Origin of the sequence: Hymenobacter cyanobacteriorum (assembly GCF_022631375.1) — a bacterium.
Lineage (GTDB): Bacteria > Bacteroidota > Bacteroidia > Cytophagales > Hymenobacteraceae > Hymenobacter > Hymenobacter cyanobacteriorum.
This window is the reverse complement of the sequence record NZ_JALBGC010000008.1, coordinates 1-57,399: the sequence shown is the minus strand read 5'-3', so window position 1 is coordinate 57,399 and position 57,399 is coordinate 1. Positions and strand designations below refer to the sequence as shown.

The following is a 57,399-nucleotide window of genomic DNA, read 5'->3' as shown; positions in this document are numbered from 1 at the left end:
TTGGGCGAAGGGCGCAGAATGCGGCGCTCCCCTTCAAACTCATTCTCGCGGCCGCCCGAGAAGAAGAACGTCACGTGCGGGTACTTCTCGGTTTCGGCAATGCGAATCTGGGTTTTGCCATTCGCGGCCAGCACCTCGCCGAGCGTATTATCGAGGTTGTCCTTCTCGAAGATGGGCGTCACGCCCACGAAGGTGTCGTCGTAGTTGGTCAGCGTGAGGTAGTGCAGGTTCAGGCGCTGCATCTGGAAGGCGTGCATGTCCTGCTGCGTGAGCACCTCCGTGATTTCACGGCCGCGGTCGGTGCGGAAGTTGAAGCACAGCACCACGTCGCCCTCTTCGATAGTCGCCAGCGGCTGGCCGTCGGGGCCGGTTTTCACGATGGGCTTCAGGAATTCATCCGTCACGCCCTCCTTGTACTGCTCCTGAATGGTCTGAATCAGGTTCTGTGAGGGCGTGCCGATGCCGTGCACCAGCAGGTCGTAGGCCACTTTCACGCGTTCCCAGCGGCGGTCGCGGTCCATGGCGTAGTAGCGGCCCACCACCGAGGCAATTTTGGCCCCGCTGCGCACCATCGATTCTTCGAGCTCGTTGATAAAACGCACGCCGCTCTTGGGGTCGGTGTCGCGTCCATCGGTGAAGGCGTGTACGAACACGCGGCGCACGCCGGCCTCGTGGGCAATGGTGCACAGGGCTTTCACGTGGTCGATGTGCGAGTGCACGCCGCCGTCGCTGAGCAGGCCGATGAGGTGCAGGGGCTTGTCGTTGAGCAGGGCATATTCCAGGGCTTTGGCCAGGGCGGGCACCTGCGCCAGCTTGCGCTCGCGAATAGCCTTGCCGATGCGTACCAGCTCCTGGTCGACCACGCGGCCGGCCCCGATGTTCATGTGGCCCACCTCGGAGTTGCCCATCTGGCCCTCGGGCAGGCCCACGGCCTCGCCCGAGGCCTGAAGCGTGCTGTGCGGAAAACGCTGCAACAGTTCATGGAAGAACGGCGTACGGGCCGTATCAACGGCCGAAACCGTGGTATTCTGGGCAATGCCCCAGCCATCCAGAATCACCAATAAAACCTGCTTATTCATCCGGCAAAGATACGGCAGCCCCGTGCGAAGGGCTGAATATTTCTACCTTCGCCGCAACTTTCGTTGGCTGGGCCTGAACCCGTCCCAACAACGCCTAAATTCATCCTGGCACCATTTTAGCTAAACTTCCGCTGCGTATGACGCACTTATTACCCCGCTAATGAAACGCTATCTAATTCGAACGCTATTACTCGGGTGGCTATTCCTGCTCGGGGCCGGAGCCGCACAGGCTCAGGCCGATAACCTCGGAGCCGTGCGTGCGGCCCTGCGCAACGGCTCTTCCCGCGAGCTCTCGCAATACTTTGCCGCCACCGTCGAAGTCAGTTTCGACGACGACAAGAAGAGCTACAATTCAACTCAGGCCGAGCTGGTCCTCAAAGATTATTTCGCCAAAAATTCGCCCAGCAGCTTCGAGTTTATCCATCAGGGCGAAAGCCAAGAGCATATCCAGTACGCCATTGGGCGCTACGTGGGCCGCACCGGTACTTACCGGGTCTACGTCAAGCTCAAGCCTTCGCGTGGCGCACCGGTGATTGACACGCTTGACTTCACAAAAGAATAATCTGCCGAAATTCTAGAAATTGAAAAAGCCCTGGCCGCTGCCGGGGCTTTTTTTATGGGCCTGAACTAAGGCTGCATCACGCAACGAGCCGCTTGTTTCGGCAGCGCAACCGGGCCGTGCTACTTCGCCACCGGCAGGCTGACGGTGACGCTGGTGCCGGCCCCGGGGCGGCTTTGAATAACCAGCGTGCCACCGTGGCGGTGCACGAAGGCCCGGCACAGCACCAAGCCCAGCCCGAAGCCGGTGGCGCGCAGGTTGGGCCCGGGCGTGGGCTCGGGCAGGGCGGGGCCACTCATGAGGGCGCTGACGGTGGTGGCACTCATGCCCGAGCCGGTGTCGGTGCAGGTGAGCAGCACCATGCCCGCGTCGTCGGGGTCGGGCGCGGCGTCGAGGTGCACGTGGCCGCCGGCGGGCATGAATTTGAGGGCGTTGCCGACGAGGTTGCGCAGAATGGTGCGCGTCATGTTGCGGTCGGCCAGCAGGCGCAGGCCGTCGGGCGCGGTGGCGGTGATGTGCTGCCAGTTGGCGGCGGCCGTGGTTTGGTACAGGGCCTGGCACTCGGCAAACATGTCGGCTACCGGCAGCGGCACGGGGCGGCATTCGAGCTCGCCGGTCTGGCTCACGGCCCAGTTCAGCACGTTGTCGAGCAGGTGGTTGAGGCTGTCGGCGGCCTGGCGCACCATGGCGGGCAGCCGAGCCAGGCCGGCCTGGTCGTTCTGGGCAATGTAGGAGTCAATCAGGCTCGTGACGCCCGCGAAAGCCGTGACGGGCCCGCGCAAATCGTGCGCAACAATGGCGTAGAGCTTGTCCTTGAACACCGCCACGGCCCGCAGCTCGGCCGAAGCCGCTTCGAGGGCGCGGTTGTTGGCCGCCACGGCGGCCCGGCTGCGGCGCAGGTTGCGGTAGAGGTGCACCATCACGCCCAGAATCAGAGCCATGATGGCGATAACGCCCACCAGCATCCGGGTGCGCTGGGTTTGGGTGGCCTGCTCGGCGGTGAGCTGGCGCAGGCGGCGCGCGCGTTCCTGGGCCTCGTAGTTCACCTGCGACACCGCCAGCGTTTGCATGGTCTGGCGGCTGTTCAGCGAGTCGTTCAGGGCCACGTAACGGGTGTTCCAGTCGTAGGCGGCGCGGTAGTCGCCCTGGCCAGCCGCTAGCCCAGCTAGCTGGCCGTAGGCATCGAGGGCGCACTCCAGGTAGTGGCTTTGGCGAGCCAGGCGCAGGGCCTCGCGGGCGGCCAGCATGGCCTGGTCGGGCTCGCTGGTTTTGGTGTAGTACTGGGCCAGCTGAGCCTGCAGTTCGGACTGCGTACGAACTGCCCCCTGGCGCTGGCTGATGGCCAGCGACTGCAACAGCAGCCGCCGCACGCGGGGCAGCTGGCCACTTTGCATCAGGTAGGTGGCCAGGCTGGAAAGGTAGGTGGCTTCGGCGGTAGCGTCGCGGCTGCGGCGGGCCAGGGCCAGCGCCAGCGAGTCGTAGTGCAGGGCCAGCGGGTGCTGGTTGCGCAGGTAGGCCAGGCTGCCCAGGTTGCCGAGCAGCTTCATCCGGGTGCGCGGGCTCACGCTTTCGCCGGCCGGGCTGGCCAGCAGGCGCAGGGCGTGGCGGTAGTGCTGCCCGGCCGTGACCGTGTCGCCCCGCGAATGATAGATGCTGCCCTGGTTGCAGTAAGTGCGCACCAGTGCATCGTAATTGCGTTGCTCGCGGGCCAGGCCCTGCGCTTCGGCCAGCAGCCGCAGGGCTTCCGAGCTGTTCGACAGGTTGGCGTAGCACGACGACAGGCTGAGCAACGCCGGCAGCAGCAGCGGCCCGCGCACGGCGGGCGGCAGGGCGCGGGCCAGCGCCGTGGCCGACTCGCCGTAGCTGATGGCCCGGGCCGACTGCTCCTCGCGCAGGGCGTAGCTGATGACCGTGAGCAGTCGCACGCGGGTGGTATCGGGCAGCTGGCCGGCCAGCTGGCGGCGCAAGGGTTCGATGGCGGCAGGCAACGGCGGCGGTGCCGGCGCGGCCCACAGGCCCACCGGCACCAGCAGCAGCGCAACCGCTGCTACCCTTCGCACAAGACATCCAGGCCGCATCATTAATTATTCGCCAAGTAACACTTCTTCAAAGATAAGCAGCCAACGGCGATATTCACGCTTTAGTACCATTTCAAATGTAGCGTTTTTTCGACCACCATTACTATTTGCGGGTTGTAACTGCTTCAAAAGCCAGATAAACCGACAATTCGTTTACAGCCCAATCCGCTGCAATCCATTTTTCATCGCATCCTGACCGCCTCGGATGCAATTTGCACTCAACCTATATGCGGCCCCTGCCCCGTTGAAAAGCGCCGGGCCCCGGTGAACTGCTTTCCGCAAGCAGTTCACCGGGGCCCGAACAAAAAATCAATCAACCGAACTCCCGCTACTGGGGCGGCTGGCTGGCCGCCAGCGCCTGCTCGCGGGCGAGCTTGGCATTGAGGCGAGCGGCATCGCCGCGCCGCACCACGCGGGCAATGTGAATGCTGAGCTCGTAAAGCAGCAGGATGGGGATGGTGACGATAATCTGGGCCGAGATGTCGGGCGGGGTGATGACGGCCGCGATGATGAGGATGACCACAATGGCATGCTTGCGATACATCTGCATGATTTCGGCCGACACGATGCCGGCTTTGGCCAGGAAGAAGACAATCATGGGCAGTTCGAACACGAAGGCGCACGACAGGCTCATGGTGGTGAGCGTGCTCAGGTAGCTCTGCATGTCAATCTGGTTTTCGATGCTGGCATCGACCACGTAGCCGGCCAGAAAGTTGATGCTGAGCGGCGCGGCGATGTAGTAGCCAAACAGCAGGCCCATGATGAACAGGATGGACACAAAGAATACGGCGCCCTGCGAGTTCTGCCGCTCGTGCGGGTAGAGACCGGGCTTGACGAAGCGCCAGATTTCCCAGAACAAGTACGGAAACGCCAGCACAATGCCCACGATGAACGAGGTGCTGATGTGCATGGTAAGCTGCCCGCTCATTTCGCGGTTCTGAATAACGAAGCCCACATCGTTGATGCACAAGTCGGGGGCGTGCACCCACTGGCCGAACTTGCAGAACATGCGGTAGGTCCAGAAATCGGGGCGCGAGGGGCCCAGAATCAGGTCGTGAAACAGGAAATCCTTGGCAAAAAAGGCCCCGGTGGCAAACACGACTACCGAAATGGCTGCCCGGATGATGTGCCAGCGCAGCGCCTCCAGGTGGTCGATAAAGGACATTTCGTGCTGGTCGCCCGAGAGATTTGGTTGTTGAGAGGGTTGCACGGAGGAAATCAGAGAATTAGAGAGGAGGGATAAAACCGTCTGTCATCCTGAGCGCAGCGAAGGACCTTATCACGCCTATAGCTATTACGGCTAGTCGTTCTGCGGTGATAAGGTCCTTCGCTGCGCTCAGGATGACAGATGGCATCAACCCATACGTAAAAACTTACGCAAACAGCGGGTAATCCTGCAGCCAGTTGTTCACTTGCTGGCGCACCTGGCCGATGCGGGTGTCGTTGTCGTGGTTCATCAGCGTTTCGTCAATCAGCTCCACGATGCGGTGCATGTCGGTTTCGCCCAGGCCGCGGGTGGTGATGGCGGCCGAGCCGATGCGGATGCCGCTGGTGACGAAGGGCGACTTGTCGTCGAAGGGCACCATGTTTTTGTTGATGGTGATGTCGGCACGCACCAGGGCGTTTTCGGCCAGCTTGCCGGTGAGGTTTTTCGAGCGCAGGTCGATTAGCATCAGGTGGTTGTCGGTGCCGCCCGAAATGATGTTGTAGCCGAGGTCGGTGAAGCCTTTGGCGAGCGCCTGCGCGTTGCGGGCTACCTGCTTGGTGTAGGTTTTGAAGTCGTCGCTCAGCGCTTCGCCGAAGGCCACGGCTTTGGCGGCGATGACGTGCTCGAGCGGCCCGCCCTGGGTGCCGGGGAACACGGCCGAGTCGAGCAGGGCCGACATGGGACGGATTTCGCCTTTCGGGGTTTTCAGGCCGAAGGGATTTTCGAAGTCCTTGCCCAGCAGGATGAGGCCGCCGCGGGGGCCACGCAGGGTTTTGTGGGTGGTGGTCGTCACGATGTGGCAGTGCTCGAAGGGCGAGTTGAGCAGGCCGGTGGCGATGAGCGCCGAGGGGTGCGAAATGTCGGCCAGCAGCAGGGCGCCCACTTCGTCGGCGGCTTCGCGCAGGGTTTTGTAGTCCCAGTCGCGCGAATAGGCCGAGGCTCCGCAGATGATGAGCTTGGGCCGCTCGCGGCGGGCAATGTCCTTGATTTTGCTCCAGTCGATGAGGCCGGTTTCGCGCTCCACGCCATAAAAGCTGGGCTGGTAGAGCTTGCCCGAGAAGTTCACGGCCGAGCCGTGGGTGAGGTGGCCGCCATGGCTGAGGTCGAATCCGAGGATTTTATCGCCAGGGTTGAGGCAGGCGAGCATCACGGCGGCGTTGGCCTGCGCGCCGGAGTGGGGCTGCACGTTGGCCCAGGCCACGCCAAACAACTCCTTGATGCGGTCGATGGCCAGCTGCTCGACCTGGTCGACGATTTCGCAGCCGCCGTAGTAGCGCTTGCCGGGCAGGCCCTCGGCGTACTTGTTGGTAAGCACCGAGCCCTGGGCGGCCATCACCTGCTCCGAGACGTAGTTTTCGGAGGCGATGAGTTCGAGGCCGTGGGTCTGGCGGGTTTTCTCCTGGGCAATGAGGTCGAAAACGGCGGTATCGAGAAGGCGGGTGGGGGCGGCTGTTTGCATGGGCGTAAAGGTAAGGGCGAGGCGGGGATAGGGAATACGGCGTAAAGAATCGGCTGTCATCCTGAGCGCAGCGAAGGACCTTCTCATAGTTGAACGGTTTGCAGTAATTCAAACGGTGGTAGCGGTGATAAGGTCCTTCGCTGCGCTCAGGATGACAAATGCCTTACCCACTCCCCTGTTCCTTTGTCCCCCATCCCCATTTATCCCCCCGCCGGTGTAAATTGCCGCCATGCCCACGCCTCTCGCCGAAACCCTGACCCAGCTGCGCGTCGGCAACCAGAAGTTTCTGATTGACTTCTACCAGCGCAGCCGGCACCTGTTTGCCCGCTGGGCCCAGCGCCAGCACCGCCTGCCGGCCGCGCAGGCCCATGAGTTGCTGCAGGACACGTTGCTCGACTTCTACGACCAGGTGGCCGATGGCCGCATTACCAAAATGCCCGAAGATTTGCGGGCTTTCATTTATGGCATGGCCCAGCAGCGGCTGGCGGCCCAGGTGCCAGCCCACGTGCCGCTGCCCGCCGCCGAGGCCCAGCGCCGCCAGCGCCTGCTGGCCCAGTTCAACCAGCTGGGGGCCGACTGCCAGCAGGTGCTCACCTACTTCTATTTCCACGGCTACCAGTTTGAGAAGATGGGCGTGAAAATGGGCTTCCCCAACGCCACCGTGGCCCGCCGCCAGAAGGGCAGCTGCCTGCGCAAGCTCTACGAGCTGGTGCGCGGCGGGTATGATGCGACCTGGGGCGCGGGGACGGCAGACAATGAGGGTTAGCGAGTGAATCCCACGGAGCAGAACGTCATGCGGAGCTTGTCGAAGCAGCTCTACCGCGCCACTAATCCTGCTGATTGAATTACTATTGCGGTAGAGATGCTTCGACTGCGCTCAGCATGACAGCCATTTTTGGCTTTTCTCCCGCTTTTTCGCTCCCTACTCCCCGTTTCCCACTTCTCCCAAAATGGACCTCCGCCCCTACTTCGACGACCTTGAACGCTTTGCCGATGGCCAGATGAGCCCGGCCGAGCAGGAGGCGTTTGAGCTGCGGCTGGAGCAGGACGAGGACCTGGCCGAAGCCCACGCCGCCTACGAGCAGCTGACGGCCGACCTGCGCTGGGCGGCCGGCCACGACACGCTGCGCCTGCGCCTGCAGTCGCTGGATGAGCGCATGAACGAGCGCGGCACCGCCCTCGACCGCGCCCAGCACCTGGCCCGCCGCCGCCAGCGCCGCCTGGTGGTGCTGGCTGGTCTGGCCGGCCTGCTGCTACTGGCCGCCGGCGTGGCGGCCTGGTATTTCAGCCGCCCCAACCGGGCGCTGCCCGCCCGCAGCTGGGAAGCCTACTACCAGCCCGACCCCGGCCCGGCCGTAACTACCACGCTGCTCACCAAAAACCCGCTGCTGGCCGAGGCCCTCGACCAGTACCAGTCGGGCCACTACCCGGCGGCGCTGCACTCGCTTGGGCGCGTGTCGCCCACCACCGTCGGGGCCGATACCCTGCTCTACCTGCGCGGCCTGATGCTGCTGCGCCAGGGCCAGGGCAACGCCGCCCAGCTCTACCTGCGCCGCGTGGAGGCCGAGGGGGGCTCCGGCGAGCTGGCCCGCCGCGCCCGCTACCACCTCGGCATGGCCTACTGGCAGGCCCAGGAGCTGGCCCCGGCCCTGCAAGAGCTGCGGGCAGTGGCCGCCGACTCGCTGAACCCCTACCGCGCTCCGGCCCGCCGCGCCGTGGCCGCCGGCGTGCTCGAAGCCCGCTAAACCAAAGCAGCCCCGGCTACGCGCGCAGCCGGGGCTGCCTATTAAGAGCCGGATTCCCTGCGGTCGGGAGTGGTTTAAAACCGGTCTAAGGTGGTGCGGAACCGGTCCGGAGTGGCCAGCTAGGCCTTAGGGGCAGCGCCGGGCTTGGGTTTTTCGGCCCCCAGGCGGTGGGTGTAGCGCTTTTTCATGGTTTGCAGGGCGGCCTGCACGGCGGCGGTTTCGCCGTTGTCTTTGCGCAGGTCTTCGTACACGTCGTCGGCGGTCACCATCACGTCGGCCCCGGCGAGGCGATAGGTGTCCTGCACTTTTTGGGCCAGGGGGCCGAGCACGGCCTGCAGCCGCGCAGAGCGTCCATCAGGTCCACGTCTTTCTCGAACTCGGCTAGGTCGAAGCTGCGGCGGGTGAAGTCGAGGTTGGCGCGGGTGGCCTCCAGGGCGGCTTTGGCGAAGGGCACACCATCGAAGCCGATGTTGCGCAGGCTGCGGCTTTCCTCGGGTTGCAGGGTGATGAGGAAGGGCAGTAGGGCTTCGGCTTGGCGCAGCAGGTCAGTCACCTTTTTGGCATCGGCGGCGGAGAGGGTTTCGGAAATGCGGTTGCCTTGTTTCATGAGTGAATGAGTTGGGGGTTGGGGTGAGAAATGGGTTGGGAAATAACGGCGGCCGGCGGCGCACGCGGGGCCACGCCCGCCGGCCGGGCTACTTACTTTTCGATTTGCAGCGGCTGGCGGCTCAGCACCTGCGGGCCGCGCAGAATGTGCACGAAATAGAGGCCCGCCGGCAGCTTATCGGTGCGCAGGCGGATGGTGGCTTGCCCCGCGGGGCCGGTGTGCTCGGCCCGGGGCCGGCCCTGACTGTCGAACAGGCGCACGGTGAGGGGCTGCGGGTCGTCGTCGGCGTTTTCCACGTGCACGTCCACCGACTCGCTCGCCGGGTTGGGGTAGAGCGTGGCGGTGGCGGCCTGCTGCGTGCGGGGACGGCACTCGCCGGTGACGCTTGCGCTGGGCCGGGCCCCGGGCGCGGGGCAGTCGTTAATGAACTCGTAGCTGATGACGTGGGTGATGCGGCACCCGAAGTAGTATTCAAACTCGATGCCGTTGGCATCGGCTACCAGGCGGTTATCCACGTACCAGCGGTAGCCCGCGCCCGGCACGGCCGGGGCCGTGAACACGCAAAACGTGGGCTCGCCGGGCTGGGCTAGGTTGCGCACCGTGGGGTTGGGCTTGCCGATAGATACCACTTTGCTTATCGTGAACGAGCCGCAATCGCCGTTCAAAGTGGCCAGCACCGTGGCAAGCCCTATGGCGGAGCCGTCGCTGAGGGTGAAGGTATTGCCACTGCTCGTCTGCGTGACGGACACATCGGCCACGACGCTCCAACTTATCTGCACACCGGGCGGCAACCCGGCCACCGTGAACGTGGTGCCCCCGCCCGCGCACACCACGTCGGGCCCGCTGATGACGGGCGCGGCCGAACAAAACGCCTGGCAGCTGAGTACCTGCGGGGCTTGCCGCAACTCTTGCAGCATCCAGGTGCTGTTCAGGGCCGTGTACTCGATATGGCCTTCGTTTTGGCGGGCAGCGGTGCGGAAGTTAGCAAACGGCGTACCCACGCTGGTACCGGGCGAGTACGAAGCCCGTAGCGCGGCCGTGCCGCCTGGCGTGATGTTGAGGGCGCTGTAGGTGGGCAGAAAGCAGAACTGCCGCTGCTTGATAATGCCCGCGGGCAGGGCAGTAATAGCCCCGCCCGCTTGCTGCGCATACGCATCGAGGCTGATGATGCCGCCGGAACCGCTGTCCAGCGGGAGCTGCGAGCTGAGCGAGCTGGCCTGAAAATTCATCAGGGTAAGCTGCACGTCGAACAGTCCGAGCAGCCGCGTGCGCTTCTGCACCCGGGCGAATATGTAGTAGATGGGCTGGGCCTGCTGGTCGGGCAGGGCGTTGAGGCGGTATTCCGCCTTGAGGTCGTAGGCCCCCGTCAGGCCAATGGCCAGCGTGCCCAGCGTGCCCGCCCCGACCACCGCCGTGAGGCTGGCAATGCCCACCCCGACCAGAAACGGGTAGTCGAACACTTCGCCATCAAACCCGGCTTTTGCCAACTCGGCGCAGGGCTCGAAGGGCTGCCCGCGCCCGCACTCCGAACCGTTGGAGCTGGCCACCACCCGGCAGGGCCGCCCCGGCGTGCCCACCGGCACCCGCGCCGGGCCCAGCAGGGCCTGGTACTCCTGCTGAAAGGCATCGTAGAGGGAGGTGGGAGCGGCCACTACCGGCCCGGCAAACTGCAGAAGCTGGGTGGGGCCCCGCCGGGTTTGGTAGCGCAGCATTTGCTGGGCGGCCGGCGAGAGCAGCGCGTTGCGGGCCTGCACCAGCAGCGGAAACCGCTCGGCCAGCACCACGTCGCTGCCGATGGGGTTACGGATGACGGTGCCGGCCAGGTGGCGCACCGTCATCTGAATGCTGAGGGGGATGTTGGCGCCCTGGTGGGGCGAGTCGTGGGTGATGAGCAGGCCCACCTGGTGCGGGTAGGCGGGGTTGCTGGCATCGGTTTCGATTTCGCGCAGGGCGTACTGCGCCACCAGCCCGCCCATGCTCATGGCCAGCATGGCGTTGGGCTGGGTGCCGGTTTTGTGCTCGTTCACCCAGCGGATGACGCGCTCCAGCAGCCGGGCGTTGCGCTGAATGAAGTCAGTACCGCTGTTGAAGTCGACATACACAATGTCGTAGCCGTCAGCATCGGCACCGTCGCTGAGGATGCTTTGGTTATCTCTATTGCTAATTCTTGCAACAAATTCTTTGTAATCAGAACGAGCATCTGGTCCGCCAATATATCCCGATACGTCAAATCCTTTCACCACAATCAACGGCTTATCGAGCACGGCCGGGTCGGGGGTGGCTTTGTTGCGGCCGCCGTATTCTATGGATATGGTAGCCGACGCATATTCGCCGTTGTAGTCCCGGTCGGCCGTCAATTGAAACGGGGGCAGCACGTTGGGCCCGCTGCCGGCGTAGCGGGCGGCCGCCACCGGCGCCGGCGCCACCACCAGCAGGTGGCTTTCCCAGGTGCTGCCGTCGGTGTAGCTCACCCGCACCCGCACGTCTTTGGGGCCGCCGGAGGGGTAGCTCACGGGGCGGACCACGTCCCAGCTCAGGCCCACGAAGCCCTAGCCATCGGCAAAGTCGGCCTGCACGGTGGCCACGGTGCGGCCGGTGTTGGTGAAGAACAGGGCCGGCCGGACAATGAACGAGGCCTGGGCGCTGGGCAGGTCGGTGGTGCTGGCGGCCACGCCGAAGGCCGTGTTGAGCTGGTAGGGGTTGCGCCCGTCCACGTCGTAGAGGCGGTTGTTGGCCGACTGGATGAGGCCGCTGCTGAGGGCATCGGTGCGAATGCTGTGGTAGTTGAAGTGCAGAATGGGCAGCTCCACGGCCGAGTCGAGGGCATACTGGGCAAGGCGCTGGTTCACGGTAGCCAGCGGGAGCATGGCCGCCGAGCTGCCGTTGATGCGGGCCCCGTCGAGGTCGCCGTAGAGGGCGCGCCAGCGGTTGAGGTCGAGCTGGTTGGCCGGGGTGAAGCCGTTGGTGCCGGTGAAGGGGGCGTGGTCGATGAATTGCAGGCCCTACTCTTCGAGCAGGCCCGAGGGCACCCGGTTTTTGTCGACCGACTGGAATACCGTGTTGATGGCGTCGGCAAAGCCGGTGAGCGGGGCCTCCAACTCGGGTGCGGCGGTGGTCGTTTGCCCCAGGCTGCGCAGGCTCGCGGCCAGTAGCAGAAGCGCGAATAAAAGTTGTTTCATGGGCAAGAAAGGTGGAAAAGATGAAAAACGTTGATTTAAAAGGGGCAATCGAAGCGGCCGTCGGTGACGACTATTTTGCCACACCCAGCCTTCTCTAGGGTGAAAGAGAAGCGCCCCGAGGCGATGCGGGCAACGGGGTCTAGCTTGGTCAACTCAATAAATCCCGGCTGTACTGTGTTATAGTAAGCGTGCAGCCGTTGTTGAAGTCCTCGTATTCAGCAACGCGGAATAACGAGTCGCTGGCAACATAGCTTCCATTTTGGTATACTTTGTCAAGCACTAGGCTGATGCGCTGGAACGTGCTCAATCCATTGAAATTCCCTCTGCGGCTGACTACTATAGCTAGCCGGGAATTCATATAGCTGCAAGAGATTAGTGGTCCCCCAAGCTGACTGCCGGCCGGGGTCCAGGCTTGGCCGTTGACGAGGCAGCCGAAGGTGCGTTGGCCGGTCTGGGTTTCGGGGGGCAGCAGGGCGAGCGGGTCGGCGGGCGGTTGGGGCTGCGGGTCGTTTTTGCACTTAGAGCACTGCGTGAGTGTGAGCAGGGCGGCGTAAAGCAGGAGCTTGCGGAGCATAGCGAGGGGGTTGCGTGTGGTGGAGGTAGGTTGCAGGGAACCCGCACGGAAGGTACACCCGATGGCGGGGCTAACTTAGGCCGTGAGGCCCCGCCAAAAAAGGACGCTTTGCCTTTTTTCCAGACCTCGGTTTTGGGCAGGGAACGCCAGGCGGGCGGCTCTCCGGCGGCAGGGAAAACCCGCCCCAGACGCTTCCGATGCGTGTTGCCGCCCCCTGCCCGGCGCGGTGTTTTCTAAAAAAGCCGCCAATTCCTGACATCGGCCCACCGCCCGGGCCGCGTTTTATTTTTTCTCCCCGCCTCGGGCCTTGTGAAGCTGGCCATTCTGGGCCACGAGCAGGCCGGCCGTGAGGGCATCGGGCCGCAGGGTGGCGTAGGGCAGGCACTGCACCAGCAGCGGAATGGCGGTGGGCGCGGCCGCGACCTGCGCGGCCAAGGCCGTGTTCAGGTCGGGCAGCAGCGGCAGGGGGCTGGGCCGCCCCACGTTGCCGCTCACCAGCGAGGCGTAGCACATGCGCTAGGTGGTGAGCGTGGCCACGCTGGAGTCGGTGAGCGTGCCGTTGTAGGGCGTGAGCGCGGCGAACCGGGTGCCGTATTCGGCCAGGTAGGGCACGGGCACCTGGCTTTTGTCGAGCGGCGCGAAAATGCGGTCCACGGCCTGCCGGAGCGAGTCGGTGGTTTGGGCGGCGGCCGGCACCCCCAACAGGAGCAGGCCGCTAAGCCAGCGGTAAAAAATTCTCATGAGCGGAAAGGGAAAAAGGGAATGGAATGACTTATCAGATTTTGGCATCGAAGCGGCCTTGCGTCAGGCGCAACGTGTCGCAGCCGGCTTTGACGAACTTGCACTCGAACGTGCCGGCGATGACGCCCGCGTTCAGGTCCAGGCGCGTGATGGTGAGCGTGCCTCGCCGGTAGTTAATTGAGGCATCCGTGAAGATTTCTCCGCACCGGGTGGGGTCTTTTTTATTCAGATAACTTGTGGCTCCCCCCACGCCGCCCGGCAGGTTGAGCGAGTAAGTACCGGCGGCGCGTATGGGCACAAAATGCAGCCCGATGGAGGTGCTCCAATCTTTGCCATCGACCTTGTAAGTATCGACAACCAAGTCGCCGCCATTGAAAGTAGGGTCGTAGAGCACGGCGAAGTTGCTGCCCAGGCCCACGCGGCCCTGCGGGGTGTAGGGCTGGCCGTTGAGCAGGCAGCCGAAGGTGTTGGCCCCGGTTTGGGTGGCCGGGGGTAGCGCGGCGGCCGGGTCGGCGGGCTGCGGGTCGTTCTTGCACTTGCTGCAATGCGTGAGCGTGAGCAGGGCGGCGTAGAGCAGGAGTTTGCGGAGCATAGCTAGGGGTTTTGAGGGCATTGGAAACGGATGACAGGAAACCCGCAGCAGGAAGGTACACCCAATGGCGAGGCGAACCTAAGCAATGATTCTGCGACAAAAAAGGACACTTCGCCCTTATTCCAGACATCGATTTTCGGGGGTAACCGCCGCACGCACGGTCCAGCAAAAGGAGCTATAAGTCGTCCTATGCGCTCGTAACGCCCTGTTTGGCAGCCACCCGGCGCGGAATTTTCATTAAAAACCAGCCCATTTCTGACATCGTCCCCCCAAACGCCAGAAGCCCCGGCTACTTACGTAACCGGGGCTTCGGCAACAGGCAGAACGGCGCGGGCGCGCGGTTCAGCGCCTCAGTTTTTCACCACGCGCTGGTGCAGCACCTGGCCGCCCACGGTAGCGGTGAGCAGGTAGGGGCCGGCGGCGCAGGCGGGCTGCACGCGCAGCGGGGCCGCGCCGGGCGCGAGGGCCTGTTCCTGCTGCCACACGGTGCGGCCCGCAGCATCGAGCAGGCGCAGGGTGGCGGTGGTGGCGGCGGGCGCGGCGAGGGCCACCGTCAGCTCGGAAGTGAATTGGGTGGGGTAGGCAGCTAGGGCCAGGCCTTCGGCGTCGAAATCGACGCGCTGCGGGGCGAAGTAGTGGGTGGCACCGCTGCGGTCATCCTGGCGCAGGCGGTAGTAGCGGGGGCCGGTTTTATCGGGCGCGGTGTCGAGGAAACTGTAGCGGCGGGCGCTGCTGCTGTTGCCTTCGGCGGCGGCCACGTAGCCGATTTGCTGGTAGGTTTTGCCATCGCGCGATACTTCGAGGCCGAAGCCGCGGTTGTCCTGCTCCGAAGCAGTTTCCCAGCTCAGCCGGGCGTTGCGGCCCTGGCGTTCGGCCCGGAAGGCAACGAGGCCCACCGGCAGCGGGGCGGTGAGGTCGGCCAGCGTCCAGCGCGAGAAGCCGCCCACGTTATTCAGCACCGCGTAGCCGCTGCCGGCGCTGCTGAGGCCCTTGTTTTGCCAGTTCGCGCCGTTATCAACCGACTTGAAAAAGCGCAGGTTGGCCGGCGTGACGCCGTTGAGCTCGTGGGTGAAGTATTCGATGGTTAAAGCGGCATCGAGGCCGGTGTTGGTGGTGGCCGCAATATCAAAGTAGCGCAGGATGGCCCGCGCGCCGGCCGCGCCGCTGGGGGCCGTGCCGGTGGTGCGCGTCACGGTGGTGAGGCCGGGCAGCAGCGAGCCGGTGGCGGGCAGCAGGCGCAGGCCCACGCCGCCGAAGGTTTCGGCCACGCCTGCCACGGGCGTGCGGCGCACTTCCACGCGGCCCAGCACGTAGCTGGTTTCGGTTTCGGCCAGGTTGGCCAGCGGCTCGAGCCGGATGCGGTACGCGCCGGTGTTGAGGATGCCGCTCAGCATCTGAATGCCGTTGTACACCTGGGCGTCGTCAGAGAAGGTTTTCACGCCGCCGCCGTTCACTTCAAGGTTGAAGTAGAGGCCGCCGCTCACCACCTGGTTGCCGGCTCCGGTGAGCTTCACCTTGCCCGTCGAGCAGGTGAACTGCCCGCTGTTCAGCATGTCGCCCTTGATTTCGATGTCGCCCAGCGTCTGGGCAAAAATGCCAGTGGCGGCGTTGGTGAAGTTGCCGTTGATGAGGATGTCGCCGCCCGTGTGGTTGAGTACGCCGGCGTTGGTGAGGTCGCCGAGCACCACGGTCTGGCCACTTTCCACCACCATCAGCTGCCCGCTGCTCACATTAAAGGACGAGAGAATGGTAGTGGCCTGGCTTACAAGGCTGTTTACGCCGCTGGTGCCGGTGTTGCTCACGTTGGTCACGGTGTTGGCCGTGAGCTCGGAGCGGCCGCCGGCCACGCTCAGGGCTGTGAAGGCGGTGCTGCCCACGCCGGTCAGGCTCACTTCGCGCACCACGTTGTTCGTCACCTCGTTGGTGAGCACGATGCTGCTGCCGCAGCTCATCACAATGCCCCGGAAGTTCTGGGTGCCGCCGTTGGTCCAAGTGCCGCCGGTAGCGCCGGCCGCCTGCCCGCCGATGAAGTTGCCGCTCACCGTGGCATCGTTGGCAATGGCCCCGGGGCGGAAGTCGATGCCCGTTTGGGCGGCCGTGGGCAGGGCCGCGGCGTTGTAGTAAAAGCTGTTGTTGCTGATGGTCCACTGGTTGCCGTTGCCGGTGCTCACCAGCACGCCCGTGCGGTCGAAGTTGAACAGCTCGCAGTTGGTCAGGCTGAAGCCGTCGTTCACGCCGCTGGTGCTGACCGCGTACACGAGGTTGGCGGGCAGTTGGGCGGGGTCGGCGTTGCCCACAAAGCACTCGGTGAGGGCGTTGTAGTCGTTGCCGGCCACCGTGCCGCTGCCCACCACCACCACGCCGCTCGTGAGCAGGCTGTTGGAGCCAAGCACGGTCGCTTCGCGCAACACGTTGTGGTTGGCATCGCCGCCAAAGGCCACCGTCGGGGCCGCAGGGTTGGGCTGGCGCAGCGTGAGGGCCCGCGCCACCGTGCCGTTGTTGCCGCTGAGGGTGGCGTAGGCGCTGCCCGCCCCAAACGTGAAAGTGCCCGTGAGCACACTGCTCACCCCGGCCGCCGGCCGGATGGTGAGGGCATTAATCGCGCTGCCGGTTTTGGTCAGCAGCACGTCTTCAACGTAGCTGGCATCGAGTAGGCGCAGCTCGTAGTCCTGCTCCAGCGTGGCGGGCACGGCCGCCAGCGCCGCCGTGATGGTGGGGTAATTGGCGCCGGCCGTAGCCCCAACCGTGTAGATGACAGCCGCCTGCGCCTGGCTGGCCAGCCCCAGCAACAAGGCCAACGAGCCGAGCGGGCGCGCCAGCCGGCCCAAGTGCCGCTGCTTCGTGTACTCAATTGGTGAATGTGAGACAATGTGTTTCATAACAGGGAGAGAGTGAGTGAATGGTTAGCAGAAATGCCAGTCGCCAGCCAGTGGCAAACCAGCAATAATTACATTGCCCAAACACCTAAATCCAATAGAGTAATTGAGCACTCCATTGCGGCATTTCGACAAAATGTAACTTATCAAATCTAACGCCGGATTTCATCCAAGCGCAACCCTGAACACAACAATCAACCCGAATAATTATATGAACCACGAATTATATTACAGCTATACCATTGATTTCGAACTTTATTACCATTAATTTTTCACTTCAGGCAGTAGCTGGTTTTAGCAGCCGCCTCCAATCCTACCCTATCATAGCATTAGCCAAAAGACTATTAAAACCAATCCATTTTTATAATTATATTAATTCAATTTCACTGTCCGTTATCACTCACCAAACAAATAATTATTAAACGAACTTGGCTTCTCTTCGTAAAACACAAAAAAGCCACTGCCCCAAAGTGGCAGTGGCTGGTCCTGGCCGAGTTGGCAGATGCCCGTTTCAGCGGCGGCCGATGGGATAGGCGGGCTCGCAGTTGGGCACTTGCGTTACTTCCCAGGTATCGAGGTTGAGGGCGGTGAGCTGGGCGAAGGCAGCGTTGTGGCGATACACGCAGCCGCTGTCGAGGCCCAGCGCGCCGGGATGCTTGGCGGCCTGGGTGCGCACCTGCGCCGCCGGCCGGGGCACGTGCCCGTGCAGCAGCCGCTTGCCCCCGAGACGCACGGGGTCGAACACGAATTTCTTGATGCTGAGCATGGTCAGGTAATCCTGGCGCATCTCTTCGGGCGGCAGCGCAAAGTCGTAGCCGGCGTGAACCAGCACAAAATCGGGCAGTTCAATTTCATAAGGCAGCGCATCGAGCCAGGCCAGGTAGTGGGGTGCAATGTCGCTGGCGCGCCGCACGCCGAAGCTGCGCAGCGTGGGCTGACGGCCGGGCAGGCCCAGCCAGGCCCAGCGCTTGCGGTGCCGCGCATCGTCGAGCAGGGCCTGGTCGTGGTTGCCGCGCAGGGCCTGCACGTTGTAGCCGCTGGCTTGCAGGTGCATTAGGTAGTCGAGCACGCCTTTGCTGTCGGGGCCCTTGTTCACGTAGTCGCCCAGCAGGTAAAGCTCATCGGCGGTCGTCAGGCGCAGCTCGTCTTCTACCAGGCGGCGAAAGGTGTGCAGGCAGCCGTGCAGGTCGGTGGTGGCGTAGCGGCTCACGGGAAGCAAAGGATATAGGGAACGAAACAAAAAAACGTCATGCTGAGCGCAGCCGAAGCATCTCGCGTGCAATAGTAAATGATTACTACTGCACGCGAGATGCTTCGGCTGCGCTCAGCATGACGTTCAAGTTGACAACTCTATACTAGTGGCTAGTGGCCGCCGCCGTAGGCCGGCTTGTCGAGGTTGGCCTTGTCATGGCTGCGGTTGGGGTGGCGCTGGCCGGCATCGAGGGCATCCTGCTCGAGCTGGTCTTCGGGCGTGGTGCCGGTTTCGGCGGCGGGCAGGGCATCGGCCTTGGGCGTGCCTTCGGCGCGGCGCTCGTTAGGCTGCTCGCCGGTTTTCTGGTCGTTATGGTGCGTCGACATGATGATAATCGGGTTTAAGTGAAAAGAAACTTAAAACGGTAATCTGCCGCGGCCAGTGGCTTACTGGTCGATGGCCGTATCGGTGGCGTTGGGGTCGGTGAGGTCGGCGTTGGTATCGGTGCCGGTGATGGGCTGGATGGGGCGGGGCTCCATCTGGCCCATGCCCACGCGGGAGTTGGGGTTCAGCATCTCATCCACACCGGGGCGGCGGTCGTGCGCGTCGAGCTCGTCGACGGGGCGGCCGCTGGGCTCAATGGTGTCGGTGTATTCGTCGCGGGGCGGCAGGTCCTGGTTGGCGCGGTCGTCGCGGCCTTCGTCCTGCGAGCGCATGTTGTCGGCCGGCGGGCTCATGTTGTCGGCGGTTTCGTTCACGCCCACGGCAGTTTCGCCGCCGGCCGTGTCGGAGCCGAAGCCTTCCTTGCCGTCGCGGTTGCCGAAGCCGCCGCGGGCCGCTTCGTTCTTGGGCGGGTCGGCGTTGGGGATGTGGTGGCCGGCTTCCATTTCTTCGTTGGTCGTGTCGTCGTTGATGACTCGGATGGGGCGGTTGTTGGGGTCGATGGCCATGGGGCGGGAGGTGTTTGGAATGAGCAAGTGTAGGGAGGTGTGTACTTTGGTTTGCGGGTTTGGGTTTTGCCCGCGCCGCGCCATCAACTGCTTTCGCCCCTGCTAAATATAGGTAAATTTATGTGGTCAACTATTGACAACAGCCTCGCCCGCACCTACCGCTTCGTGGACTTCCGCACGGCCTTCGCTTTCCTCACCGAAGTGGCCGCCGAGGCCGAGCGGCTCGACCATCACCCGTGGTTCAGCAACGAGTATAACGTGGTGGAATTCCGCCTGCGCACCCACGACGCGGGCAACACCGTAACGGCCCGCGACCACCGGCTGGCGACGGCCATTGATGCCGTAGCCGCGCGGTATTTGCTGCAATAGCGGGCCTTTGCCACGCAACCTGCGCTTAATCAGGAATGGCGCCGAACAGTCCTACCAGTAACATGCACAACGCCACCAGGGAGGTTACTGCCAACTGCAGATAGCGACCCGATTGGTTGAGTTCTTGTACAAACAGAAAGCTGCTTGGGTCACGGATGTCGTACCGCAAGTAGGCATCCGAGTTGTCGAAGAACTCTACTTTATTTGATAAGATGCCGCCACGGGTGCTAAGAACCCATTCTGCCCCCACGCTTTCTCCTTCTATTACTTCACCTGTTGCTGTTTCGAAACGCACCCGCGGCTCAAAGTAATTGGACCTGCGGCCCGGTTTGACTTCTCGCTGGCTGACGATGATGCCCGAACATTCGACGCCCTCCCGCCCGAGCGCCGACGCCAGCCTAATTTCTTTGAATGCGCCGTATGCCCCCATTCCAGGAATTATGGCGCATACGATTGCGGGGAAAATCATACGTTGCAAGGATGCCGTTGGTACCTGCTTCTTCGAACGGCAAATTAATGGGTCTAGCCCAACAGCTGCAATTGCTTTGGCGAAGGTTAACCCTCGTTCCTGCCCCGTACCTTTGCTTTATGCCCAATCCCACGGTTCTGTACCTCGTGCCCACGCCCATCGGCAATCTGGAAGACATTACGCTGCGGGCCATCCGCGTGCTGGGCGAGGTGGGCACGGTGCTCTGCGAGGATACCCGCACCAGCGGCCGCCTGATGCAGCACCTGGGCCTGAAGAAGCCCCTCCTCTCCTACCACCTGCACAACGAGCACCAGCAGGTGCCGCGCCTGCTGGAACGCCTGGAAAAAGGTGAAACCATGGCCTTGGTCAGCGACGCCGGCACGCCGGGAATCTCCGACCCCGGGTTTCTGTTGGTGCGCGAGTGCCTGGCCAAGGGCCTCGGCGTGGAGTGTTTGCCCGGGGCCACGGCCTTCGTGCCGGCGCTGCTGAAGTCGGGCTTCGGGGCCGAGCGGTTCACGTTCGAGGGTTTTTTGCCGGTGAAGAAGGGGCGGCAGACGCGCCTGCTGCAGCTGGCCCAGGAAACCCGCACCATGATTTTCTACGAGTCGCCGCACCGCATCGTGAAGACGCTGGGGCAGCTGGCCGAAGTGCTGGGGCCGTCGCGGCCGGCCTCCGTCAGTCGCGAACTCACCAAGCTTTTTGAAGAAACCGTGACCGGTACGTTGGCCAGCCTGGAGGCTGACTTCGCGGCCCGGCCCGCTATTAAAGGAGAAATTGTCGTTGTCGTCGAAGGAAACCTTGCCCCGCCCCCCCGCGAGCCCCGCCCCGGCCGCGATGCCTCATACTACCGCCGTGCCGATGACGCCGACGATGAGTCTGAATCAGAAGACTAGCCGGCCCGGACTGCGGCCCGCCGCGCTGGCGGTGCTGGGCGGCCTGCTGCTGTGCGCCGGCTGGATGCCCTGGCCCACGGCCCTCACGGTGCCGCTGCTGTTCGTGGCCTGGGTGCCCTATTTATTGATGGAGCGCCGCCTCACGGCGCAGGGTGCGCGCAAGGGCCGCGTATTCGCGCACACCTACCTGCTGCTGCTGCTCTGGAACGCCCTCACTACCTGGTGGGTGAGCTACGCCAGCCTGCCCGCCGGCATTGCCGCCGTGGTGCTGAATGCGCTGCTCATGTGCCTGCCGCTCATGGCCTTCCGCCAGACCCACAAGCGCCTGGGCTACCGCTGGGGCTACGCGCTGCTACCGGTGTACTGGATTGCCTTCGAGCAATTGCACCTGCACTGGGACATCACCTGGCCCTGGCTCACGCTGGGCAATGGCTTCGCGGCCGCGCCGGGCTGGGTGCAGTGGTACGAGTACACGGGTTTCCTGGGCGGCTCGGTATGGGTATGGGCCGTGAACCTGCTGGTATTCCGGGCGTGGTATGGCCGGGGCGGCGTGGCCCCCTGGACGTTCGAAAGCCCGGCCCGCTGGCGCTGGGCCGCGCCAGTTCTGGCCGTGGCCGTGCCGTTGTTTGTGTCGAGCATCATCGGGCGCAACTACCAGGAAAAAGGCCCGACGGCCGAAGTAGTGGTGGTACAGCCCAACTTCGACCCCTACGTGGAGAAGTTCGAAGGCGGCCCCAAGTTTATCCCCTACGACGAGCAGCTGACGCGCTTTCTGGCGCTGTCGGAGCAAAAGCTCACGCCCGAAACGCGCCTCGTCATCTGGCCCGAAACGGCGCTGGAGGAGCCGTATTGGGAGAATACGCTGGAGAGCAACCCAAAAATTCGCCGCATCCGCGAGTGGCTGGGGCGGCATCCGGGCGTGGCCCTGCTCACGGGCATCACCACGCTGGGCTCGTACCCGAACAAGGAAGCGGCCAGCGAAACGGCCCGTTACCGCGACGACCTGGGCTACTACGATTTCTTCAACTCCGGCGCGTATTTCGCCGATGCCAGCGCCCGCGTGGTCATCTACCACAAGTCGCGGCTGGTACCGGGCGTGGAAAAGGTGCCGCCACTGCTGGTGTCGCTGGTGTCGCACATCGACCTGGGCGGCACCGTGGGCAGCGTGGGCAGCCAGACCGAGCGCACCGTGTACCCGGCCCCGGCCAACGCGCCGGCCCTGCGCGTGGCCCCCATCATTTGTTACGAATCTATTTACGGCGACTTTGTGGGCGAATACGCCCGCAACGGGGCCACACTGCTGGGCCTACCCACCAACGATGCGTGGTGGCACGACTCGCCCGGCTACCGCCAGCTGCTGAGCTACGGCCAGCTGCGCTGCATCGAAACGCGCCGCGACCTGGCCCGTTCGGCCAACACCGGCTTCACCGGCTTCATTAACCAGAAAGGCGAAATCACCCAGCGCGAGCCGGCCTGGATTCCGACGGCCAGCCGCGCCACCGTGCACCTGAACGACGAAGTGACATTTTATGCCCGCCACGGCGAGCTGATTGGTCGCGGCGCGCAGCTGCTGGCAGTGCTGGGCCTGCTGGTGGCCGCGGTGCTGGGCTTCACCCGGAAACGGGCCGTTGTGGGGTAGAGACGCGACACTTCGCGTCTCGTCGTTGAACGACCATAGCCGCGCCACCTGTAATTCCCGAATGCGCAGGCATAAGTTCAACAAACCCAACGACCAGACGCGAAGTGTCGCGTCTCTACACCGTTCGATAATATGACGCCCGACTTTACCCAACTCTCTCACGACCTCGCCGCCCTGTGCCGCCGCACGGCCCAGTTCATCAGCCAGGAAGCGGCTACTTTCGACCGCGGTAAAGTAGAGCACAAGGGCCTGCACGACCTCGTGAGCTACGTGGACCAGGAAACCGAGCGCCGCCTCGTGGCCGGCCTGCGCGAGCTGCTGCCCGAGGCGGGCTTCATTACCGAGGAAGGCACGGCTGGCCCCGATGCCCACACCGAAGAATTCGTGTGGATAATCGACCCCCTCGACGGCACCACCAATTTTGTGCACGGGCTGCCGGTGTACTGCATCAGCGTGGCGCTGGTGCAACACCGCGAGCTGGTGGTGGGCGTGGTGCACGAGGTGGGCCGCGACGAAAGCTTCCGGGCCGTGCGCGGCGGCGGCGCGTTCTGCAACGACCAGCCCATTCACGTCACCGACGTGGCCGAACTGAATAGCTCGCTCATTGCCACCGGCTTTCCGTACCACGATTTCGGCAAGCTCGATGACTTCCTGAAAATTCTCGGCGCGTTTTTTCAGCGCAGCCACGGCGTGCGGCGGCTGGGCTCGGCCGCGGCCGACCTGGCTTACGTGGCCGCCGGCCGCTGCGAAGGCTTCTTCGAATTCAACCTGAACTCCTACGATGTGGCGGCCGGTATTCTGCTGGTGCGCGAGGCCGGCGGGCACGTCACGCAGTTTCTGATGGAAGGTGACCCGCTGTTTGGACGCGAGATTGTGGCCAGTAACCGGCTCATTCATGCCGAGATGCAGGCGGCCATTGGCGAGTTCTGGCGGTAGCCGCGCAAACTATTCCTTTCGCTCCGCAGTTATCCCGCTATGCTTTTGCTGGCCATTACCTCCCTCGAAATTCAGTACTTCCTCATCGGCGCGCTATTCGTGGCGGCGGCGTTCTACGTGGGGCGCATTTTTTACCGTGCGTTTTTCAGCAAAACGGCGGCCGGCTGCGCCAAGGGCTGCGGCGGGGCCTGCGGGCAAATCGATGTGGAGGCCCTGCAACGCACCATTGAGCGCCGAGCCACAATGAAATAATGCCGTTTGGCTATTTAGTTAGCCCAACCATAACCCGCCCCCGCCCCGGCTGCGTATAGCCCGGGCGGGGGCGGCCGACTTTTCGGCCCGCAGCCCCGCCACCTACTCTCCCCAAAACACCCCACCGCCATGCAGGACAAAGAAGAAGAACGCTCGCTCGTGAGCGTCGAGAACCGACTCAATAAAGAAGGCTTCACCCAGGATTTCAACGTGGTGGACGGCCGGTTGCAAACCATTGGCCACGATTCGAATAAGAGCTACGCGCCCGAAGAAGTAACCATCGTGGATTTCTACCGCTTCGAGGGCGAAAGCAACCCCGACGACATGTCCATTCTTTACGCCATTGAGGCCGCCGACGGCGTGAAAGGCACGATTTCGACCGCCTATGGCACCTATGCCGACGGCGACACCGACGACTTCCTGAAAAAAGTGGAAGACCTCGGGAAGAACCTCACCAAAAAGGTGAAATAGCACCCGTTCCTTCGGGTTCGGCCGGGCTCCCACCCGCAGCGGCTTGCTGCGGGTGGGAGCCCGTTTTTTTCGCGCTTACTTTGCGGTATTACTTCCTTCCCGCTTCTTTTTCGGCCGCTTATGATTCGCCTTTCGCCCCCGGCCTTTTCGGGCAGCAACGACATTAAAGACCTGCTGACGGCCATGCTGCGCCGCCGCGCCGCCGAATGGGTGGGCAAGGACATGCTGGACGTGCCCGCCGGCAACGGCGAAACGGCGCAGTTGCTCAAGGAATTAGGCGCCAATGTCACGGCTTCGGACCTCTACCCCGAATTCTTCCGCTACCCCGACATTCCGTGCATCAAGGCCAACCTGAACGACACGCTGCCCTTCGCCGATGCCAGCTTCGACGTAGTGATTTGCCAGGAAGGCATCGAGCACATGCCCAACCAGCTGCACCTGTTTCAGGAGCTGAACCGGGTGCTGCGGCCGGGCGGCCGGGCCATCATCACCACGCCCAACTACTCCAACCTGCGTACCCGCCTCAGCTACCTGCTGCTCGAAAGCGAGGCCTACAAGCTGATGCCGCCCAACGAGGTCGATTCCATCTGGGCCGCCGACCGCGCGCACAACATCCACGACGTGTATCTGGGCCACATCTTCTTCGCCAACCTCACGCGGCAGCGGGCGCTGGCGGCCCTGTCGGGAATGCGGATTACCGAGGTGCACCCCAGTCGCGTCAATTACACTTCGCTGTTTCTGCTGCCGTTTTATTATCCCTGGATGCGGCTGCTTGGCGGCGTGGCCCGGCGGCGGGGCCTGCGGCGCGGCGCGCCCTCGGCCCGCCGGCCCGAAGTATACGCCGAGCTGGCCCGCCTCAACGGCAGCCTGAACGTGCTCACCGGTGGCCACCTCATCGTGGAGTACGAGAAGCGCGCCGAAACCTCGGAGGCTGTGGCCGCGCTCACCGGCAAGCTCAACCTGGCCACCGACCGCACCTAAGCCTTTGCCCTCCGTGCCGCGTTTTGCGTCTTATTACTCTTCGGGCCGGCTCTCGCAGCACCTGCTGTGGCTGGCGGCGGTGGCCGGCGTGGTAGGCTTGCTGGCAGCCCGCTCGCTGGTGGCGCTGGCCCCGGTGGTGGGCACGGTAGCGGCCCTGGCCAACCCCCACCTGCGGCACGACTTGCCCCGCTACTACCGCAACCGAGCAGCTATGTGGGCGGCGGCACTGGTAATTTTTTTATTAGTAAGCGGGCTGTATACCAGCGCGATGGCGGTGTGGCAGCACGAAGTATTTCGCAGCTTGCCGTGGCTGGCCGTGCCACTGGCTTTCACGCTGGCGGTGCCCCTCACCCGCTGGCAGCGCCTGACGGTGGGCAGCCTGTTTGTGCTGGGCACGGCGGCCGTGGGCTTGGCCACGCTGGGCCGCTACCTGCTGCACCCAGACGAAGCCAATGCCGCTATTCACATCGGGCAAAATGTGCAGGCCATCACGCGCATTTTCCACGTGCCGTTTGGGGTGATGCTGGCACTGGCGTTTTTCTGGGGCTTGCTTTTGCGGCGCACGGCGCTGGCTGGCCCCGTGCTGCGGGCTGCGCTGCTGGCGGCGGCGGCGGCGGCGGCCCTCACGCTGCACGTGCTGGCTTATCGCACGGGTCTGCTGGTGCTTTATGTCGGCCTGCTGGCCTACGTGGGCTGGCTGCTGAGCCGCCGCCACGCCCTGCTGGGCCTGGGGCTGCTGCTATTGCTGGGCCTGGCCCCGTGGCTGGCCTATCAGTCGCTCGAATCGGTACGGCAGCGGGCCAAAGGCACGGTGTGGGACGTGCAGAAATACACTCTGGGGCAGGATATGAACAACTATTCGCTGGCTCAGCGCCTGGCCGCCATGGAAACGGCCGGAACTATCATCCGTGAGCACTGGCTGCTGGGCGTGGCCCCGGCCGACACCCACGCCGCCATGCAGGCCCAATATGTATGGAAGGATTTCGGCCTGCGCCCCGCCAATCGCGTCGATGTGCACAACCAATACCTGGAAGCCATGCTCGGTGGCGGCGTGGTGGGCTTGAGCCTGTGGCTGGCGGTGCTGTTCGGGCCGCTGTTTCGCCGGGCCACCCGGCGCAATCCGGCCATTCTGTTTTTCATCGTCGTGCAGGCTACCGTCATGCTCACCGCCGATATGTTGAGCCTGCAAATCGGCCTCAACCTGTTCATTTTCGGCTACGGCTTCCTGGTAGTCGCGCAGGAAAGAGCAGAAGTTTTAAATGTTGAAGGTTAAATGCTGAGTTGTTGTTCTATTCATTCAAAACTCAACCCTCAAAACGCAACATTTCCTTACCCCCACACCTTAGTACCCTCCGAGCAATTGCGGCACATCTCAATCTGGTCGCGGCCCTTCAGCAAGCTGCTCCGGAACTGCTGGTACTTCGGGCCGCGCCAGAGCTGGCGGAAGGTTTCGGTTTTGAGGTCGCCCTGGCGGTATTCGGCGTCTTTGTCGAAGCAGCAGGGCACTACTAAACCATCCCAGGTGATGACGCAGGAGTGCCACATCTTCCAGCAGTGGTTCAGGAGCTGGTTTTTCAGGCTCCAGGTACCGTTGCCGTTATTCTGGTAGCGCGAGTAGTAGTCGATGGTGGGGATGAGCGGCGAACCCTGCGCATGGTCGTAAATCTGGGCGGTTTTGAACCACACATCATCCACGCCCAATGCCTCGGCCAGATGTTTGGCATCGTCAATCTGGTGCTCGTTGGGCCGCACCACCAGAAACTGAAAAATGATACGTGGTGTGTCCGACTTCAACTCTTTGCGCCACTTCACCACGTTGCGGGTGCCTTCCAAAACCTTCTCCAACTTGCCGCCTACGCGGTACTGCTGGTACACGTCCTGCGTGGTGCCATCCAGTGAGATGATGAGCCGGTCGAGGCCGCTTTCCACGGTTTTGCGGGCGTTCTGGTCGTTCAGGTAGTGGGCATTGGTGCTGGTGGCGGTATAGATGCCCTTGTCCGAAGCATACTTCACCAGCTCCAGAAACTGCGGGTGCAGATAGGGCTCACCCTGAAAGTAGAAAATCAGATACCACAGCCGGCTGGCCACCTCATCAATGGTGCGCTTAAACAAGTCGCCCTGCAGCATACCCGTAGGCCGCGTGAAGGACCGCAGGCCGCTGGGGCACTCGGGGCAGCGCAAGTTGCAGCTGGTGGTCGGCTCGAAGCTCAGGGCCATGGGCAGGCCCCGCAGCCGCGCTTTGCCCGTGAGCTTGCTCAGGATGTAGGAGCCCACCACTTCCAGCGTGTTCCACACCCGCAGGGGCGTGGCTTTGGCGAGCAGGTTGCGGGTATCGGCGAAAGGCAGGGGCATGAAGGAGCGGAAAACGCAGCGGGTAAAAATAAGTCATCCTGAGCGCAGCGAAGGACCTTATCACGATTGAACAGCTGGCGTTAGAATTGTTCTAACGGCTTTTCTGACGTGACAGGGTCCTTCGCTGCGCTCAGGATGACAATCAATGAGTTACTGCCTATTTCTTGGTGGCCGGCGCGAATTCTATCGCGCTGGTGTAGGTACTGGCCTTGCCAAAGGATTGGTTGATTTCGTCCACCGCCGCGCGGCTGCTCAGGCGCTTGGGCTTGGTGTTGAGGAAGGTTCCGTCCTCGCCCACCAGGAAGTACGAAGGCACTTCCTGCAAAGCATAAGCGTGGGCCGTAGCCGAGCGCAGGCCGCCACCGGGCACGCGCACCTGCACGCCGGGTAGCTTCTTGATATTGACGAGCGACTTCCAGGCCTGCTCGTTCTCGTCCAGGGCCACATTAATGAACACAATGTTCTTGCCCTCAAACTTGCGCATCAGCTCCTGAGCGTAGGCCAAATCGCGCAAGCACAGGCCATTGGTCGACTTCCAGAAATTCAGGTACACCAGCTTACCCACAAAATCGTGCAAATGCACCGTATCGCCGGTGGCCGAAGTAAGCTTGAAATCGGGTGCCGGTGCGCCAATGGCGAAGTCCTTGTGGCGGTCAAAATCGCTGAGCAGCGTGGGATAATACAGGTTGCGCGAATCGTAGTTGCGGAAATCGGCCAGCATGGCGGCCGACTGCTTCACGTGACCGAAGCGGAACGACTCCTGCAGGATGCGGCCCAGAATGATGGCCCGGGTGGGGCCGCCGAGCTTTTTCACAGCCAGGGCGTAGCAGGCGGGATAAAAATCGGGGTCGGCGCGCTGGTGCTTGTCTTGGGCCACGGCGAAGTGCACGTAGTTGAGCAGAAACTCGTGGTACAACTCGCTCTGAGCGGCGTTGGGCTCATTCAGGATGCCGGGCTCGCGCAGAAAGTTGTAGTAGTCGGGTGCCATTTTCAGGCGCCCTTCGGTGTTCACCACCTGCTCGCGCAGGTCCTGGAAGGTCAGCTTATCGTTGGCGTAGGAATACACCACCTCGGCGTGGGCGTAGTTGTAAAACTCCTGGGTGAAGGACTGCTTGGCGGCGTGGTCTTCCAGAAATTCCAACTCGTGCTTGCGGCGGTACTCCAGGAAAGAAATGAACGGGGCTTCGTACAGCTGAATGTTGTCGGGCAATACCTGGAAACCGTCGTTTTCCACGAATTGGGCGTCGAATTCCGAGAGGTAGTTGTTGGCGTTGGCCGCTTGCTGGCGGTGGCGCTGCTGCTCGGTCAAGTTCGAGCCGTTGCGCAGCTTGGTGCCGAGGCCGGTGGGCACGTCGTTGGCCTTGAACTTGATGGTCGTCGACATGTCGTTGCCCTTGAAGCGCACATCCAAGTCGGTGCCCGCGTCGAGGAAGAGCGGGGCCACGTCATCACCATACACCAAGTCGGCCTTGGTAGGCCCGTAGAGCGGAATGGCAATCTTGAACTCGCCCTTCTCGTTCACCGGCACCCGAATCAGCTTGTCCTTGGGGTCGAGGGGATTTTCGCGCAACGACACCGCTATCGAGTCAGTCGTCGAGCCGCTGATGCGGCCAACCAAAAAGGCTTTGCCCGTTGGTTCAGGAGCCGGCGCGGGTTTGGCCATAGGCTTGGGAGCCGTGGCCGCTGCTTTAGCCGGGGCGGCTGCCGGAGCAGGAACGGTAGCCGTTTTAGGAGTAGCTGGGGCCGGGGTTTGCACCGCCGCGGGCGGTGTGGCCGCCGGAGCAGGCGCAGTGGTAGCTGCAGCGGGCATCGTCGTGGTTGTGGCAGCAGGTGCGGCGGCTTTGGTTACCGTAGTAGCATGCTGTACCGAATGCTTACGGTGCTTAGCCGGCGATTTGTGCTGGCCGTAGCACAGCGCAGGCGCAGCCACTAGTGCCGCCACTAGCACTCGATGAACGTAGGTGGTAAATAATGCGGTCATAGCGCGGTATACGAGCAGTTGGCCGGGCCAACAATATTACGGAGGGGAAAAGTGCCAGTCGGCCTAATAAAATTCGCGGTAAAAGCCTATCAGCACTCCGAAGATACGGCTTTTTGATTTATAAAATCCAAATCAGGTCCGCACTTTTTTTTGCCTGCCATTGCCGTGCTTTGGATAGACCTGCGCGTTGCACTCACGCCCACCGATTTAAACCGGCTACCGGGCCCCTAGCCAAACAGGCCATCCAATACCTCATCGAGCCGGCCCACGGCGTAGGTTTTCATGCCCAAGCGAGCCAAATCCAGGCCCTTGCCGTTAAACTGCGACACGTACATCTCCCGGAAACCCAGCTTTTCAGCCTCGGCGAGGCGCTGGTCGAGGCGTGTTACGGCCCGGATTTCGCCGCTCAGGCCCACCTCGGCGGCCAAGCACACGTGGCCGGGGATGGGCACGTCGTTCAGCGACGACACCACGGCGGCGCATACGGCCAGGTCGAGGGCGGGGTCGTCGAGGCGCAGGCCGCCGGCGATGTTCAGGAATACGTCGTGCTGGCCCAGGCGCAGGCCGGCGCGCTTTTCGAGCACGGCCAGCAGCATTTGCAGGCGCTTGGCGTCGAAGCCGGTGCTGCTGCGCTGCGGGGTGCCGTAGGTGGCGGGCGTCACGAGGGCCTGCACTTCCACCAGCAGCGGACGGTTGCCCTCCAGCGTGGCTCCAATGGCCATGCCGCTCAGGCTTTCGCCGCGCTGCGAGAGCAGGATTTCGCTCGGGTTGCTCACCTGGCGCAGGCCGTCGCCCTGCATCTCGTAGATGCCCAGCTCGGAGGTGTTGCCGAAGCGGTTTTTGGTGGTGCGCAGGATGCGGTAGCTCATGTGCCGGTCGCCCTCGAACTGCAGCACGGTGTCGACCATGTGCTCCAGGATTTTGGGGCCGGCAATGCTGCCATCCTTCGTGATGTGGCCGATGAGCATGACCGGCGTGCTGGTTTCCTTGGCGAATTTCAGGAACTCGGCGGTGCACTCGCGCACCTGGCTCACCGAGCCCGCCCCGCTTTCGACCAGCGTGGAGTGCATGGTCTGGATGGAGTCGATGACGAGCAGGTTGGGCTGCACCTGGTCAATCTGCCGGAAAATGTTCTGCGTGTTCGTTTCCGTCAGGATGTAGCAGCCGGGGTGCTGGCCGTCGGCCAGGCGCTCGGCGCGCATCTTAATCTGGGCCTCGCTTTCCTCGCCGCTCACGTACAACACCTTCATCTTGCGCATGCTGAGGGCTATCTGGAGCATGAGCGTGCTTTTGCCAATACCCGGTTCACCGCCGATGAGGATGATAGAGCCCGGCACCAAGCCACCGCCGAGCACGCGGTTCAGCTCGCCGTCGGGGGTGAGGATGCGGGGCTCGTCTTCGGCCAGAATGCTATTGAGCGGGACCGATTTGGCGGCTTTGGCTACATTGCCACCGGGCACGGTGCTGGCGGGCTTCCACTGGCCGGTGGTGGTGGCCACGGTTTCCTTCTGGATAACCTCCTCGACGTAGGTATTCCACTCGCCGCACACGGGGCAACGGCCTATCCATTTCGATGATTGCGCGCCGCAGGACTGGCAGAAATAGACGGTTCTGGCTTTGGCCATAAACAGGGTTGATTTTGATAGAAGGGGAATAATGACAAGGCCGACGGCGGCAAAAAAGTTGCTGCGAAACCGGTTTTTAGCGCCCTAAGCGCCGTATCATCGGGCCGCAAGGTACGCCGGGTGTCAGCCGGTCGTGGTTCAACTTTATGCCCGCCGCCGGGTTATGCAAACATGACTATTTCTACTGCCCTCGCCCCCACCGACCTGGCCGGCATCACCGCCTTCGCCGACCTGCCCGCCGACACCGTGGCCTGGCTGCTAACCCACGGCGAAGGCCGAAGCTATGCCGCCGGCGAAACCATTTTCGAGCCCGGCGCGCCGGCCGAATTCATGACGGCCGTGCTGCGCGGCGGCATCCAGTTTTACGTGGTGAAGGGTGCGCAGCGCGACCCGATATTTCGGGTGGAGGCCGGACAGGTGTCGGGCGTGCTGCCGTACTCGCGGTTGCGCATCATTGCGGGGCAGGGCGTGGCGGCGGGCGAAACCGTGCTTTACCGACTGCACCGCGACCAGTTCCCGGCTCTCGAAGCGGCCAGCCCCGAGCTGGTGCAGCGGTTGGTGGCCATCATGAACGACCGCAGCCGCGACCAAGTGCGCGCCCAGGAGCGCGACGATAAGCTGCGCGCCCTGGGTAAGCTTTCGGCTGGCCTGGCCCACGAGCTGAACAACCCCGCCGCCGCCATTGCCCGCGCCGCCGAAGCCCTGGCCAAACGCGCCGCGGCCAAGCCCGCGCTGTTTGTGGAGCTGGTGGGCTACTGTCCGTCGCCCGAGGCCATGCGCTCGCTCACCGGGCTGGCGGTACCCAGCGAGCCAGCCGCGCCGCTCTCGGCGCTGGCCCGCGCCGATGCGGAGGATGCGCTGGCCGAATGGCTCGAAACCAACGGCGTAGCCGATGGCTATTGCCTGGCCACGGCGTTTTTGGAGGCGGGAATAACAACCAAGTCGCTGGCCGCCACGGCCGCGCTGCTGCCGCCGGAGGCTCGCCCGGCCGCCTTCGCCTGGCTCGAAGGCCAGCTCACGACCATGCAGCTGGTGCGCGACGTGCAGGAGGCCGGCGGCCGCATCAGCAAGCTGGTGGCCGACGTGAAAACCTACTCGCACATGGACCGCGCCGGTGGCTTCGAGCCGCTGGATGTGACGGCCGGCCTCGAAAGCACACTGAACATGCTGGGCTTCCTGCTGCGCAAGAAGAACATTAAAGTAACTCGCGAGTACGCGGCCGACCTGCCGCGCATCCGCGGGCAGGTGAGCAGCCTGAACCAGGTGTGGACCAACCTACTCGACAATGCCATCGACGCGCTGCCGGCCCAGGGCGGCGAGCTCACGTTGCGCACCGTGCGCGAGGGCGACTTCGTGCGCGTGTTTCTGATTGACAATGGCTCGGGTATTCCGACCGACGTGCTGCCGCATATTTTTGAGCCGTTCTTCACGACCAAGCAGGCCGGCGACGGCTCGGGCCTGGGGCTCGACATTGCGCAGCAAATTATCCGGCAGCACGACGGGCGGCTGGAAGTGCATTCGGTGCCGGGGCGCACGGAGTTTTGCGCCTGGCTGCCAGTGATGGGCGGGTGAGCAACCATCGCGCAAAGCCAGAACGTCATGCAGAGCGTAGCGAAGCATCTTTACCGCTCAATGCAATCAACAGATTTAGTATCGGGGTAAAGATGCTTCGCTACGCTCTGCATGACGTTCTGATTACGTAACGTTCTTTACCATCCTATCCCAGAAAACAACTCATGGCTGCCAAAAAACCCATTATTCTCGCCGTTGACGACGACGCCCAGGTGCTGGCCGCCATTGCCCGCGACCTGCGCCAGGAGTTTAGTAAGGACTACCGCATTCTGCGCGTGAACTCCGGCCCCGAGGCGCTGGCTACGATTAAAGAACTGGCCGAAAAAGAAGAGCCGCTGGCCCTGATTCTGGCCGACCAGCGCATGCCCGAACTGGAAGGCGTGGAGCTACTCACGGCTTCGCGCGAGTTTTTCCCGGATGCTAAACGCGTGTTGCTCACGGCTTACGCCGATACCGAGGCCGCGGTGCGCGCCATCAACTCGGCCCGGCTCGACCATTACCTGATGAAGCCCTGGGACCCGCCCGAGCAGCTGCTCTACCCGACGCTGCACGACTTGCTGGCCGCCTGGCAAGCCACCAACAAGCCGAAGTATGATGGGCTGCGTTTGATTGGTTTCCAATGGTCGCCACGCTCGCACGAGCTGAAGGACTTCCTCAGCGGCTACCTGGTGGGCTACCAGTGGCTTGACTATGAAAACAATGCCGAGGGCCGCAAGCTACTGGCGGCCAAAGGCTACGAAACCAGCCAGCTGCCCGTCGTTGTTTTTCCGGATGGCAGCTCGCTGGCTAACCCCACGCCGGCCGACATCGGCAGCAAGCTGGGCATCACGCAGCAGGCCTCGCAGGACATGTACGACGTGGTGGTGGTGGGCGCGGGGCCCTCGGGACTCGCAGCGGCGGTATACGGCGCCAGCGAGGGCCTCAAAACCCTGATAATCGAGCGGATGACCCCCGGCGGGCAGGCGGGCTCCAGCTCGCGCATCGAAAACTACCTGGGCTTCCCCACGGGCCTGAGCGGGGCCGAGCTGGCCCACCGCGCCTGGACGCAGGCCGTGCGCCTCGGGGCCGAGTTTCTGGCCCCGCAGGAAGTCACCAAGCTCTGCTTGCAGGACGGCTACAAAGTCCTCACGCTCAGCAGCGGCCAGGAAATCAGCACCAAAGCTGTGATACTGACCACTGGCGTGAGCTACCGCACCCTCGACGTGCCGGGCATGGACCGCCTGAGCGGCGCGGGCGTGTACTACGGCGCGGCCCGCACCGAGGCCCGCAGCTGCGACGAGCAGGATGTGTACATCGTGGGCGGCGGCAACTCGGCCGGGCAGGCGGCCATGTATTTGGCCACTTACGCCCGGCGCGTGTTCATCGTCATTCGCGGGGCCAGCCTGGCGGCCAGCATGTCGGCGTATCTGATTGAGCAGATTAGCGCGACGCCCAACATCGAAATCCTGCCGCACTCTCAGATAAAGGAAGTGTGCGGCCAAGACCACCTCGAAGCCGTGATGGTGGATGTGAACGGCACCGTGGAAAAACGCCCGGCCCGCGCCCTGTTCGTCTTCATCGGGGCCAAGCCCAGCACCGAATGGATATGCGACCAGGTGATGTGCGACGGCAAGGGCTTCCTGCTAACCGGCCGCGACCTGGTGGCCGACCCGCGCTACGCCGACATCTGGAAAAAAGACCGGGAGCCCTACCTGCTCGAAACCTGCGCGCCCGGCATCTTTGCCGCCGGCGACAGCCGCGCCGGGGCCATGGCCCGCGTAGCCTCGGCCGTAGGCGAGGGCAGCATGGCCATCAAGTTCGTACACCAGTATCTGGACGAATAGGTACCGGGTAGTCATTGTCATTGCGAGCGAAGCGCGGCAATCCTTCCTCTCCTAGCGACCAACCCATGGGATGTGACAAGCCCTCACGAAAAACCCCGGCACTTAGCAGCGTCGGGGCTTTATCACATTGTTAGGCTGGTCGCATCAGGAGGAAGGATTGCTTCGCTGCGCTCGCAATGACAGCCGTTACCCCTCCATCAGCAGCTGCTCGGGCAGGTTCATCAGGTAGTCGCCGTAGCCGCTTTTGCGGAGCGGGGCGGCAATGGCGCGAAGCTGGTCGGCGTCGATGAAGCCCTGGCGGTAGGCGGCTTCTTCGATGGAGCCCACCTTGAGGCCCTGGCGCTGCTCGATGACTTTTACGAACTCGCCGGCCTGCATCAGGCTTTCGAAGGTGCCCGTGTCGAGCCAGGCGGTGCCGCGGCCGAGGATGCCCACTTTGAGCGTGCCGCGGCGCAGGTACTCGCGGTTCACGTCGGTGATTTCGTACTCACCGCGCGGGCTCATTTCGAGGTTTTTGGCGATTTCCACCACGTCGTTGTCGTAGAAATACAGGCCGGGCACGGCGTAGTTGCTCTTGGGCTTGGCCGGCTTTTCCTCGATGCTAAGGGCTCTTTTGTCGGCGTCGAACTCCACCACGCCGTAGCGCTCGGGGTCGTGCACGTGGTAGGCAAACACCACGCCGCCCTCGGGGTCGTTGTTCGATTTCAGCAGCTCCTCTAGGCCCGCGCCGTAGAAAATATTGTCGCCGAGCACCAGCGCCACCTTGTCTTTACCGATAAAATCGGCGCCGAGCACGAAGGCTTGGGCGAGGCCGTTGGGCACTTCCTGCACCACGTACTGGAAATCGCAGCCCAGGTTTTTACCATCGCCCAGCAGCTTCTTGAATTGCTCCTGGTCGTGGGGTGTGGTGATAATCAGCACTTCCCGAATGCCGGCCGAGAGCAGAATCGACAGCGGATAATAAATCATCGGCTTGTCGTACACGGGCATGAGTTGCTTCGAAACAGCGAGCGTGAGCGGGTGCAGGCGGGTGCCGGAGCCGCCGGCGAGAATAATTCCTTTCATGTAAGCGAATAAAGGGCAGAATGACTGGCACAAAGCTACGGCTTCGGGCGGGGTTGGGCAGATGCTAAGCTAGTCGCGCCCCATCCGCACGCACTGTGAGCGTGGCCGACTGGCCCACCACCAGCGCCAGGTTGTCGGCCTCGTGGCCGGTGGGGAAGCCGTAGGCCACTGGGAAATCATACATCCGCGCGTAGCGGTCGATGATTTCCCAGGCCGTGGTGCCGAAGGGAATGGTGTTGTCGCGCATGTCGGAGAAGTGGCCCACCACCAGTCCGGCCAGGCCCGCCAGCTGCCCGCTGCGGTGCAGGTGCAGCAGCATGCGGTCGACATGGTAGAGGTACTCGTCGAGGTCTTCGAGGAAGAGAATGCGGCCCGCGAAGCTGGCCTGCGAGGGCGTGCCCGTGATAGTTTGGAGCAGGCTGAGGTTGCCGCCCACCAGTTCGCCGGTTGCCGTGCCGGGCCGATTGAGCGGGTGCGGCGCTACTTCGATGGGCTGAAACGCTTCGCCGAATAGCGCCCGGCGCAGGGTTTCGAGTGCCAGCTCGCCGCCGGCCTGATGGAAAAGCACCGGCATCACGCCGTGGATGCTGGCGTAATTCTGCGCCAGCAGGTGAGAGTTGAGTACCGTGACATCGGAGAAGCCGGCCACCCACTTGGGCGCAGCGGCGAAGCGCGTGAGGTCGAGGCCATCGACGATGCGGGCGGTGCCATAGCCGCCGCGCGCGCACAGAATGGCCCGAATGGTGGGGTCGTCGAGCTGCTGCTGAAAGTCGCGGCGGCGCAGGTCGTCGTCGCCGGCAAACTGGTGGTGGTCGCCGGCGATGCTTTCGCCCAATACCACTTCGAGGCCCCAGCTTTCGAGGGTGGCAATGGCGGGAGCTAGCTCGGCGGCCGAGATTTTACGGGCCGGGCTCACCAGCGCCACGCGCTGGCCGGCCTGCAGGGGGGCGGGAAACTGAACGGACATAAGCAAAAACAAAGCAGCAGGGAAAACGGTCGCAAATAACGCACGGCGGCGCGGCTGTGCAGACCGGAGGCCAACCCCGGCGGCCGGTTCTGCGTCAAGCTGAAAGCCCTACATTCGACTCTTCATCCTTTTCCCGGTCCCTATGAAATCTCTACTCCTTTTCGGGTTGCTGCTGGTGCTCGGCCTGGCCCGGCCGGCGCTGGCCCAAACGCCCATTGACACCACCGGCGGGCGGTATTTTCGGCCCATTTTCCCGACCGTAACGGTGACTTCCGGCGTGGCCTATGGTTCGGCAGTAACCTTTACCGGCGGTACCCAAACGCTGCTGATGGACATCTACCAGCCCGTCGGCGACGCTACGGCCGAGCGGCCGGTCATCATTTTTGCCCATCAGGGTGGGTTCGTCACGGGCTCGCGCAGTGAGAGCTACATGGCGAGCGTCTGCACGCAATTTGCGAAGCTGGGCTACGTCACGGCCAGCATTGACTACCGGCTGGGCTTTTTCCCGCTCGACACCACCAATTTCAGCAAGGCCGCCCTGCGCGGCATGCAGGATTTGCGGGCTGCCGTGCGCTTCTTCCGAAAAGATGCGGCTACTACCAATACCTACCGCATCAGCCCCAGCCGCATTGTAGTGGGTGGTACTTCAGCGGGCGGCTTTGCCGCCATCGAAGTGGGCTACCTCGACAAGGCCAGCGAGGTGCCCGCCGATGTAAACATTGCGCTGATGGACGGGATTGAGGGCGCCAGCGGCAACCCCGGCTACTCCAGCGCCGTGCTGGCTGTGCTCAACCTGAGCGGGGCTACCAACCCGCCCAGCATCATCGAAGCCGGCAATGCGCCACTCTATAGCGCCCATGGCACCTCCGACGCGGTGGTACCCTACTTCAAAGGGAAGGTAAATGTGTCGCCGCTGCCGCCGAAGTACGTGTTCGGCAGCGGCCTGCTGAACCCCTATGCCAGCAGCGTGGGCGTGCTCAACGTGCTGCGCCGCTTCAGCAAGGCGCCGCACATTCCGCAGTACCCCGTGCAGAGCGCCAATGCCGGCAGCCCCAATTCGGCCGCCTACGCCGACACGACTTACCGCGACATCCGGGCCTTTCTGCGGCCCTTGCTGGGCCCGTTCGCGCTGCCCAGCCTGACTATTAATAGCAACACAACCGTGCCCGGCGGCAATTACCAGGACATCACCATCAACAGCGGCACGGCCACGCTGGCCGGCAACATCACCGTGTACGGCACGCTGGTTATCAAAAGCCTGAGCGGCCAGCTAGCCGGCAGCCTGGGCACCAACTGCTTCGTGGTAGATGGGCCGGGCAATTTCGACCTGCAGGCCGGCGCTTCGCTGCGCATCTGCGATGCAGCGGGCATCAGCGCCAGCGGGTCTACGGGCGCCATTCGCAACACCGGCAGCCGCAGCTTCAGCCCGGGCGCAGTATATGCTTATGTGGGCACCGGCAACCAGGCCACCGGCGCGGGCCTGCCCGGCACTGTGCGCGAGCTGGAAGTGGCCGTGCCGGCCGGCAGCACCCTCACGCTGAGCCAGACCTTGAGCATCAGCCAGCGCCTACTGCCCACCAGCGGCACCTTCGACAACAGCGCGGGGCTGACGCTGCTTTCCGGCCCGGCCGGCACGGCACTGGCCACGCCCGGCGCGGGTACGCTCACGACTGCCCTGGCCGTGCAGCGCTACATCGACCCCAGCGTGAATCCCGGCCTGGGCTACCGGCACCTGGCCGCACCCGTAACCGGCGCTACGGTAGGCGGGCTGAACAACACGGCCAACGGCGGCAGCTTCGCGCCCGAAATCAGCCAGGCCGCTACGTATAATAATTCAGCTACGCCGGGCACGACTTCGCCCTTCCCCAACATTTTCTTCTACGACCAGAGCCGCGTAACGCGGGCCAACGCCTACGCGCCCTTCGACCGCGGCTACGAGGCCCCCACCAGCCTAAGCGACCAGCTGCTGCCCGGGCGCGGCTACACCGTGAATATGAGCGCCGGCCAGACACTTAGTTTCAGCGGTACGCTCACGAGCAACAACGCGGCCTTCAGCGCCACGCTGCCGGGGGCGGTATCGGCCGATGGCGGCTGGCACCTGCTGGGCAACCCCTTCGCCTCGGCCCTGAACTGGGATGCCGTACCCGTGCCGGCTGGCCTCGACGGGGCCATGTACATTTTTGTAAGCAGCAGCCAGTACGGCGGCAACTACCGCAGCTACGTGAACGGCGTGGGCGGCGCACCGGGCAGCACCATTCCGCTGGGGCAGGCGTTTTTCGTGCGTTCGCCGGGAGCCACGCCGGTCACGCTCACCTTCCCCACGGCGGCCCGCATCACCGACTTTGCCACCGCCAATGCCGCCACCGTGCAGCGCCCCGCCGCCGACCCGCGCGCCCGCCTGCGCCTCACGCTGGCCCCGGAGGCCGCCCCGACTACCACCGATGAAGCCTTTGTATACCTCGAAACCGGGGCCACCGCCGGCCCTGATGCCCGCTACGACGCTCGCAAGCTGGCCAACCCCAGCGGCCTGAACCTGGCCAGCACCGCCGCCGGCCAGGACTTGTCCATCAACGGCCTGCCGCTACTAACTGCTACCACCGTAGTACCGCTGACCGTGGCCGTGCCCCAGCCCGGCCGCTACACACTCGCCGCTGCCGACTTGCAAAACTTCGCTCCCGGCACCAGCCTCACCCTCACCGATGCGCTGGCCGGCACGCGCACGGTGCTGGCCCCGGGCAGCAGCTATTCTTTCGCGCTGGCTGGTACCACCGCTCCCGGCCGGTTTGCGCTGGAGCTGCGGCCCGGCACCGCGACGGCTACGGCCGCCGCGCAGTTGGCCGAGCAGGTGCAGCTATACCCCAACCCGGCGGTGGGCAGCTTCCGCGTGGTGCTGCCGGCCACGGGCGCTACGGCGGTTACGGCCCGGCTCAGCAATGCGCTGGGCCAGGTGGTGCGCCAGCGCCAGCTCGCCACCCCGGCCGGCCAGCCACTAACGGCTGATTTCGACGTGCGCGGCCTGGCCCCGGGCGTGTACCAGCTGCACTTGGCCGTAGGCGGCACGGCCGTGGTGCGCCGCGTGGTGGTGCAATAAGGTAGAACAACCCAAAAGCCCGTCGTGCAGCGTTCAGTGTAGCACGACGGGCTTACAACTTCGAAATCCTTTTTTACTTGATAACAATGAAAACTAAACTCCTACTATTGCTTCTGCTGATGCTGGGAGCCGGTCCGGCGGCCCGCGCCCAGATTGATACCACCGGCGGGCGCTACTACCGGCCCATCTTTTCCAGCGCGGCCGTGACCCCAGATGTGGACTACGGGGCCGCTACGAACTACGACGGCACGGCGGCAGCGCTGAAAATGGACATTTACCAACCCGTGGGCGACGTAGTGGCACGCCGGCCGGTCATCATTTTCGCGCACCAGGGCGGTTTCCTGGCGGGCACGCGCAAAGACGCTTACATGGTGAACATCTGCACGCGGATGGCGCGGCTGGGCTACGTGGCGGCCAGCATCGAGTACCGGCTGGGCTTCCCGATTACGGGTTTCCCGCCCCCGGCGGCCGACACCGTGGGCGTGGCCCAGGCCGCCGTGCGCGGCATGCAGGACCTGCGAGCGGCCGTGCGTTTTTTCCGCAAAGACGCGGCTACCACCAACACTTACCGCGTAAATCCCAGCTACATCGCCGTGGGCGGCTCATCGGCCGGCGCCTTTATGGCGCTGGAAGTGGGCTATCTGGACAAGGCCAGTGAAGTGCCGGCCTACGTGGGGCTGGCCGCGCTGGGCGGCATCGAGGGCAACAGCGGCAACCCGGGCTACAGCAGCGCCGTGCTGGCCGTGCTCAACCTGAGCGGCGCTACCGAAAACCCCAGCCTCATCGAGGCCGGCAACGCGCCGCTGCTGAGTGTGCACGGCACCGCCGATAATACGGTGCCCTACTTCCAGGGCCGGGTGGGCTCGCTGCTGCCGCCCAAGTACGTGTATGGCAGCGGCCGCCTGAACCCACGCGCCACGGCCGTGGGCGTGCGCAACACGCTGGTGCGGCTGTCGCGGGCCGGCCACATTCCCTTCGAAGGCAACACGGCCTACGCCGACACCACCTTCCGCGCCATCCGCGACTTTCTGCGGCCCAGCCTGGGGCAGGCGGGCACGGTGCTGGCAGCCCGGGCGGGCAGCGGCCAGCCGGTCGCCCTCGCCCAGGCCTACCCCAACCCGGCCGCCGACCAGCTGCGCCTGCAGTTGCCCGAGGCCTGGCCGCTGCCCGCCCAGGTAGAGTTGCGCGATGCTACCGGCCGCCTCGTGCGCAGCTTCAGCTCCATCAGCCGCGAGTTGCTGGTGTCACGCGGCAGCCTACCCGCCGGCCTCTACCTGCTGGCAGTGCCTGGCCAGTTGCCGGTGCGCATCGAGTTCCAATAGGTCTCGGCCAATGCCTTCTACGCAAAAAGGGCGGGCCACTGGCTCGCCCTTTTTGCGTGTACTGCCGTAGCTGCCTGGTTACGCCACTGCTAAGCGCTGGGCCGCACCTTGCACACGCCCGCTGGCAGCCCGGCTGGCAGTGCCAGCATGCATCTTGAATACGGACCATAAAAAGCCATCAGGCCCACGTGCAGCAAGTTCACGTTACAGTCGCCGCTAACCATGATGCCAGAGTAACTAACAAGCCACTCCGGCTGAGCAAGCGGCGCCATGCGCAGCCGCTTGTCTATCCTCTCTCCTATTTCGAGCCGGTTGCACGGGCACTTTTAGGCCACGGCACCCGCCGCCAGCCGGCTTTCGGCCACGGCCTCCCCTGCCCGCACCTCGCCGCGACGAGCCACAAACACCCCGTTGGCCCGCAGCTCGTCGCGCCACTGCGCCAGCCGTAGCAGCGGCACCGCACCGGTGGCGTACACGCCGTGCACGTCGGTGCGCAGGGCGGTGGCCGGCAACTCCAGCCACGTCAGCACCTCGCGCAGCGCGCCCACGTCGGCGTGGCGCAGGTAGATGTCCAGCTCCAGTTCCTCGGCTGGCTGCACGGCCGGGGCCGTGGTGCGCTTGGCGTAGCCGTAGCGCAGGCCGCGGCGCAGGGCCAGCACGTCGGCCAGCACCGCCGAGCCGGTGGGGTGGCCGCCGGCTCCGCGCCCGGCCAGGAACTGCGGCCCCGCGTACTCGCCCTCCACCACCACGCCGTTAAATTCGTGCTCCACGGCGAACAGCGGCGATTCCGGCCCCAGCAGCTGCGGCGTCACCAGCGCGGCTACACGGCCGTTGGGCAGGCGCTGCACGCTGGCCACTACTTTCACCTTCTGGCCACGCGCGGCGGCGTGGGCAATGTCGGCCGCGCCTACCGCCTCGATGCCCAGGTTCAATACTTCGTCAGGGTTCAGGAAAATGCCGTAAGCATGCGCCGCCAATATCACCGCTTTCGAGCGCGGGTCGAAGGCGCCCATATCAAGGGTGGGGTCAGTTTCGGCAAAGCCCAGCGCCTGGGCCTCGGCCAGCGCCGTGGCGTAGTCCGAGCCTTCCTCGCTCATGCGCGTGAGCACATAGTTAGAGGAGCCATTGAAAATGCCCCGCACCGCCCGCAGCGGCTCATGGCTGAAGTAGGCATCGAGCGTGCGCACTACCGGAATGCTGCCGCACACGGCCGCCTCGTAGAGCAGCGTGCCGCCGTGCTGCTGCTCCAGTTGCACCAGCTCGGGCAGGTGCCGGGCCAGCATGGCTTTGTTGGCCGTGGCCACTCGGCGGCCCTGGCGCAGCGCGGCACTCACCAGCCGGAAGGCCTCGGCCGCATCGTCGATTACCTCCACCAGCACGTCCAGCGTGAGGTCGTTCAGCAACTCGTCGGCATGGTAAGTAAAATGCTCAGCGGGCAGCGAACGGGGCTTGTCGGGGCTCTTCACCGCAATGCGCGCCACCGTCAAACCCAGCTCAGGCTGCTGCCGGATGATGTCGTAGAAGCCCTGTCCCACGCAGCCGAAGCCTATCAGGCCCAGCCGCAGGGGTTGTTGTTGGTTGTCCATAAAGGGGATGGTATTCCGATTTTATTTGGCCCACGGCTGTCATCCTGAGCGCAGCGAAGGACCTTCTCACGGCTGTTTCGACTGCACCCAATCGTTCAGCCGTGAAAAGGTCCTTCGCTGCGCTCAGGATGACAGCCTCAGCCAGTTAATGCACGAACGTGGGCGCGTAGAACAGCTCCAGAAAGTGCGTGATGGCCGCGGTTTCCAGCAAGAAGCCGTCGTGCCCGTAGCGCGAATCCAGCTCGCCGTACATCGCCCCGGGGATGTGGGCCGCCAGTTCCCGCTGCTCGGAAAGCGGGAACAGCACATCCGACGTGATGCCCAGCACCAGCGTGCGCGCTCCGATGCGGGCCAGAGCCGCCGGCACGCCGCCGCGGCGACGGCCCAGGTTGTGCGTATCCATGCTGCGGCTGAGCGACACGTAGCTGTACGCATCGAAGCGCGACACAAGCTTGTCGCCCTGGTAGCGCTGGTAGGTGCTGGCGCGGTGCTCGCGCAGCAGTTCGTCGGGGTCGGGGTCGGTCTGGGTTTCGCCGTAGGCCGGGTAGCTGCGGTAGCTCAGCAGCGCAATGGCGCGGGCGGCGCGCAGGCCATCGTCGCCCCCGCCGGGCTGGCCGGCGGCGTAGGTCGGGTCGGCCTCAATGGCCAGCCGTTGCGCTTCGTTGAAGGCAATGCCCCAGGCCGAATGCCGCGCATTGGTGGCAATTACCACCAGATGGTCGAACAAATCGGGCCGCAGCACCGCCCATTCCAACGCCTGCTGCCCGCCCAGCGAGCCCCCAATCAGCGTGTTGATGTCGGTGATTTCCAAATCCTGCCGCAGCAGCTCGTGCGCCTGCACCAGGTCCCGAATGGTCAGCAGTGGGAAGTGCTGGAAGCGCGCCTGCCCGGTGGCCGGGTCGGCATCGAGTGGCCCGGTGCTGCCGTAGCACGAGCCCAGCACGTTGGCGCACACAATAAACCACTCCGTCGGGTCGTAGTAGCAGCCTGGGCCCACCAGGCCCGGCCACCAGGCCAGCACGTCGGCGTTGGCCGTCAGGGCATGGCACACCCACACCACGTTGTCGCGGTCTTCGTTTAGCTGGCCCCAGGTCTGGTAAGCCACGTGCGCCCCGGTCAGGGTTTCGCCGCTTTCCAGCTTCAGGTCGGGCAGTTCAAATACTTGGCTGGTCATTACCTACTTCAATTGCATCAATAGTGCGATTTCGGAGCCAGCGAACCGGCCGGGCTCATGGATTCTCACCCCCATTCCTCTTTCCATCACGAAAGCGGCACCCGGCCAGCGCACTGGCCCTGAAATCGCGGTTTAATTGTTGGTTTTTTAGTTGTCAGTTGTTAGTTGTTAGTTGTTAGTGCTCAAATCAGCTCAGCTAAGAGCCTGATAACTAACAACGAGCAACTGACAACTAAAAAGCCTATACTTCCAGCGGCTGGGCGTGCTCCAGTTCGGGCTCGCCCACTTCCTCGCCCTCGGTGGGCTGGCTCGCCGTGTTGCCAATGGCATCGAACGCCGCCTGCAAATCGGCTTTGATGTCGTCGAAATGCTCAATGCCCACCGACAGACGCAGCGACGTGGGCGTTACGCCCGAGGCCAGCTGTTCCTCCTCGCTCAACTGCTGGTGCGTGGTGGCCGAGGGCTGGATGATGAGCGTCTTGGCATCGCCCACATTGGCCAGGTGGCTGATGAGCTTCAGGTTGTCAATGAATTGCGTGGCGTTTTCCTTCGAGCCTTTGATGCGGAACGAGAGCACGCCGCCGAAGCCACGCTTCAGGTATTTGGTGGCGATGGCGTGGTAGGGGCTGCTGGGCAGGCCGGGGTAGTTCACGCTTTCCACCTGCGGGTGCTGTTCCAGCCAGGTGGCCACTTTCAGCGCATTTTCCACGGTGCGGTCCACGCGCAGGCTCAGGGTTTCGAGGCCGATGAGCAGCTGCCAGGAGTTGAACGGGCTGATGGACGGACCAAAGTCGCGCAGGCCTTCCACCCGCGCCCGGATGATGAAGGCGATGTTGCCAAACGGCCCGCCCTTGCCAAATACGTCGTTGAAAATCAGGCCGTGGTAGCCGTCGCTCGGCTCGGTGAACTGCGGGAATTTGCCGTTGCCGAAGTCGTAGGTACCGCCGTCCACAATCACGCCGCCCACGCTGGTGCCGTGCCCGCCAATCCACTTCGTGGCCGACTCCACCACAATGTGCGCGCCGTGCTCCAAGGGCCGAAACAGGTAGCCGCCCGCGCCAAACGTGTTATCCACAATCAGCGGCAAGTCGTGCTTCTTCGCAATGGCCGCAATGGCCTCAAAATCGGGAATGCTGAAGCTCGGGTTGCCAATGGTTTCGAGGTAAATAGCCTTGGTTTTCTCGTCGATGTGCTCCTCAAAAGAGGCCGGGTTGTCGCCATCGGCAAAGCGCACCTCAATACCCAACCGCTTGAATGCCACCTTGAACTGGTTGTAGGTGCCGCCGTAGAGGTAGGCCGTGCTCACGAAGTTGTCGCCAGCCTGCAGAATGTTGTTAAGCGCAATGAACTGGGCCGCCTGGCCCGAGCCGGTGGCCAGCGCTGCCACACCTCCTTCGAGGGCAGCCACGCGCTGCTCGAACACGTCGGTGGTGGGGTTCATCAGGCGGGTGTAGATGTTGCCGAACTCCTTCAGGGCAAACAGGTTGGCGCCGTGCTCGGCGCTCTTGAACACGTAGCTGGTGGTTTGGAACAGCGGTACGGCACGGGCCCCGGTGGTGGGGTCGGGCTGCTGGCCGGCGTGGAGTTGGAGGGTTTCGAAGTGTTGGGGCTGAACAGACATGATGGTGGAGGTTTTGAAGTTTTGAAAAACCGGAATGACAAGTGGAAAAAGTGCGCTATCGCCTGGAGAAAGCCATTTTTAGCGCCAAAACTCCCCAGAATGGCCCGTGCTGCCGGCGTGGCCCGCACCCACCGCGAAGGCCCGAAAGAGCACGCGGCAGACCCACGGGGCCACCTGAAAAATCCAGAAGAGTTGGGGAAGGTTCTAAGCCGGAATCAGCTTAGCAACAACACGGGCAGCAACAGCACATTCGCATTCGCCCGTTGGGCGATGCCGCATTCCGGCCAGCAGCGGCCGAAACGAAGAAACCCGACCCCACGGCGCGCAACGCAGCCGGAGCAGTCGGGAGGAGAAAAGCAGGGTTCGAAGAATTTTCCATGGCACTCGAATCATCTGTCCCAGCGCGGCCGAAGCTGCGGGTGGGTAGGAATTGGCACCTTTCGTTGGGCGAAGGTTGCCAGTGGGTCACGGAGCCTAGTCTCTCGCCACTTCTGTATAAAACTTGAAAACTGCCCACCGTTAGGGGGAGTACCTTTTGGTAACGGCAAATGTACGAGGGAATTTTTGGGATGGGCAAGCGGTGGAAGGAAAATATTTTTTCGCCTCGCCGAAATTGTCGGTCATCCTGAGCGCAGCGAAGGACCTTATCACGTCTGGAACAAGTTGTTCAGACGTGATAAGGTCCTTCGCTGCGCTCAGGATGACAATCGTATTCTGAACTCACCAAACGCAAAAAAGCCACCCTGAAACAGAGTGGCTTTTCTCACCTTTTTTCTGCAAAAAAGTACCTAGAGACTAGGTATCGTTAACACCTGACCAACTTCAATGTGGTCGGGGTTAGTGCCGATGGTGGCCTTGTTGGCCTCGTATATCTGGTGCCACTTGGCGGCGTCGCCGTAGTGGTGTTTGGCTATTTTCGAAAGGGAATCTCCGCTGACAACAGTGTAGGTGTCGCCGGAAGTTTCCGGTTTGGCGGCGTTGCCGAAGAAATCGGTACCGCCGGCGGCGGGCTTAGCAGCGGGCTCAACGGGTTTTTGGTCGCCTTTGTCGCTGATGAAATCGAAGAGTCCCATGGGATTTACAAAGTTAAATGATGCGATTGATTTCACCGGAAAAACCTTGCGGTTGGGCCGGCCGGGTTGCTATACGCACAGGTTTGGCGGAGGTTACGCGGCCAACTCTTTTGCCCCGGTATCGTAAGCCGACGAGTTCGCCGTGCGCGGGCTACCACTTTCATTCTTTCACCATTACCCGTTGTGCTCATGAAACTCCAGTCCCTCTTTTCGCTCCGTTATTTCGCCAGCCTACTGGTGCTTGTGTCGCTGTTTGCCGCTTCGTGCAGCAACGACAAGGGCAAGGTAGAAGGCGTGAACATGCTGTACGGCACCGACAGCAAGGTGTGGAAAACCGCTAAAGAAACCGACACGTCCGGCGACAAAGTGAAGCAAACCGATGCCCAGAAGCAGGAAGAACTGCGTATTTTCGCCAACGGCACTTATAACATGACCGGCACCAGCGGCGCCGTGAACGGCAAGTACACCTTCGACCAAGCCGGCAAAACCATCACCCTGACGCCCGACGGTGCCACCACCAGCAACACTTTCGCCGTGGAAACCCTCACCGACGACAAGCTCACGCTGAAGTCGGCCGACGGCGCAGCGCTGATGCTAGAAGCCGAGTAAGCTTCGACGAACCATTGGCTGAAAAGCCCCGGACCGTGCTGGTTCGGGGCTTTTTTTGTGTGTTGGGAAGCTGAGCTGACTGCTGCTGCTTGAGAAACGCTGGTAACTTGCGGAGTCCTTTCCGGCGGCTCCTGGCCGTTGGTCCATCTTTTTCTGCTCACATGCCTACTGGTTTCAAAGCCAAAGCCCTCGCCGGGGCTTTGTTCCTGCTCACGGCGTTTGCCCACGCCCAGGCCCCTACTCCCCTGCCCACCCACGCCGTGCGCAGCATCAGCCCGACGGATGTGGACTTCCGGGATTTGGAATTTCTGAAAGCCGAGATTGGTCCGGCGCGGGTGGTGATGCTGGGCGAGCCCACCCACGGCGAGGGCAACGTATTCGAGGCCAAAATCCGGTTGCTCCGATTTCTGCGCGAGCAGATGGGCTTCACCACGGTGGTTTTTGAGAGCGGGTTTTACGACCTGCACAAGGCCCAGCAGGCGCTGGAGGCGGGCCGGCCGGCGCAGGAAGCCATTGGCAGCAGCGTATTCAATATCTGGACGGGGGCGCAGGAATTTCAGGCAATCCTGCCGCTGCTGGGCCCGGACGGGCTGCGCGTGGCGGGCTTCGACCCTCAGCTAAGCAACGACTACGGGGCCGACCAGGTGGACGACCTGCGCGAGTTTCTGGCCCCGCAAAAAGGCGCCGGCCAGGTGAATTATGATTACTTGGAGGAGGTTGTGAGCTACATGGGCGAGCATTTTGAGATGCTGCCCGAGGCCCGACCCGCCGATTTCGAAAAAGAGATGGACAAGGTGAGCCGGCTGCTGGACAAAATAGCGGCCGGCAGCCCCGGCAAGCGCGCCGATGAAGCCCGGTTCTGGCAGCAGAACGGGCGCAGCCTGGTGGCGCAGCTGCGCGACTACGCCACCAAAAGCAAGCAGCAGCTCGACGAGAACAGCTTTAAGGCCATCGACAGCAACCCGCGCGATGCGCAGATGGCCGATAACCTGCTGTGGTACCTGCGCCAGCACCCGCAGGAAAAAGTGGTGTGCTGGGCAGCCCTGCCCCACCTGGCCAACCAATTGGAGAACTTTCGGAATGCCGAGATTCAGGTGTACCGGCCGATGGGCCGGGCCGTGAAAACGGCCCTCGGGGCCGGGCAGGTGTATATTCTGGGCACGCTGGGTGGCGGGGGCAGCTACGGCAGCTGGCCGGAGGCGGGCCGCCCGGTGCCGGCTCCGGCGGCGGGCTCGCTCGAAGCCGAATTGCTGGCCCAGCCCGCTGACTACGCTTTTGTGAGCTTGAAGCACGATGCACCAGGCCGCGAGCTGACCACCTACGCCTTCGAATACAAGCCCCTGGCCGGCCCGTGGAGCGAGGCCGTGGATGGCTTCCTGTTTGTGCGCGCCGTGCAGCCCGCCCATCCGGCCAGCCTGATGGTGGCCGCGGGGCCAACCGCCGACACCGCCGCGGCCAAAGCGCGGCCCACCGCCAATGCCCTGAACCCGGGCCGCGTATTGCGCCAGGTGCGCACCGCCACGGCCGGCACCGCCGTGCGCGGCGTGGTGCTCGACCAAAAAACCAAAGCGCCGGTGCCCTATGCCTCGGTGAGCGTGCCGGCCAGCGGCGTGGGCACGGTGGCCGACGGGCAGGGCCGCTTCGGGCTGATGGTGCCGGCCGACGCGCAGCTGGTGGTGAGCAGTGTGGGCTACGCCACGGCCACGGTGCCCGCGGCGGCCGGCGGGCTCACGGTGCGCCTACAGCCCTCGGCCTACGAGCTGGCGGGCGTGCAGGTGCGGGGCGAAAGCCTCGACCCGCGCAAGATTATGAAGAAGGTGCTGGCCGCCCTGCCGCGCAACTACGAGACGGGCCACTATTCGGCCGAAGTGTACACCCAACGTCAGACGACTAACTACGACACGCTGGCCTACGAAACCGAAAGCGTAAGCCAGTTCTTCGTGCCTGCCGGCTACCACCATTGGGCGGGCGGTTTTCTGATGCTGGGGGCCGTGCCGCAACACCTGACCAAAGAAGTGCACCTAACCAAAGCCTTTCCCAAATCGCAGCAGCTGTTTTCCGAGCAGAGCGGACAGGGTTTCAATGCCGCTTCGGCCGACCCGGTGCGGACCTCGCCGCTGTTCAACGCTAGCACGCTGCGCAAATTCCAGCTGCATCTCGACAGCGTGGTGGAGCGCGCGGGCCAGACGGTGTACCTCATCAGCTTTGTGGCCAAGCACGCCAACCACCGCAGCACGGGCACCTACCTGACTTCGGAATACTCGGGGCGGCTGTATGTGCAACAGCGCGACTACGCCGTGACGCGCTACGAAGCCCTGTGGCAGGCCGACACAGCGTACATCAACCGCGCCACCCGCCAGTGGTACGGCCGGCCCAACATTCGGGCGCGCCTCTACCCCAACCTGCTCGCCACCGACCGCACCGACCACGTGGTGGAATACCTGCCGGGCGCCAATGGCCGCTACCACGTGCGGCGTAGCGTGGGTCGCAACCTGTCGGTGGGGCGCACACTGGGCGGGCCGGCGTTCTACCGGCAGTCATCCTGCACCGAATACTTTACGGGCCTGCCACTCGACACCCCGCCCATCCTTTCCAAAGCCGAAATGACGCTGGGCGACGTGCACAAGGAAACGGCGGCGCTGCCCAAACCCGTTTATCACCCCGAGTTCTGGAACACCTACCAGCGGCCGGTGAAATAAGTTAAAAGTTAAAAGGCCCGCCTAACGATTTAGGCAGGCCGTTTAACTTTTAACCCTCAACTTTTAACTTACTTTCGAAACACCCGCGCCACCCAGCGAGGCAGGAAAATGGTACCCAGCACGAGGTAGAGGTAATACGTAACCACCCGGTACAGCAGCACCATGAAGCTGGTGAGCGTGGCCGTGCCGATGAACTTGCCGAAAAACGTGGGGAACGCGCCCTCCACGATGCCCGCGCCGCCGGGCGTGATGGCCAACAGCAGCAGCACTTTGTAGGTGAGGTTGCGGGCGAAGATGAACAGGAAGGTTTCCACGCCCATCGGAACGAAGGCGGCAATGAGGCAGCCGATGACGAGGTAGCGGGCCGTCCAGACGAAGAACGTGCTGGCCGCCGCCCGCCACCAGTAAATAGCCGGGTTGCCGCGCAACTGCACCGAGGCGCGGGCCATTTCCTGGCCGTGGTGGTAGGCTTTGCGGCGCCAGCGCTTCAGCACCAGCATCGAAAACAACCGCACCAGCACCCGCCGCACCGAGCGCGGGTTGATGAAAATGGCGTAGAGCATGAGGCCCGCATAGGCCGTCACGCCCACGTAACTCACCACAAACAGCACCCGCAGCGTGGCAATGAAACCGCCCTGCAGGGCCTCGTGCGGGTAGAGCCCGGCCCCAGCCACGAGAATTACCAGCGGCACCATCAGCACGTAGTAGAGGTTGTCCATCAGGGCAGTAACCATCACGTAGGCCATCGACTTGCCCAGCGTGATGCCCTCTTTATGCAGGATAAACGAGGCCACCGCCGTGCCGCCCACCGCCGAAGGCAGCACGCAGGAGGCAAACTCCCAAATCATAATCACGTCGAGGCTCTGGCGGTAGTTGAGCTCACGCTCGGCAATGTGCCGGATGCGGTAGATGTAGCCGAAATCGCGGGCCAGCAGCACCAACAGCGTGATGAGCAGCCACTCCCAGCGGGCATTGGCCAGCGGGGCCAGGTCGCCGGGCTTGTAGCTGCGCCAGAACATAAACCCCACCACGCCCAGCCCAATCACAATGGGCAGCACCAGCCGCGACGGCTGCAGACGCTGCAAAAAGTGCGCGTCGTCCTCGGGGCTGTCAGCGGGGGAAGTGGTTCGGGGGTTTTCGGTCATCGAAGCAAATGAAGCGGCCGGGCAAAAGTAGGGCCTGGATGGGCGGGGCCTGATTAAAAAAGCATTAAGGCACTAAAAGCAAACGTCATGCTGCAACTAGCGCAACATGACGTTTCCATTTTCGATTGCGGGATGGCCGAATTAGGGCCGGCCGCCGGGGCTGCCGGCCGGCACCGTGCCGTTGGGCGTGCTCGTGCCGGGCGAAGGCGCGTTGAGGGGCGTCGACACGGGCGGTACCGGCTGGCGGCGCGTGGTGTCGGCGGGCTGGGCCGTGGCGGGGCGCAGGCCGGGGTAGCCAACGGGACGCTGCTGGCCACCGGGCAGGGGCCGCGCGGTGCTGTCGGTGGCGGGCTTGCCGCTGGTGCTGTCGGCAGCCGTAGCCGGGCGCGGCTGGCCGGGGTAGCCGCCGGGGCGGGCACCGGCCGGAGCAGTACCAGCAGGAGCGCCGGTAGCGCCGGCCGGGCGAACACCGCCCTGGCCCTGGCCACCAGGACGGCCGCCGCCGCCGGCCGGGGCACCGCCGCCACCGCCACTCACGTCGGCACCAGCACCGCCGCCTTCGCCTTCGCTTTTTAAGTCGTCGTTGTTCACGCTCTTGCCGCGGCGCGAGGGGCCGGCCGTGAGCTTGCCGATGCGGTAGCTGAAGTTGACGCGCACGCCCAGCGAGTGCAGCTCGTTGCGGCTGGCCTGGTCGATAAGCGGCGACACCACGTTGTTGCGAATGGTGATGGTGGGCGTGAAGAAGTTATCGACCCCAAAGCCGATGCTGCCCCGCTTCTCGGCAAAGTCGCGCTTGATGCCCAGGGTGTAGAAGCCGAAGCCGCTCTGGTCGCCCTGCAGTTGCACCTGGCGGCCGCGGTAGAAGGCAAAAGCCTGCACGCCCCACACGGGCGTGAAGTTGTAGGAGCCCCCGAGCCGGCCGCTGAATACAAAGCCTTCGTTGGAGGCGTTGAAGTTGCGGTCGGGCACGTTGTTAGTGAGCGTGGTGTAGTAGAAGTCGGTGCCGGCGTTCAGGTTCAGCTTGGCACCGTTGAGGTTGGCGTTGAGGCTGCCGCCATAGGCGTTCTGCTGGCCAATGTTGGCGTAGTTAGTCGATACCGTGTCGGCGCCGCGCACCGTGCGCAGGGCCTCAATCGAACCCGTGGTGTTGCGCACGAACGCACTCATGCTCAGGTTCACCTTTTTCACCAGCGTGTTGTAGCCCAGCTCGTAGTTGTTGGTGTACTCGGGCGAAAGGTAGGGGTTGCCCTGGCTCACGTTCTTGGGGTTCTGCGCGTTCACGTTGGGGTTCAGGAACTGCAGCGAGGGGCGCTGAATGCGGCGGTTGTAGGCCAGTTTCAGCAGGTTGCCGTTGGCGAGCTTGCGCGACACGTTTACGCTGGGCACCAGCACGCCGTAGTTCGGGATATCGGCTGCGGCCGACTTCGCAAAGCTGGCATCGATGGTGGTGTACTCGTAGCGCAGGCCGGGCTTCAGGGTAATGCCTTTGGGCAGCTGCAGGGTGTAGGCCGCGTAGCCCGCCGTCACGTTCTGGCGGTAGTTGAACACGTTGCTGGCCGAAAGCAGGCCTACGTTGGGCAGCACTTCGCCGTTGGCACCGTAGGAGATAGTGGAATAGTCCGAATTCACCAGGCGCAGAATGTTCTTGGCTCCGGCTTCCAGCATCTGGGTTTTGCTCAGCGGGTTCTGATAATCCAGCTGCACCGTGTATTCTTCGTTGTAGCTGGGGTTATCGTTCACGATGCGCGACGGCCCGTTGGGCTGGCTCGACTGCAGAATCGTGTTGGTGAAGCTATTGGTGCGGTCGTTGCGGCTGAACAAGGTCAGCACGCTGATTTCGTGCTGCGGCTTCTCGAAGCTGTGCGTGTAGTTCAGGCTGGCATCCACGGTGCCCGACAAGTCTTTCGAGTACGTGTCGCGCAGGTCAGTGCTGTAGGGGCTGCCCGTGGCCGTGGCGCCCAGGTAGCTGGTGCGCAGCAGGCCGTCCTGGTAGTTGTCGCCGCTGCGTGTGCCGTAGCTCACCGAAGCCTGCAAGGAATTTGCCTTGTTGATGTCGTAATCCCAGCCAAAAGAGTAGCGGCCGAAAATGCCCTGCTGGCGCGTTTCGGCGCTTTGCAGCGTGGTGGTGGCCGCGCCGGTACCCAGGCTGCGCGTCACCTGCGTGTTGCTGAACTCCCCCGGCGTGTTGTACTGCCCCCGGCCGAAACCGCTCAGCGAGAAGCCCATTTTGCCGGTGCGCAAGCTGCCCTGCAGGCCCAGGTTGCTGTTGCGCAGGCCCGCGCTGATGTTCACGCCCAGCGTAGCCCCGCGCAGGGTATTGGTTTTGGTGATGATGTTGATGATGCCGCCCGAACCCTCGGCATCGTACTTGGCCGACGGCGAGGTAATCACCTCCACGGTCTTAATCTGGTCGGCCGGAATCTGCTTCAGCGCATCGGCAATGCTGTTGGCCGCAATCGTCGAGGGCTTGTTGTTGATGAGCACGCGGATGCTGGAGCTGCCGCGCAGGCTCACGTTGCCGTCCAAGTCCACGCTCAGCATGGGCACGCGCTTGAGCACGTCGGTGGCATCGCCGCCGCGGGTGGTCTGGTCGTTTTCGGCGTTGTACACCGTGCGGTCTACCCGCTCCTCGATGATGGCCTTCTGGCCCGTCACCACCACTTCGCCCAGCTTCTGGGCCGAAGCGGCCATGGTAATGGTGCCCAGGGCCGTGGCCTCACCGGCCGTCACCACCACGCCGGTACGCGTCACGTTGGTGTAGCCCAGGAAGCTGATTTGCACCGTGTAAGTGCCGGCCGGAATGCCGGCCAGCACAAACTTGCCGTCGTCGCCGGCCACGCCCCCGTTCACGGGGTTATTGGCAGCGTCGAGCACCGCCACCGAGGCGTACGAAACGGGCTTGTTGGTCGCGGCATCCGTTATGGTGCCGCTGATGCGGCCGGCCGCGGCGCGCGGCGCGGTAGTGAGCACGGGACGGGTGCCGCCGGGCGCGCCCTGTTGGGCCCAAACGCTCGAATTATTGCCCAGCAGGGCCGTTAGCAGAACGGCCGAGGCCGGTAATAGGTGTTTCATATACTGACAATGGATAGCAGCCAAAGTGCCGCAAATCATACCGGAGGTTGCATCCGGCGTCCTTCTGAGATGTAAAAATTTCCTAACTAAGTCCTTAACAGCCAACTGGCCGAATCGGCTTGCCGATACGCAAAGGTCGGGGCAACGGCCACCGGGCCCCGCAAAAACTAGATTACCGCATGCCGAATCCCGACCAACAGCGCGATTCCGTCGCTCCCGAACAACCGCACTTCGCGCGCTGTCGTACCTTTGGGCCAGCCCGATAATCTTTTAGCGGGTCAGGCGGTTAACTCCCCGTCACCCAACCCACCACGCCTGCCCCGATGATAGTTGAACCCGGCCCGCTGCTCGCGGCAATTGACTCGCCCGCCGACCTCAAAAAGCTCGCCCCCGAGCAGTTAGTCCAACTCAGTACCGAGCTGCGCGACTTCATCATCGATTCTGTGAGCATTTACGGGGGGCATTTTGGCGCCTCGCTGGGCGTGGTTGAATTGACGGTGGCACTGCACTACGTCTTCAACACGCCCCACGACCAGCTTATCTGGGATGTGGGCCACCAGGCTTACGGCCACAAGATTCTCACCGGCCGCCGCGAGAAATTCCCGACCAACCGCCGCTACAAAGGCATGTCGGGTTTTCCGAAGCGCAGCGAAAGCGAGTACGACGCCTTTGGCGTGGGCCACAGCAGCACCAGCATCGGGGCAGCGTTGGGCATGGCCGTGGCCTCGGATTACAAGGGTGAGTTCGACCGCCAGCACATTGCCGTGATTGGCGACGGCGCCATGACGGCGGGCATGAGCTTCGAGGCCCTGAACCAGGCCGGCGTACTCAACAACAACATGATTGTCGTGCTGAACGACAACTGCATGAGCATCGACCCCAACGTGGGCGCGCTCAAGGAATACCTCACCGACATCACCACCTCCCGCACCTACAACAAAGTGCGCGACGAGCTCTGGAACGTGCTGGGCAAGCTGAGCAAATTCGGCCCCAACCCCCAGCAGATTGCCCGCAAAGTAGAGGCCGCCATGAAGGCAACCCTGCTGAAGCAGAGCAACCTGTTCGAGGCCCTGAAATTCCGCTACTTCGGCCCCGTGGATGGCCACGACGTGCAGCACCTCGTCACCATCCTCAACGACCTCAAATCCATTCCCGGCCCTAAGCTGCTGCACTGCGTCACGGTGAAGGGCAAGGGCTACGCGCTGGCCGAGAAGGACCAGACGCTGTGGCACGCGCCGGGCTTGTTCGATAAAATCACGGGCGAGATTTACAAGAAAACACCCGACAAGCCGCAGCCGCCCAAGTACCAGGACGTGTTCGGCCACACGCTGGTGGAACTGGCCGAGGCCAACGACAAAATCATGGGCGTGACGCCGGCCATGCCCTCGGGCTCGTCGCTGAATATCATGATGGCCGCCATGCCCACCCGCGCCTTCGACGTGGGCATTGCCGAACAGCACGCCGTCACGTTCTCGGCCGGCTTGGCCACGCAGGGGCTGATTCCGTTCTGCAACATCTACTCTTCGTTCATGCAGCGGGGCTACGACCAGGTGGTGCATGATGTGGCCCTGCAAAACTTGCACGTGGTGTTCTGCCTCGACCGCGCCGGCTTTGCCGGGGCCGACGGCCCCACCCACCACGGCTGCTACGACCTGGCCTACATGCGCTGCATCCCCAACATCGTGGTGTCGGCCCCGATGAACGAGCAGGAGCTGCGCAACCTGATGTACACCGCCACCCTGCCCGAAAACGCCGGCCCGCACAGCATCCGCTACCCGCGCGGCGAGGGCGTGATGCCCGAGTGGCGCACGCCGCTGCAGCGCGTGGCCATCGGCACGGGCCGCGTGGTGCGCGAGGGCGAAGAAGGCGGCGTGGCCATCCTCAGCATCGGCCACATCGGCAACTACGCCGTGAAAGCCACCGAAACCCTGGCGGCCGAAAGTATTGATGCCGGCCACTACGACATGCGCTTCTGCAAGCCGCTGGATGAGGAAATGCTGCGCGACGTAGCCCGCCGCTACCGTGCCATCGTGACGGTGGAAGACGGCTGCCTGCCCGGCGGCTTCGGCTCGGCCGTGCTCGAATTCCTCACCGACCACGGCTTCCACCTGCCCGTCGTCCGCCTCGGCATCCCCGACCGCGTAGTGGAGCACGGCACCCAAGATGAGCTCTACAAAGAGTGCGGCTTCGATGCGGCCGGCATCGCCCAGGCCGTGCGCGAACTGGGCACCAAAGTGGCGGCCGGCGCGCGGGCCACGGTGCTGCGGTAGAAGCACAATACTACTCCACCGGTCTATTGCTTAATTAAGCAACAAAACAACCGCACTATCCAGATTGCCTTTCCAATTTCCACCTCCTTTCCTACATGCAGCTCATGCTGAATTTTCCCCGGCCCCTTGTTTCCACTCTATTATGTGGCATCATGTTATTTGGTTGCAAATCAACCGAAACGCCACAGCCTGCTCCTATAGCCTCCACCATCAAGGTGTCGATTTCCGAAGCAGGCGCCCCACCTTATGACCTTAATGAGGCCCGGGTAGTAAGTGCCAATTACCAAACTGGTGGCTCAAGTTTGTCTATAAGTGGCAAGCTAAACAATGGCAAGCAACTGCTTCTTGATTTTTCACGAGCTGGCACGCCAACTGCGTACACTACCAACGCATTAGAGGGAACTCTTGATGGCACCACGGGAACAAATTCCATTGGCGCCACCACGTACAACACACAGACTCGAACCGTTACCGGCAATTTCCGCAGCACTTTTCCAGTTGTTGGCGAAGTGTCTGGCTCATTCTCGGGTATCACAGTACAGTGACCTTTTTTAAAGCTGTAAGAGCCAGAAAGCCCCTGTAGCGACAAGCACAGGGGCTTTTTTTCTGCATTTTCGAATGGCACACACTGGCTCTAGACTTAGAAAGCATACTCAGTTAGAGAGTTTATTGATAAAATAGTTGAGCAAGCCCTTTATATATGTTTTCCGAACGATGGTGAAAGCGTAATTCTGACTCGTTCAGATGAAGCAAAAGGTATGGTTGGATGTATCCTTTAACTGTCAAAGACGGACTTTGGCAAAGCTCTAGAAGCTCAATACCGCTGATGTTCGAAGTGTTGACCACGGGTTTGCTCTGAGCAAAGCGCTGACAAAACAGCGATGATAAGAGCCCATATGCACCAGCCCGTGGTAGCCGCGCCAACCATCGGTATTGGCTACAGCCGCTGCATCAATTTTGCCGCGAATAATACCCTACAGCAACTTTCTCGAACAGTTCGGGAAGAATCTCCTTAATGCACCCGTCACGTTTGAGTAGGCCGAAGCCAATGGGTTTGCCTGTTGTAATAGGCCCGCATTTACCAAGCCCCCAGCGCAGGACAAAGCAACTCTTATGGGGTTCGAAGCCTTGCTTAACTCGGCCAATACCGAGTACTAAACTTGTAAGTGGCGCCACAACCACAGGTGCCATGAAGCAATTGAATTCACGCTCAAGCCAGTAATTCAAGACAGAAGCAAGTAGTCAAATCTAAAACAAACATGTGCAAAGCATATTGGAATTATGCTTCTGCAACTTTTTTGCAATAATAATAGCGGTCAGACAGTCGCATAATAGAAAGTTAAATAGTCGCTTTACATAATTTGCTTTCTAATATTCATAACCATGGAAAGCAAAAATCCCCTTAGCGCGCTGGTGAAAGCATGCGAAGGGGATTTTCCTTGGAAAAGGTTGGCGGCGACCGACTCTCCCACCGGTGAAGGCAGTACCATAGGCGCACCGGGGC

49 protein-coding genes and 1 riboswitch (1 of these 50 only partly in view) are annotated in these 57,399 nt (G+C 63.1%); of the genes, 19 read left to right on the top strand and 30 right to left on the bottom strand.

Translation table 11 applies throughout. The features are described from left to right. On the bottom strand, positions 1–1,079 hold the 5' portion of the coding sequence (gene gpmI, locus MON38_RS22390; RefSeq protein WP_241938394.1) for a 2,3-bisphosphoglycerate-independent phosphoglycerate mutase. 466 nt of this gene lie to the left of the window's left edge; only the first 1,079 of its 1,545 coding nucleotides appear in the window; it begins with the start codon at positions 1,077–1,079; its stop codon lies off the left edge, out of view. Between the two features lie 160 nt (positions 1,080–1,239). Here gpmI and MON38_RS22385 point away from each other — a divergent pair, with 160 nt between their 5' ends. Next, a complete protein-coding gene (locus tag MON38_RS22385; protein WP_241938393.1) occupies positions 1,240–1,641 on the top strand; it encodes a DUF4783 domain-containing protein in 402 nt (133 codons plus the stop codon). Positions 1,642–1,760: 119 nt separating this feature from the next. On the opposite strand, the gene MON38_RS22380 is transcribed toward MON38_RS22385, so the two are convergent. The 3 genes from MON38_RS22380 to MON38_RS22370 all read right to left on the bottom strand — a co-directional run bounded on the left by MON38_RS22380 (position 1,761) and on the right by MON38_RS22370 (position 6,382). Continuing rightward, the gene (locus MON38_RS22380; RefSeq protein ID WP_241938392.1) at positions 1,761–3,698 is read right to left on the bottom strand and encodes an ATP-binding protein; all 1,938 of its coding nucleotides are present in this window, start codon (positions 3,696–3,698) and stop codon (positions 1,761–1,763) included. 346 nt (positions 3,699–4,044) lie between these two features. After that, positions 4,045–4,926 carry a twin-arginine translocase subunit TatC gene (gene tatC / locus MON38_RS22375; RefSeq protein ID WP_241938391.1) on the bottom strand — a complete coding sequence of 294 codons (882 nt, stop codon included), beginning with the start codon at positions 4,924–4,926 and terminating at the stop codon, positions 4,045–4,047. 163 nt (positions 4,927–5,089) lie between these two features. Next, the gene (locus MON38_RS22370) at positions 5,090–6,382 is read right to left on the bottom strand and encodes a serine hydroxymethyltransferase (RefSeq protein ID WP_241938390.1); all 1,293 of its coding nucleotides are present in this window, start codon (positions 6,380–6,382) and stop codon (positions 5,090–5,092) included. Between the two features lie 229 nt (positions 6,383–6,611). Here MON38_RS22370 and MON38_RS22365 point away from each other — a divergent pair, with 229 nt between their 5' ends. Further along, positions 6,612–7,148, top strand: coding sequence for an RNA polymerase sigma factor (locus tag MON38_RS22365; RefSeq protein ID WP_241938389.1), 537 nt, complete (start codon positions 6,612–6,614; stop codon positions 7,146–7,148). A gap of 184 nt (positions 7,149–7,332) precedes the next feature. Continuing rightward, on the top strand, positions 7,333–8,127 hold the full coding sequence (locus MON38_RS22360) for an anti-sigma factor family protein (RefSeq protein WP_241938388.1): 795 nt from the start codon (positions 7,333–7,335) through the stop codon (positions 8,125–8,127). Positions 8,128–8,246: 119 nt separating this feature from the next. On the opposite strand, the gene MON38_RS22355 is transcribed toward MON38_RS22360, so the two are convergent. From MON38_RS22355 to MON38_RS22295, 13 genes are all read right to left on the bottom strand, one after another. Beyond that, entirely contained in the window at positions 8,247–8,432 is a 186-nt protein-coding gene (locus MON38_RS22355) for a hypothetical protein (RefSeq protein ID WP_241938387.1), read from the bottom strand. Continuing rightward, on the bottom strand, positions 8,396–8,734 hold the full coding sequence (locus tag MON38_RS22350; RefSeq protein WP_241938386.1) for a hypothetical protein: 339 nt from the start codon (positions 8,732–8,734) through the stop codon (positions 8,396–8,398). Before MON38_RS22350 ends, MON38_RS22355 begins: the two co-directional genes overlap by 37 nt. Positions 8,735–8,826: 92 nt before the next feature. Next, positions 8,827–11,247 carry a T9SS type A sorting domain-containing protein gene (locus MON38_RS22945; protein ID WP_241938385.1) on the bottom strand — a complete coding sequence of 807 codons (2,421 nt, stop codon included), beginning with the start codon at positions 11,245–11,247 and terminating at the stop codon, positions 8,827–8,829. A gap of 36 nt (positions 11,248–11,283) precedes the next feature. After that, on the bottom strand, positions 11,284–11,601 hold the full coding sequence (locus tag MON38_RS22340; RefSeq protein WP_241938384.1) for a hypothetical protein: 318 nt from the start codon (positions 11,599–11,601) through the stop codon (positions 11,284–11,286). Positions 11,602–11,736: 135 nt separating this feature from the next. Continuing rightward, entirely contained in the window at positions 11,737–11,913 is a 177-nt protein-coding gene (locus tag MON38_RS22335) for a hypothetical protein (protein ID WP_241938383.1), read from the bottom strand. 148 nt (positions 11,914–12,061) lie between these two features. Further along, positions 12,062–12,487 (bottom strand): Riean_0653 family protein, encoded by a 426-nt coding sequence (locus MON38_RS22330; protein ID WP_241938382.1) that lies wholly within the window; start codon positions 12,485–12,487, stop codon positions 12,062–12,064. A gap of 282 nt (positions 12,488–12,769) precedes the next feature. Beyond that, a complete protein-coding gene (locus MON38_RS22325; protein ID WP_241938381.1) occupies positions 12,770–13,000 on the bottom strand; it encodes a hypothetical protein in 231 nt (76 codons plus the stop codon). A gap of 3 nt (positions 13,001–13,003) precedes the next feature. Then, a complete protein-coding gene (locus MON38_RS22320) occupies positions 13,004–13,228 on the bottom strand; it encodes a hypothetical protein (protein WP_241938380.1) in 225 nt (74 codons plus the stop codon). Positions 13,229–13,262: 34 nt separating this feature from the next. Further along, a complete protein-coding gene (locus tag MON38_RS22315; RefSeq protein ID WP_241938379.1) occupies positions 13,263–13,820 on the bottom strand; it encodes a Riean_0653 family protein in 558 nt (185 codons plus the stop codon). Between the two features lie 350 nt (positions 13,821–14,170). Next, positions 14,171–16,699, bottom strand: a complete 2,529-nt coding sequence (locus MON38_RS22310) for a hypothetical protein (protein ID WP_241938378.1) — start codon at positions 16,697–16,699, stop codon at positions 14,171–14,173. A 508-nt stretch (positions 16,700–17,207) separates the two neighbouring features. After that, complete coding sequence (locus MON38_RS22305; protein WP_241938377.1) at positions 17,208–17,906, bottom strand: metallophosphoesterase family protein; 699 nt, start codon at positions 17,904–17,906, stop codon at positions 17,208–17,210. Between the two features lie 152 nt (positions 17,907–18,058). Beyond that, a complete protein-coding gene (locus tag MON38_RS22300) occupies positions 18,059–18,274 on the bottom strand; it encodes a hypothetical protein (RefSeq protein WP_241938376.1) in 216 nt (71 codons plus the stop codon). Positions 18,275–18,334: 60 nt separating this feature from the next. Further along, positions 18,335–18,838, bottom strand: coding sequence for a hypothetical protein (locus MON38_RS22295; protein ID WP_241938375.1), 504 nt, complete (start codon positions 18,836–18,838; stop codon positions 18,335–18,337). 120 nt (positions 18,839–18,958) lie between these two features. On the opposite strand from MON38_RS22295, the gene MON38_RS22290 reads away from it, so the two are divergent. Then, complete coding sequence (locus MON38_RS22290) at positions 18,959–19,207, top strand: 4a-hydroxytetrahydrobiopterin dehydratase (RefSeq protein WP_241938374.1); 249 nt, start codon at positions 18,959–18,961, stop codon at positions 19,205–19,207. A gap of 25 nt (positions 19,208–19,232) precedes the next feature. Here the strand turns inward: MON38_RS22290 and MON38_RS22285 are convergent, their stop codons facing one another. Beyond that, positions 19,233–19,676, bottom strand: coding sequence for a DUF3592 domain-containing protein (locus tag MON38_RS22285; protein ID WP_241938373.1), 444 nt, complete (start codon positions 19,674–19,676; stop codon positions 19,233–19,235). Positions 19,677–19,795: 119 nt separating this feature from the next. On the opposite strand from MON38_RS22285, the gene rsmI reads away from it, so the two are divergent. The 7 genes from rsmI to MON38_RS22940 all read left to right on the top strand — a co-directional run bounded on the left by rsmI (position 19,796) and on the right by MON38_RS22940 (position 26,121). Beyond that, entirely contained in the window at positions 19,796–20,569 is a 774-nt protein-coding gene (rsmI, locus tag MON38_RS22280) for a 16S rRNA (cytidine(1402)-2'-O)-methyltransferase (protein WP_241938372.1), read from the top strand. Further along, the gene (gene lnt / locus MON38_RS22275; RefSeq protein WP_241938371.1) at positions 20,511–22,208 is read left to right on the top strand and encodes an apolipoprotein N-acyltransferase; all 1,698 of its coding nucleotides are present in this window, start codon (positions 20,511–20,513) and stop codon (positions 22,206–22,208) included. Before rsmI ends, lnt begins: the two co-directional genes overlap by 59 nt. A 132-nt stretch (positions 22,209–22,340) precedes the next feature. Next, positions 22,341–23,144: an inositol monophosphatase family protein gene (locus tag MON38_RS22270; protein WP_241938370.1), complete on the top strand. Its 804-nt coding sequence runs from the start codon at positions 22,341–22,343 to the stop codon at positions 23,142–23,144. 39 nt (positions 23,145–23,183) lie between these two features. Next, entirely contained in the window at positions 23,184–23,396 is a 213-nt protein-coding gene (locus MON38_RS22265; protein ID WP_241938369.1) for a hypothetical protein, read from the top strand. A 129-nt stretch (positions 23,397–23,525) separates the two neighbouring features. After that, positions 23,526–23,867 (top strand): hypothetical protein, encoded by a 342-nt coding sequence (locus tag MON38_RS22260; protein WP_241938368.1) that lies wholly within the window; start codon positions 23,526–23,528, stop codon positions 23,865–23,867. A gap of 120 nt (positions 23,868–23,987) precedes the next feature. Then, positions 23,988–24,848 carry a methyltransferase domain-containing protein gene (locus tag MON38_RS22255; protein ID WP_277881613.1) on the top strand — a complete coding sequence of 287 codons (861 nt, stop codon included), beginning with the start codon at positions 23,988–23,990 and terminating at the stop codon, positions 24,846–24,848. Positions 24,849–24,861: 13 nt separating this feature from the next. After that, entirely contained in the window at positions 24,862–26,121 is a 1,260-nt protein-coding gene (locus MON38_RS22940) for an O-antigen ligase family protein (protein ID WP_241938367.1), read from the top strand. Positions 26,122–26,177: 56 nt separating this feature from the next. Here the strand turns inward: MON38_RS22940 and MON38_RS22245 are convergent, their stop codons facing one another. The 3 genes from MON38_RS22245 to radA form a co-directional block, all read right to left on the bottom strand. Then, the gene (locus MON38_RS22245; protein ID WP_241938366.1) at positions 26,178–27,200 is read right to left on the bottom strand and encodes an SPASM domain-containing protein; all 1,023 of its coding nucleotides are present in this window, start codon (positions 27,198–27,200) and stop codon (positions 26,178–26,180) included. A gap of 157 nt (positions 27,201–27,357) precedes the next feature. Beyond that, positions 27,358–29,181: a TlpA family protein disulfide reductase gene (locus MON38_RS22240; protein ID WP_241938365.1), complete on the bottom strand. Its 1,824-nt coding sequence runs from the start codon at positions 29,179–29,181 to the stop codon at positions 27,358–27,360. Between the two features lie 227 nt (positions 29,182–29,408). After that, positions 29,409–30,806, bottom strand: coding sequence for a DNA repair protein RadA (gene radA / locus MON38_RS22235; RefSeq protein WP_241938364.1), 1,398 nt, complete (start codon positions 30,804–30,806; stop codon positions 29,409–29,411). A gap of 171 nt (positions 30,807–30,977) precedes the next feature. On the opposite strand from radA, the gene MON38_RS22230 reads away from it, so the two are divergent. Further along, positions 30,978–32,378, top strand: coding sequence for a sensor histidine kinase (locus tag MON38_RS22230; protein WP_241938363.1), 1,401 nt, complete (start codon positions 30,978–30,980; stop codon positions 32,376–32,378). 164 nt (positions 32,379–32,542) lie between these two features. Continuing rightward, positions 32,543–34,201: an FAD-dependent oxidoreductase gene (locus tag MON38_RS22225; RefSeq protein ID WP_241938362.1), complete on the top strand. Its 1,659-nt coding sequence runs from the start codon at positions 32,543–32,545 to the stop codon at positions 34,199–34,201. A 186-nt stretch (positions 34,202–34,387) separates the two neighbouring features. Here MON38_RS22225 and rfbA read toward each other — a convergent pair whose 3' ends face one another. Both rfbA and MON38_RS22215 read right to left on the bottom strand, forming a co-directional pair. Then, positions 34,388–35,266, bottom strand: coding sequence for a glucose-1-phosphate thymidylyltransferase RfbA (rfbA, locus tag MON38_RS22220; protein WP_241938361.1), 879 nt, complete (start codon positions 35,264–35,266; stop codon positions 34,388–34,390). Between the two features lie 64 nt (positions 35,267–35,330). Then, entirely contained in the window at positions 35,331–36,233 is a 903-nt protein-coding gene (locus MON38_RS22215) for a S66 peptidase family protein (protein WP_241938360.1), read from the bottom strand. Positions 36,234–36,375: 142 nt separating this feature from the next. On the opposite strand from MON38_RS22215, the gene MON38_RS22210 reads away from it, so the two are divergent. Next, entirely contained in the window at positions 36,376–39,324 is a 2,949-nt protein-coding gene (locus MON38_RS22210; protein ID WP_241938359.1) for a carboxylesterase family protein, read from the top strand. 86 nt (positions 39,325–39,410) lie between these two features. Continuing rightward, on the top strand, positions 39,411–40,646 hold the full coding sequence (locus MON38_RS22205; protein WP_241938358.1) for an alpha/beta hydrolase fold domain-containing protein: 1,236 nt from the start codon (positions 39,411–39,413) through the stop codon (positions 40,644–40,646). 326 nt (positions 40,647–40,972) lie between these two features. Here MON38_RS22205 and MON38_RS22200 read toward each other — a convergent pair whose 3' ends face one another. From MON38_RS22200 to MON38_RS22185, 4 genes are all read right to left on the bottom strand, one after another. Beyond that, positions 40,973–42,232, bottom strand: a complete 1,260-nt coding sequence (locus tag MON38_RS22200) for a homoserine dehydrogenase (RefSeq protein ID WP_241938357.1) — start codon at positions 42,230–42,232, stop codon at positions 40,973–40,975. 145 nt (positions 42,233–42,377) lie between these two features. Then, the gene (locus tag MON38_RS22195; protein WP_241938356.1) at positions 42,378–43,406 is read right to left on the bottom strand and encodes a homoserine O-acetyltransferase family protein; all 1,029 of its coding nucleotides are present in this window, start codon (positions 43,404–43,406) and stop codon (positions 42,378–42,380) included. A gap of 241 nt (positions 43,407–43,647) precedes the next feature. After that, a complete protein-coding gene (locus MON38_RS22190) occupies positions 43,648–45,027 on the bottom strand; it encodes an O-acetylhomoserine aminocarboxypropyltransferase/cysteine synthase family protein (protein ID WP_241938355.1) in 1,380 nt (459 codons plus the stop codon). Between the two features lie 386 nt (positions 45,028–45,413). Then, positions 45,414–45,529: riboswitch (SAM riboswitch) on the bottom strand. A 286-nt stretch (positions 45,530–45,815) separates the two neighbouring features. Continuing rightward, positions 45,816–46,100 (bottom strand): LysM peptidoglycan-binding domain-containing protein, encoded by a 285-nt coding sequence (locus tag MON38_RS22185; RefSeq protein WP_241938354.1) that lies wholly within the window; start codon positions 46,098–46,100, stop codon positions 45,816–45,818. Between the two features lie 189 nt (positions 46,101–46,289). Between MON38_RS22185 and MON38_RS22180 the strand changes: the two genes are divergently transcribed. Continuing rightward, positions 46,290–46,709 carry a copper resistance protein NlpE gene (locus MON38_RS22180; RefSeq protein ID WP_241938353.1) on the top strand — a complete coding sequence of 140 codons (420 nt, stop codon included), beginning with the start codon at positions 46,290–46,292 and terminating at the stop codon, positions 46,707–46,709. Between the two features lie 161 nt (positions 46,710–46,870). Next, the gene (locus tag MON38_RS22175; protein ID WP_241938352.1) at positions 46,871–49,408 is read left to right on the top strand and encodes an erythromycin esterase family protein; all 2,538 of its coding nucleotides are present in this window, start codon (positions 46,871–46,873) and stop codon (positions 49,406–49,408) included. A 68-nt stretch (positions 49,409–49,476) separates the two neighbouring features. Here the strand turns inward: MON38_RS22175 and MON38_RS22170 are convergent, their stop codons facing one another. After that, entirely contained in the window at positions 49,477–50,553 is a 1,077-nt protein-coding gene (locus tag MON38_RS22170; RefSeq protein WP_241938351.1) for a lysylphosphatidylglycerol synthase transmembrane domain-containing protein, read from the bottom strand. Positions 50,554–50,694: 141 nt separating this feature from the next. Next, positions 50,695–53,625, bottom strand: a complete 2,931-nt coding sequence (locus tag MON38_RS22165) for a TonB-dependent receptor domain-containing protein (RefSeq protein WP_241938350.1) — start codon at positions 53,623–53,625, stop codon at positions 50,695–50,697. Between the two features lie 323 nt (positions 53,626–53,948). Between MON38_RS22165 and dxs the strand changes: the two genes are divergently transcribed. Then, on the top strand, positions 53,949–55,895 hold the full coding sequence (gene dxs / locus MON38_RS22160; RefSeq protein WP_241938349.1) for a 1-deoxy-D-xylulose-5-phosphate synthase: 1,947 nt from the start codon (positions 53,949–53,951) through the stop codon (positions 55,893–55,895). 95 nt (positions 55,896–55,990) lie between these two features. Further along, the gene (locus MON38_RS22155; protein ID WP_241938348.1) at positions 55,991–56,440 is read left to right on the top strand and encodes a hypothetical protein; all 450 of its coding nucleotides are present in this window, start codon (positions 55,991–55,993) and stop codon (positions 56,438–56,440) included. Between the two features lie 406 nt (positions 56,441–56,846). On the opposite strand, the gene MON38_RS22150 is transcribed toward MON38_RS22155, so the two are convergent. After that, positions 56,847–57,122 carry a hypothetical protein gene (locus MON38_RS22150; protein WP_241938347.1) on the bottom strand — a complete coding sequence of 92 codons (276 nt, stop codon included), beginning with the start codon at positions 57,120–57,122 and terminating at the stop codon, positions 56,847–56,849. Positions 57,123–57,399 lie beyond the last annotated feature (277 nt).

Excerpts from the sequence above, each read along its gene's own strand:
- MON38_RS22170 (WP_241938351.1), bottom strand. The coding sequence starts at position 50,553 with ATGACCGAAAACCCCCGAACCACTTCCCCCGCTGACAGCCCCGAGGAC.
- MON38_RS22290 (WP_241938374.1), top strand. The coding sequence starts at position 18,959 with ATGTGGTCAACTATTGACAACAGCCTCGCCCGCACCTACCGCTTCGTG.
- lnt (WP_241938371.1), top strand. The coding sequence starts at position 20,511 with ATGCCTCATACTACCGCCGTGCCGATGACGCCGACGATGAGTCTGAAT.
- MON38_RS22340 (WP_241938384.1), bottom strand. The coding sequence starts at position 11,601 with ATGCTCCCGCTGGCTACCGTGAACCAGCGCCTTGCCCAGTATGCCCTC.
- MON38_RS22215 (WP_241938360.1), bottom strand. The coding sequence starts at position 36,233 with ATGTCCGTTCAGTTTCCCGCCCCCCTGCAGGCCGGCCAGCGCGTGGCG.
- MON38_RS22360 (WP_241938388.1), top strand. The coding sequence starts at position 7,333 with ATGGACCTCCGCCCCTACTTCGACGACCTTGAACGCTTTGCCGATGGC.
- MON38_RS22185 (WP_241938354.1), bottom strand. The coding sequence starts at position 46,100 with ATGGGACTCTTCGATTTCATCAGCGACAAAGGCGACCAAAAACCCGTT.
- MON38_RS22295 (WP_241938375.1), bottom strand. The coding sequence starts at position 18,838 with ATGGCCATCGACCCCAACAACCGCCCCATCCGAGTCATCAACGACGAC.
- MON38_RS22385 (WP_241938393.1), top strand. The coding sequence starts at position 1,240 with ATGAAACGCTATCTAATTCGAACGCTATTACTCGGGTGGCTATTCCTG.
- MON38_RS22310 (WP_241938378.1), bottom strand. The coding sequence starts at position 16,699 with ATGAAACACATTGTCTCACATTCACCAATTGAGTACACGAAGCAGCGG.
- MON38_RS22225 (WP_241938362.1), top strand. The coding sequence starts at position 32,543 with ATGGCTGCCAAAAAACCCATTATTCTCGCCGTTGACGACGACGCCCAG.
- MON38_RS22270 (WP_241938370.1), top strand. The coding sequence starts at position 22,341 with ATGACGCCCGACTTTACCCAACTCTCTCACGACCTCGCCGCCCTGTGC.
- dxs (WP_241938349.1), top strand. The coding sequence starts at position 53,949 with ATGATAGTTGAACCCGGCCCGCTGCTCGCGGCAATTGACTCGCCCGCC.
- MON38_RS22265 (WP_241938369.1), top strand. The coding sequence starts at position 23,184 with ATGCTTTTGCTGGCCATTACCTCCCTCGAAATTCAGTACTTCCTCATC.
- MON38_RS22230 (WP_241938363.1), top strand. The coding sequence starts at position 30,978 with ATGACTATTTCTACTGCCCTCGCCCCCACCGACCTGGCCGGCATCACC.
- MON38_RS22330 (WP_241938382.1), bottom strand. The coding sequence starts at position 12,487 with ATGCTCCGCAAGCTCCTGCTTTACGCCGCCCTGCTCACACTCACGCAG.
- MON38_RS22335 (WP_241938383.1), bottom strand. The coding sequence starts at position 11,913 with ATGAAACAACTTTTATTCGCGCTTCTGCTACTGGCCGCGAGCCTGCGC.
- MON38_RS22180 (WP_241938353.1), top strand. The coding sequence starts at position 46,290 with ATGAAACTCCAGTCCCTCTTTTCGCTCCGTTATTTCGCCAGCCTACTG.
- MON38_RS22325 (WP_241938381.1), bottom strand. The coding sequence starts at position 13,000 with ATGTGCTACGCCTCGCTGGTGAGCGGCAACGTGGGGCGGCCCAGCCCC.
- rfbA (WP_241938361.1), bottom strand. The coding sequence starts at position 35,266 with ATGAAAGGAATTATTCTCGCCGGCGGCTCCGGCACCCGCCTGCACCCG.
- MON38_RS22155 (WP_241938348.1), top strand. The coding sequence starts at position 55,991 with ATGCAGCTCATGCTGAATTTTCCCCGGCCCCTTGTTTCCACTCTATTA.
- MON38_RS22260 (WP_241938368.1), top strand. The coding sequence starts at position 23,526 with ATGCAGGACAAAGAAGAAGAACGCTCGCTCGTGAGCGTCGAGAACCGA.
- MON38_RS22370 (WP_241938390.1), bottom strand. The coding sequence starts at position 6,382 with ATGCAAACAGCCGCCCCCACCCGCCTTCTCGATACCGCCGTTTTCGAC.
- MON38_RS22300 (WP_241938376.1), bottom strand. The coding sequence starts at position 18,274 with ATGTCGACGCACCATAACGACCAGAAAACCGGCGAGCAGCCTAACGAG.
- MON38_RS22365 (WP_241938389.1), top strand. The coding sequence starts at position 6,612 with ATGCCCACGCCTCTCGCCGAAACCCTGACCCAGCTGCGCGTCGGCAAC.
- MON38_RS22320 (WP_241938380.1), bottom strand. The coding sequence starts at position 13,228 with ATGAGAATTTTTTACCGCTGGCTTAGCGGCCTGCTCCTGTTGGGGGTG.
- MON38_RS22195 (WP_241938356.1), bottom strand. The coding sequence starts at position 43,406 with ATGACCAGCCAAGTATTTGAACTGCCCGACCTGAAGCTGGAAAGCGGC.
- MON38_RS22285 (WP_241938373.1), bottom strand. The coding sequence starts at position 19,676 with ATGATTTTCCCCGCAATCGTATGCGCCATAATTCCTGGAATGGGGGCA.
- MON38_RS22200 (WP_241938357.1), bottom strand. The coding sequence starts at position 42,232 with ATGGACAACCAACAACAACCCCTGCGGCTGGGCCTGATAGGCTTCGGC.
- MON38_RS22210 (WP_241938359.1), top strand. The coding sequence starts at position 36,376 with ATGAAATCTCTACTCCTTTTCGGGTTGCTGCTGGTGCTCGGCCTGGCC.
- MON38_RS22350 (WP_241938386.1), bottom strand. The coding sequence starts at position 8,734 with ATGAAACAAGGCAACCGCATTTCCGAAACCCTCTCCGCCGCCGATGCC.
- MON38_RS22165 (WP_241938350.1), bottom strand. The coding sequence starts at position 53,625 with ATGAAACACCTATTACCGGCCTCGGCCGTTCTGCTAACGGCCCTGCTG.
- rsmI (WP_241938372.1), top strand. The coding sequence starts at position 19,796 with ATGCCCAATCCCACGGTTCTGTACCTCGTGCCCACGCCCATCGGCAAT.
- MON38_RS22255 (WP_277881613.1), top strand. The coding sequence starts at position 23,988 with ATGATTCGCCTTTCGCCCCCGGCCTTTTCGGGCAGCAACGACATTAAA.
- MON38_RS22190 (WP_241938355.1), bottom strand. The coding sequence starts at position 45,027 with ATGTCTGTTCAGCCCCAACACTTCGAAACCCTCCAACTCCACGCCGGC.
- MON38_RS22205 (WP_241938358.1), top strand. The coding sequence starts at position 39,411 with ATGAAAACTAAACTCCTACTATTGCTTCTGCTGATGCTGGGAGCCGGT.
- MON38_RS22175 (WP_241938352.1), top strand. The coding sequence starts at position 46,871 with ATGCCTACTGGTTTCAAAGCCAAAGCCCTCGCCGGGGCTTTGTTCCTG.
- MON38_RS22245 (WP_241938366.1), bottom strand. The coding sequence starts at position 27,200 with ATGCCCCTGCCTTTCGCCGATACCCGCAACCTGCTCGCCAAAGCCACG.
- radA (WP_241938364.1), bottom strand. The coding sequence starts at position 30,806 with ATGGCCAAAGCCAGAACCGTCTATTTCTGCCAGTCCTGCGGCGCGCAA.
- MON38_RS22240 (WP_241938365.1), bottom strand. The coding sequence starts at position 29,181 with ATGACCGCATTATTTACCACCTACGTTCATCGAGTGCTAGTGGCGGCA.
- MON38_RS22315 (WP_241938379.1), bottom strand. The coding sequence starts at position 13,820 with ATGCTCCGCAAACTCCTGCTCTACGCCGCCCTGCTCACGCTCACGCAT.